The organism is Advenella sp. RU8, assembly GCF_048381675.1.
GTDB lineage: Bacteria > Pseudomonadota > Gammaproteobacteria > Burkholderiales > Burkholderiaceae_B > Advenella.
This window is the reverse complement of the sequence record NZ_JBLWIS010000004.1, coordinates 1-55,491: the sequence shown is the minus strand read 5'-3', so window position 1 is coordinate 55,491 and position 55,491 is coordinate 1. Positions and strand designations below refer to the sequence as shown.

General features: G+C 50.0%; 58 protein-coding genes and 1 tRNA gene (1 of these 59 only partly in view). 46 read left to right on the top strand and 13 right to left on the bottom strand.

Annotation, left to right across the window (positions count from 1 at the left end):
• On the top strand, positions 1–393 hold the 3' portion of the coding sequence (locus tag ACM5Q9_RS06780) for an NAD(P)H-hydrate epimerase (RefSeq protein WP_418143974.1). The gene continues 228 nt to the left of window position 1, outside the view; 393 of the gene's 621 nt are visible here — the last part of the coding sequence; the start codon falls outside the window, past its left edge; its stop codon occupies positions 391–393.
• Between the two features lie 43 nt (positions 394–436).
• On the opposite strand, the gene ACM5Q9_RS06775 is transcribed toward ACM5Q9_RS06780, so the two are convergent.
• Positions 437–1,006, bottom strand: coding sequence for a DNA-3-methyladenine glycosylase I (locus ACM5Q9_RS06775; protein ID WP_418143973.1), 570 nt, complete (start codon positions 1,004–1,006; stop codon positions 437–439).
• A gap of 124 nt (positions 1,007–1,130) precedes the next feature.
• On the opposite strand from ACM5Q9_RS06775, the gene ACM5Q9_RS06770 reads away from it, so the two are divergent.
• Positions 1,131–2,036, top strand: a complete 906-nt coding sequence (locus tag ACM5Q9_RS06770) for a DMT family transporter (protein ID WP_418143972.1) — start codon at positions 1,131–1,133, stop codon at positions 2,034–2,036.
• Between the two features lie 23 nt (positions 2,037–2,059).
• On the opposite strand, the gene ACM5Q9_RS06765 is transcribed toward ACM5Q9_RS06770, so the two are convergent.
• Positions 2,060–2,710 carry a DsbA family protein gene (locus ACM5Q9_RS06765; protein WP_418143971.1) on the bottom strand — a complete coding sequence of 217 codons (651 nt, stop codon included), beginning with the start codon at positions 2,708–2,710 and terminating at the stop codon, positions 2,060–2,062.
• A 218-nt stretch (positions 2,711–2,928) separates the two neighbouring features.
• On the opposite strand from ACM5Q9_RS06765, the gene ACM5Q9_RS06760 reads away from it, so the two are divergent.
• The 7 genes from ACM5Q9_RS06760 (at position 2,929) to ACM5Q9_RS06730 (ending at position 9,204) form a co-directional block, all read left to right on the top strand.
• Positions 2,929–4,305 (top strand): class II fumarate hydratase, encoded by a 1,377-nt coding sequence (locus tag ACM5Q9_RS06760; RefSeq protein ID WP_418143970.1) that lies wholly within the window; start codon positions 2,929–2,931, stop codon positions 4,303–4,305.
• A gap of 5 nt (positions 4,306–4,310) precedes the next feature.
• Complete coding sequence (locus ACM5Q9_RS06755; protein WP_418143969.1) at positions 4,311–4,544, top strand: DUF1289 domain-containing protein; 234 nt, start codon at positions 4,311–4,313, stop codon at positions 4,542–4,544.
• Positions 4,545–4,618: 74 nt separating this feature from the next.
• Positions 4,619–5,284 carry a thermonuclease family protein gene (locus ACM5Q9_RS06750; RefSeq protein ID WP_418143968.1) on the top strand — a complete coding sequence of 222 codons (666 nt, stop codon included), beginning with the start codon at positions 4,619–4,621 and terminating at the stop codon, positions 5,282–5,284.
• Positions 5,285–5,435: 151 nt separating this feature from the next.
• Positions 5,436–6,341 (top strand): TauD/TfdA dioxygenase family protein, encoded by a 906-nt coding sequence (locus ACM5Q9_RS06745; RefSeq protein ID WP_418143967.1) that lies wholly within the window; start codon positions 5,436–5,438, stop codon positions 6,339–6,341.
• 43 nt (positions 6,342–6,384) lie between these two features.
• Positions 6,385–7,401 (top strand): ABC transporter substrate-binding protein, encoded by a 1,017-nt coding sequence (locus ACM5Q9_RS06740; RefSeq protein WP_418143966.1) that lies wholly within the window; start codon positions 6,385–6,387, stop codon positions 7,399–7,401.
• A gap of 5 nt (positions 7,402–7,406) precedes the next feature.
• A complete protein-coding gene (locus ACM5Q9_RS06735) occupies positions 7,407–8,285 on the top strand; it encodes an ABC transporter ATP-binding protein (protein ID WP_418143965.1) in 879 nt (292 codons plus the stop codon).
• A 4-nt stretch (positions 8,286–8,289) separates the two neighbouring features.
• The gene (locus ACM5Q9_RS06730) at positions 8,290–9,204 is read left to right on the top strand and encodes an ABC transporter permease (RefSeq protein WP_418143964.1); all 915 of its coding nucleotides are present in this window, start codon (positions 8,290–8,292) and stop codon (positions 9,202–9,204) included.
• A gap of 166 nt (positions 9,205–9,370) precedes the next feature.
• Here the strand turns inward: ACM5Q9_RS06730 and ACM5Q9_RS06725 are convergent, their stop codons facing one another.
• From ACM5Q9_RS06725 to ACM5Q9_RS06710, 4 genes are all read right to left on the bottom strand, one after another.
• Positions 9,371–9,808, bottom strand: a complete 438-nt coding sequence (locus ACM5Q9_RS06725) for a hypothetical protein (RefSeq protein WP_418143963.1) — start codon at positions 9,806–9,808, stop codon at positions 9,371–9,373.
• A 208-nt stretch (positions 9,809–10,016) separates the two neighbouring features.
• Positions 10,017–10,673 (bottom strand): peroxiredoxin, encoded by a 657-nt coding sequence (locus ACM5Q9_RS06720; RefSeq protein WP_418143962.1) that lies wholly within the window; start codon positions 10,671–10,673, stop codon positions 10,017–10,019.
• Between the two features lie 304 nt (positions 10,674–10,977).
• Positions 10,978–12,327 carry an MmgE/PrpD family protein gene (locus tag ACM5Q9_RS06715; RefSeq protein WP_418143961.1) on the bottom strand — a complete coding sequence of 450 codons (1,350 nt, stop codon included), beginning with the start codon at positions 12,325–12,327 and terminating at the stop codon, positions 10,978–10,980.
• A 109-nt stretch (positions 12,328–12,436) separates the two neighbouring features.
• Positions 12,437–13,597, bottom strand: a complete 1,161-nt coding sequence (locus ACM5Q9_RS06710; RefSeq protein WP_418143960.1) for an acyl-CoA dehydrogenase family protein — start codon at positions 13,595–13,597, stop codon at positions 12,437–12,439.
• A 133-nt stretch (positions 13,598–13,730) separates the two neighbouring features.
• On the opposite strand from ACM5Q9_RS06710, the gene ACM5Q9_RS06705 reads away from it, so the two are divergent.
• The 4 genes from ACM5Q9_RS06705 (at position 13,731) to ACM5Q9_RS06690 (ending at position 17,663) form a co-directional block, all read left to right on the top strand.
• Positions 13,731–14,675, top strand: a complete 945-nt coding sequence (locus ACM5Q9_RS06705; RefSeq protein WP_418143959.1) for a LysR substrate-binding domain-containing protein — start codon at positions 13,731–13,733, stop codon at positions 14,673–14,675.
• Between the two features lie 116 nt (positions 14,676–14,791).
• Positions 14,792–15,631: an FAS1-like dehydratase domain-containing protein gene (locus ACM5Q9_RS06700; RefSeq protein WP_418143958.1), complete on the top strand. Its 840-nt coding sequence runs from the start codon at positions 14,792–14,794 to the stop codon at positions 15,629–15,631.
• 26 nt (positions 15,632–15,657) lie between these two features.
• Positions 15,658–16,842, top strand: a complete 1,185-nt coding sequence (locus ACM5Q9_RS06695; protein ID WP_418143957.1) for a CaiB/BaiF CoA transferase family protein — start codon at positions 15,658–15,660, stop codon at positions 16,840–16,842.
• The gene (locus ACM5Q9_RS06690) at positions 16,842–17,663 is read left to right on the top strand and encodes an HpcH/HpaI aldolase/citrate lyase family protein (protein ID WP_418143956.1); all 822 of its coding nucleotides are present in this window, start codon (positions 16,842–16,844) and stop codon (positions 17,661–17,663) included. Before ACM5Q9_RS06695 ends, ACM5Q9_RS06690 begins: the two co-directional genes overlap by 1 nt.
• Here ACM5Q9_RS06690 and ACM5Q9_RS06685 read toward each other — a convergent pair.
• Genes ACM5Q9_RS06685 through ACM5Q9_RS06675 form a run of 3 tightly spaced genes read right to left on the bottom strand, consistent with a single transcriptional unit; the run spans position 17,626 to position 21,819 of the window.
• Positions 17,626–19,953: a CHASE2 domain-containing protein gene (locus ACM5Q9_RS06685; RefSeq protein WP_418143955.1), complete on the bottom strand. Its 2,328-nt coding sequence runs from the start codon at positions 19,951–19,953 to the stop codon at positions 17,626–17,628. The genes ACM5Q9_RS06690 and ACM5Q9_RS06685 overlap by 38 nt on opposite strands.
• 29 nt (positions 19,954–19,982) lie before the next feature.
• Positions 19,983–21,083, bottom strand: a complete 1,101-nt coding sequence (locus tag ACM5Q9_RS06680) for a FecR domain-containing protein (RefSeq protein WP_418143954.1) — start codon at positions 21,081–21,083, stop codon at positions 19,983–19,985.
• Positions 21,084–21,099: 16 nt separating this feature from the next.
• A complete protein-coding gene (locus ACM5Q9_RS06675) occupies positions 21,100–21,819 on the bottom strand; it encodes a response regulator transcription factor (protein WP_418143953.1) in 720 nt (239 codons plus the stop codon).
• A 641-nt stretch (positions 21,820–22,460) separates the two neighbouring features.
• On the opposite strand from ACM5Q9_RS06675, the gene rpsL reads away from it, so the two are divergent.
• From rpsL to rmuC, 10 genes are all read left to right on the top strand, one after another.
• Positions 22,461–22,838, top strand: coding sequence for a 30S ribosomal protein S12 (gene rpsL / locus ACM5Q9_RS06670; RefSeq protein ID WP_418143952.1), 378 nt, complete (start codon positions 22,461–22,463; stop codon positions 22,836–22,838).
• Positions 22,839–22,992: 154 nt separating this feature from the next.
• Positions 22,993–23,463: a 30S ribosomal protein S7 gene (rpsG, locus tag ACM5Q9_RS06665; RefSeq protein ID WP_418143951.1), complete on the top strand. Its 471-nt coding sequence runs from the start codon at positions 22,993–22,995 to the stop codon at positions 23,461–23,463.
• A gap of 15 nt (positions 23,464–23,478) precedes the next feature.
• Positions 23,479–25,584 carry an elongation factor G gene (fusA, locus tag ACM5Q9_RS06660; RefSeq protein ID WP_418143950.1) on the top strand — a complete coding sequence of 702 codons (2,106 nt, stop codon included), beginning with the start codon at positions 23,479–23,481 and terminating at the stop codon, positions 25,582–25,584.
• A gap of 90 nt (positions 25,585–25,674) precedes the next feature.
• Positions 25,675–26,865 carry an elongation factor Tu gene (gene tuf / locus ACM5Q9_RS06655; protein ID WP_418143949.1) on the top strand — a complete coding sequence of 397 codons (1,191 nt, stop codon included), beginning with the start codon at positions 25,675–25,677 and terminating at the stop codon, positions 26,863–26,865.
• 104 nt (positions 26,866–26,969) lie between these two features.
• A complete protein-coding gene (gene rpsJ / locus ACM5Q9_RS06650; RefSeq protein ID WP_200239219.1) occupies positions 26,970–27,281 on the top strand; it encodes a 30S ribosomal protein S10 in 312 nt (103 codons plus the stop codon).
• Between the two features lie 36 nt (positions 27,282–27,317).
• A tRNA-Val gene (locus tag ACM5Q9_RS06645) sits at positions 27,318–27,393 on the top strand.
• A gap of 318 nt (positions 27,394–27,711) precedes the next feature.
• A complete protein-coding gene (locus ACM5Q9_RS06640) occupies positions 27,712–28,722 on the top strand; it encodes a methionine ABC transporter ATP-binding protein (protein WP_418143948.1) in 1,011 nt (336 codons plus the stop codon).
• On the top strand, positions 28,719–29,378 hold the full coding sequence (locus ACM5Q9_RS06635; RefSeq protein WP_418143947.1) for a methionine ABC transporter permease: 660 nt from the start codon (positions 28,719–28,721) through the stop codon (positions 29,376–29,378). Before ACM5Q9_RS06640 ends, ACM5Q9_RS06635 begins: the two co-directional genes overlap by 4 nt.
• A 14-nt stretch (positions 29,379–29,392) precedes the next feature.
• On the top strand, positions 29,393–30,184 hold the full coding sequence (locus ACM5Q9_RS06630; RefSeq protein WP_418143946.1) for a MetQ/NlpA family ABC transporter substrate-binding protein: 792 nt from the start codon (positions 29,393–29,395) through the stop codon (positions 30,182–30,184).
• A gap of 215 nt (positions 30,185–30,399) precedes the next feature.
• A complete protein-coding gene (rmuC, locus tag ACM5Q9_RS06625) occupies positions 30,400–31,914 on the top strand; it encodes a DNA recombination protein RmuC (RefSeq protein WP_418143945.1) in 1,515 nt (504 codons plus the stop codon).
• Here the strand turns inward: rmuC and ACM5Q9_RS06620 are convergent.
• Together ACM5Q9_RS06620 and ACM5Q9_RS06615 are read right to left on the bottom strand one after the other, a co-directional pair.
• On the bottom strand, positions 31,908–33,098 hold the full coding sequence (locus tag ACM5Q9_RS06620; RefSeq protein WP_418143944.1) for a PLP-dependent aminotransferase family protein: 1,191 nt from the start codon (positions 33,096–33,098) through the stop codon (positions 31,908–31,910). The two genes, rmuC and ACM5Q9_RS06620, sit on opposite strands and share 7 nt — an antisense overlap.
• Before the next feature lie 67 nt (positions 33,099–33,165).
• A complete protein-coding gene (locus ACM5Q9_RS06615; protein ID WP_418143943.1) occupies positions 33,166–34,671 on the bottom strand; it encodes an aldehyde dehydrogenase family protein in 1,506 nt (501 codons plus the stop codon).
• Positions 34,672–35,172: 501 nt separating this feature from the next.
• Here ACM5Q9_RS06615 and ACM5Q9_RS06610 point away from each other — a divergent pair.
• From ACM5Q9_RS06610 to ACM5Q9_RS06500, 23 genes are all read left to right on the top strand, one after another.
• Entirely contained in the window at positions 35,173–36,351 is a 1,179-nt protein-coding gene (locus ACM5Q9_RS06610; RefSeq protein WP_418143942.1) for an NAD(P)/FAD-dependent oxidoreductase, read from the top strand.
• Between the two features lie 101 nt (positions 36,352–36,452).
• Positions 36,453–37,577, top strand: coding sequence for a branched-chain amino acid ABC transporter substrate-binding protein (locus ACM5Q9_RS06605; RefSeq protein WP_418143941.1), 1,125 nt, complete (start codon positions 36,453–36,455; stop codon positions 37,575–37,577).
• Between the two features lie 130 nt (positions 37,578–37,707).
• Complete coding sequence (locus tag ACM5Q9_RS06600) at positions 37,708–38,625, top strand: ABC transporter permease subunit (RefSeq protein ID WP_418143940.1); 918 nt, start codon at positions 37,708–37,710, stop codon at positions 38,623–38,625.
• Positions 38,625–40,190, top strand: coding sequence for a high-affinity branched-chain amino acid ABC transporter permease LivM (gene livM, locus ACM5Q9_RS06595; RefSeq protein ID WP_418143939.1), 1,566 nt, complete (start codon positions 38,625–38,627; stop codon positions 40,188–40,190). The genes ACM5Q9_RS06600 and livM overlap by 1 nt, the downstream gene beginning before the upstream one ends.
• On the top strand, positions 40,187–41,005 hold the full coding sequence (locus tag ACM5Q9_RS06590) for an ABC transporter ATP-binding protein (protein WP_418143938.1): 819 nt from the start codon (positions 40,187–40,189) through the stop codon (positions 41,003–41,005). Before livM ends, ACM5Q9_RS06590 begins: the two co-directional genes overlap by 4 nt.
• Before the next feature lie 8 nt (positions 41,006–41,013).
• On the top strand, positions 41,014–41,718 hold the full coding sequence (locus ACM5Q9_RS06585) for an ABC transporter ATP-binding protein (RefSeq protein ID WP_418144163.1): 705 nt from the start codon (positions 41,014–41,016) through the stop codon (positions 41,716–41,718).
• Positions 41,718–42,317: a helix-turn-helix domain-containing protein gene (locus tag ACM5Q9_RS06580; protein ID WP_418143937.1), complete on the top strand. Its 600-nt coding sequence runs from the start codon at positions 41,718–41,720 to the stop codon at positions 42,315–42,317. Before ACM5Q9_RS06585 ends, ACM5Q9_RS06580 begins: the two co-directional genes overlap by 1 nt.
• Complete coding sequence (locus tag ACM5Q9_RS06575; RefSeq protein WP_418143936.1) at positions 42,317–43,258, top strand: delta(1)-pyrroline-2-carboxylate reductase family protein; 942 nt, start codon at positions 42,317–42,319, stop codon at positions 43,256–43,258. The genes ACM5Q9_RS06580 and ACM5Q9_RS06575 overlap by 1 nt, the downstream gene beginning before the upstream one ends.
• 243 nt (positions 43,259–43,501) lie before the next feature.
• The gene (gene rplC, locus ACM5Q9_RS06570; RefSeq protein WP_418143935.1) at positions 43,502–44,191 is read left to right on the top strand and encodes a 50S ribosomal protein L3; all 690 of its coding nucleotides are present in this window, start codon (positions 43,502–43,504) and stop codon (positions 44,189–44,191) included.
• The gene (gene rplD, locus ACM5Q9_RS06565; RefSeq protein WP_418143934.1) at positions 44,191–44,811 is read left to right on the top strand and encodes a 50S ribosomal protein L4; all 621 of its coding nucleotides are present in this window, start codon (positions 44,191–44,193) and stop codon (positions 44,809–44,811) included. The genes rplC and rplD overlap by 1 nt, the downstream gene beginning before the upstream one ends.
• Positions 44,808–45,110 (top strand): 50S ribosomal protein L23, encoded by a 303-nt coding sequence (gene rplW, locus ACM5Q9_RS06560; RefSeq protein WP_169295588.1) that lies wholly within the window; start codon positions 44,808–44,810, stop codon positions 45,108–45,110. The genes rplD and rplW overlap by 4 nt, the downstream gene beginning before the upstream one ends.
• 1 nt (position 45,111) lies before the next feature.
• A complete protein-coding gene (gene rplB, locus ACM5Q9_RS06555) occupies positions 45,112–45,939 on the top strand; it encodes a 50S ribosomal protein L2 (RefSeq protein WP_418143933.1) in 828 nt (275 codons plus the stop codon).
• Between the two features lie 14 nt (positions 45,940–45,953).
• A complete protein-coding gene (gene rpsS / locus ACM5Q9_RS06550) occupies positions 45,954–46,229 on the top strand; it encodes a 30S ribosomal protein S19 (RefSeq protein ID WP_200239264.1) in 276 nt (91 codons plus the stop codon).
• Positions 46,230–46,232: 3 nt separating this feature from the next.
• Positions 46,233–46,562: a 50S ribosomal protein L22 gene (gene rplV, locus ACM5Q9_RS06545; protein WP_169295585.1), complete on the top strand. Its 330-nt coding sequence runs from the start codon at positions 46,233–46,235 to the stop codon at positions 46,560–46,562.
• A gap of 9 nt (positions 46,563–46,571) precedes the next feature.
• Entirely contained in the window at positions 46,572–47,360 is a 789-nt protein-coding gene (gene rpsC, locus ACM5Q9_RS06540; protein ID WP_418143932.1) for a 30S ribosomal protein S3, read from the top strand.
• Positions 47,361–47,362: 2 nt separating this feature from the next.
• Positions 47,363–47,779 carry a 50S ribosomal protein L16 gene (gene rplP, locus ACM5Q9_RS06535; protein ID WP_418143931.1) on the top strand — a complete coding sequence of 139 codons (417 nt, stop codon included), beginning with the start codon at positions 47,363–47,365 and terminating at the stop codon, positions 47,777–47,779.
• A 10-nt stretch (positions 47,780–47,789) separates the two neighbouring features.
• Positions 47,790–47,981 (top strand): 50S ribosomal protein L29, encoded by a 192-nt coding sequence (rpmC, locus tag ACM5Q9_RS06530; RefSeq protein ID WP_418143930.1) that lies wholly within the window; start codon positions 47,790–47,792, stop codon positions 47,979–47,981.
• Position 47,982: 1 nt separating this feature from the next.
• Positions 47,983–48,261 (top strand): 30S ribosomal protein S17, encoded by a 279-nt coding sequence (rpsQ, locus tag ACM5Q9_RS06525; protein WP_418143929.1) that lies wholly within the window; start codon positions 47,983–47,985, stop codon positions 48,259–48,261.
• A gap of 244 nt (positions 48,262–48,505) precedes the next feature.
• Complete coding sequence (locus ACM5Q9_RS06520) at positions 48,506–49,879, top strand: FAD-binding oxidoreductase (RefSeq protein WP_418143928.1); 1,374 nt, start codon at positions 48,506–48,508, stop codon at positions 49,877–49,879.
• 35 nt (positions 49,880–49,914) lie between these two features.
• Positions 49,915–51,327 carry an FAD-binding oxidoreductase gene (locus ACM5Q9_RS06515; RefSeq protein WP_418143927.1) on the top strand — a complete coding sequence of 471 codons (1,413 nt, stop codon included), beginning with the start codon at positions 49,915–49,917 and terminating at the stop codon, positions 51,325–51,327.
• A gap of 141 nt (positions 51,328–51,468) precedes the next feature.
• Complete coding sequence (gene otnI, locus ACM5Q9_RS06510; protein WP_418143926.1) at positions 51,469–52,287, top strand: 2-oxo-tetronate isomerase; 819 nt, start codon at positions 51,469–51,471, stop codon at positions 52,285–52,287.
• Complete coding sequence (locus ACM5Q9_RS06505; protein WP_418143925.1) at positions 52,271–53,179, top strand: aldose 1-epimerase; 909 nt, start codon at positions 52,271–52,273, stop codon at positions 53,177–53,179. Before otnI ends, ACM5Q9_RS06505 begins: the two co-directional genes overlap by 17 nt.
• Positions 53,180–53,182: 3 nt before the next feature.
• The gene (locus tag ACM5Q9_RS06500; RefSeq protein WP_418143924.1) at positions 53,183–53,722 is read left to right on the top strand and encodes a YaeQ family protein; all 540 of its coding nucleotides are present in this window, start codon (positions 53,183–53,185) and stop codon (positions 53,720–53,722) included.
• 139 nt (positions 53,723–53,861) lie between these two features.
• Here the strand turns inward: ACM5Q9_RS06500 and ACM5Q9_RS06495 are convergent, their stop codons facing one another.
• Positions 53,862–54,842: a tripartite tricarboxylate transporter substrate-binding protein gene (locus tag ACM5Q9_RS06495; protein ID WP_418143923.1), complete on the bottom strand. Its 981-nt coding sequence runs from the start codon at positions 54,840–54,842 to the stop codon at positions 53,862–53,864.
• Between the two features lie 232 nt (positions 54,843–55,074).
• Positions 55,075–55,491, bottom strand: a 417-nt coding sequence (locus ACM5Q9_RS06490) for a tripartite tricarboxylate transporter permease (protein WP_418143922.1), incomplete at its 5' end; no start/stop codon positions are given.

Here is a 55,491-nt window from a genome sequence, read left to right as displayed (position 1 = left end):
ATTGTGTTCCTGCTTGGGGAGCAATTATCTGAATTGGCTGAACTGAACCGGAAGCGCTTGCCGCAATCCGAGCGTTTGCGAATCATGACCCTGCAGCAGGTTTCGCTGCAAAAAACCTATGATTTATTGCTTGATGGCGTTTTCGGAACCGGCTTTTCGGGGGCTTTGCCCGAGAAGGTGGGGCAATGCATGAAGGTACTGAATCAAATGTCGGGTACCCGGATTGCCCTGGATATGCCCACGGGCCTGAATTGTGATACCGGACAGGCTGATGAAAACACCTTTATGGCCGACATTACCTATACCTTTGCCGCTTACAAGCCCGCACACTTACTGGCGCAGGCCAAGGCCTATTGTGGCCAAATTGTTTGCCTGGATATCGGGATTGATTAAAAAGGGTTGTTGCCAGGAGTGATGGCCCCTACTTATTAATGGCTTATTCGGGAAGTAGATGAGCCGTGTTGTCCAGCCAGGCCGGTTTGCTGCCCAGCACCCGCCGGTAAACCGGGCAATCAGTATCATGGGCACCGGGCAGATAACCGGTACTCATCAGGAATTCATTGACGATTTCCCCACCGGTAAACTTGAAAGTTTTTTTAAACAGGCGGGTCCACGCTTCTCTTGATAACGGATGATGGTGATTCAGCCATGCCTGGAATGAGCCGAACTCCTCCTGTAGTACAAGTATCGTTCGGGCGTTTTCAATGGCGGCGTTTACTTTCAGGCGGTTGCGGATAATACCCGCGTCATTGAGCAGGCGTTGCCGGTCTGCGTCCTGGTAGGCAGCGATTTTTTCTATGCTGAAACCGTCATAGGCTTGCCGGAAATTGTCCTGCTTCATCAAAATCGTGTTCCAGCTAAGCCCGGCCTGGTTGATTTCAAGAATAAGCCGACCAAACAGTTCATTGTCATCATCCAGCGGAAAACCGTATTGGGTGTCATGGTAAGCGCGGTGAACCGAGGGTTGGTGGGCGGGTAAACCGGCAACATATTCGCAATAGCTCATGGGGCTCCCGAAGGTGGGTTGGGTATGTCAATCACGAGGGCTGTGGTTGGGCAGGATTCTGCTATGATGAGCGGTTATTTGTTTCCTGTCCCTCGCGCGGAATTTTTATTGTAAGTCATCCATCATGAATATGAATACCCAGCCTGCCCCAAACTCTTTCGGAAAGCCGGAACTTGCCCTGATGTTGGTGACCGTGTTCTGGGGAGCGACTTTTCTGATTGTTCAGCTGGCGGTGACGGTGAGTGAGCCGTTCTTCTTTGTCGGGCTGCGGTTTGGCTGTGCTGCCCTGGCCATGTGCATACTGAGTTTTAAGCTGCTTAAAGGGCTCACCCGCCAGGAGCTATGGGCAGGGTTTTTAATCGGGATTGGCATTTTTCTGGGATACAGCCTGCAAACTGTGGGCTTGCAAACCATTCCCAGTAGCAAATCAGCCTTTATCACGGCCTTGTATGTCCCGTTAGTACCATTGCTGCAATGGATTTTCCTGAAAAGAAAACCTTCTGTCATGAATTGGCTGGGTATTTTTCTGGCTTTTGGCGGTTTGGCTTTGTTGGCCGGGCCCGAGGGGCTGAGTGGCGGTATTGGCAAGGGAGAGTTGCTAACGGCCCTGGGGGCGCTGGCCATTGCGGCAGAAATCATTCTGATCAGCCGTTTTGCCGGCACCATAAACCTATTCAGGGTAACCATTGTGCAGCTGGCAGTCACCTCGCTCATTTCTTTTGTTGTTTCTGCCGGCGTGGGGGAAGCCGTGCCTGCATTTTCGTGGCTGCTGTTGGTGTGTACCCTGGTGCTGGGTCTTGGAAGTGCATTTATCCAGGTCACCATGAACTGGGCACAAAAATATGTATCGGCCACGCGGGCTACCCTGATCTACGCGGGAGAACCCGTTTGGGCGGGGGTGATTGGCCGTATTTATGGTGAACGTTTGCCTGCCCTGGCATTTTTGGGGGCTGGGTTGATTTTATTGGGCGTGCTGGTGAGTGAACTGAAATTGAAGTGGCCGGGCAGGCGGCAGGCGCCTGCCGAATAAGCAACGCCCGAGCATCAGCCTGTTCAGGCCTCTGGCATGGCAAGTTTGTCTGCCAGCAAATACCTGAATGCTTCGGGTTGGCCATAATACCGAGTATGTTCCAGCGTTTCAAGGCGATCACCTTTTTGCAGCACAAAGGCGGGGAATCCGTTCACCCCTGCGTAATGCATCAGTCTTAAGGTGTCATCAATATGGTGTTGTATGGGGCCTGAAAGTATTTCTTCGTAAGCCATGGCAAACTCATGGCGATCCAGTCCGATTGTTTCGGCAATATCAGTGAGCACGTCCACCTGTACAATCGGTTTGCCATCACGATAATGCGCATGCTGGATGGCCTTGAGCATAAACGGGGCATGGTTTTTTTGCAGTTTTTCAGCGGCCAGAATGGCGGCAATGGGTGGCAGGGAATCAAAGATGGTTTGCGGGTTGTCCAACAGCCCGTTCAGATAGGCGTCGCCAAAAACCTGGCCGGTCATTTGGGCAATTCGGGCATCGGACTGCCGGATCATGTCGCGTTTGCTGGCAGGAATATGCATGCGCTGGAACAGGCCGCCCGCATGCAATTCCAGCTCATATAAACCACTGCCCGAGGCCATGGCGGCTTCCAGCAGGCTTTCCGCGGCATAACACCAGCCACATAAAGGGTCGTAAATATAATGTAGTTTGGTTTGCATGCGTGTCTCCTGGCAATATACTTGTGTGATAGCCAATTGTAGTGTATCTGCCGGGTGGGTATCGCTGTTGCAACCGAAACCCCTGGCGGAAAAGGCCATGGTGTATCAGGGGATGTTTAGGGAAACCGGCTTGCTAGACGTATAATGAAAGAATATCAGTCCGTGACAGGCACGGATTGGCAGCATGATCGGGTCAATGAAATGTTAAGGAACCAGAGATGACAATACGCATTGAACGGGACAGCATGGGTGAGCTTGAAGTACCTGAAAAGGCGCTTTACGGAGCACAAACGCAGCGGGCCATTAATAATTTCCCGGTAAGCGGACAACATATGCCCAAGGCATTCATTGCCGCGCTGTTAACGGCCAAAATGGCGGCGGCCAGGGCCAATGTGAAGCTGGGGCATTTGCCCGAAGCCATGGGCCAGGCCATTGAAACCGCAGTCAATGAATTGTTGGCCGTCAACGATTTCATGGTGCATTTCCCCATTGATGTATACCAGACCGGTTCGGGCACCAGCACCAACATGAATGCCAATGAAGTACTGGCTACCCTGGCAACGCAGGTTTATGGCAGTGCGGTCAATCCCAATGATCATATCAATTTCGGGCAAAGCAGTAACGATATTATTCCCAGCACGATCCATATCAGTGCCGCGATTGAACTGGATAAAAAATTGCTGCCGGCGCTTGCCCACCTGGCTGCCGTGATTCGTGAAAAAGCGGCAACCGTAGACCAGTACGTTAAAACCGGGCGCACCCATTTAATGGATGCCATGCCGGTACGCCTTAGCCAGAGCCTGACCGGCTGGGCCGTGCAAATTGAACAGAATATTCGTCAGCTGCAGGCCACAAGGCCCCTGTTGCACAGTCTGGCGCAGGGCGGGACGGCAGTGGGTACGGGCATTAATGCCGATCCGGCGTTTGCCGCCGAGTTTTGCCGTCAATTAAGTGAAATGACCGGGCTTGCCTTTACACCGGCAGAAAGCTTTTTTGCCCATATCGGCTCACAGGATATCGCGGTGTCCCTGTCGGGGCAGTTGAAAACAACGGCCGTCTCCATCATGAAGATTGCCAATGACTTGCGCTGGATGAATTCCGGGCCCTTGGCCGGTTTGGCCGAAATCGAGCTGGAAGCCTTGCAGCCGGGCTCTTCCATTATGCCGGGCAAGGTCAATCCGGTTATTCCTGAAGCGGCGGCCATGGTGGCGGCACAGGTTATTGGCAATGATGCGGCCATTACCGTTGGCGGCCAGGCGGGCAATTTTGAATTGAACGTGATGCTGCCCATGATTGCCCATAACTTGCTTAACAGTATTGAGCTTTTGGCCAATATCGCCGTTTTGCTGGCAGACAAGAGTATTAAAACCTTCAGGGTGAATGAAGCCCGTTTGCAAGAGGCCCTGGCCCGCAACCCGATTCTGGTGACGGCGCTGAATCCGGTCATTGGTTATCTGAAAGCGGCGGAAATTGCCAAGCAGGCCTATAAGGAAGGACGTCCGATCGTGGAGGTGGCGGCAGAACAGACCGATATCCCCCGGGACGAGCTGTTGCGCCTGCTTGACCCGATGACATTGACACAGGGTGGTTTGTAATTCATATGGAACAACTGGAATTTTTTGAAATTCCCAGCCCTTGCGTTGGTGTTTGTGAAGCCAATGCCAAGGGTTACTGTAAAGGCTGCTTTCGCAGCCGTGACGAGCGTTTTAACTGGCAGACCTATTCTGATCCGCAAAAACGTGAGGTAATCCGTTTGTGTCAGATGCGCAAACAGCGTGCCGTGCTGGCGATGCTGGAAGCCAGGAAAAAAGCGGAAACGGAAAAAAATGAATAATGATTAACTTTCGCTTGGTGCCTGCTTATGTTATAACCGTGAGCCCTTTGACTGGAAAATAAGCAGTAATCAAGATGAAAAAAAGTTTGACTGTATTCGTGCTGGTATTGAATGCATTGTTTGGGCAGGTGCAGGCCGCACAACTGAAAGGCAAGGTGGTGAATATTGCCGATGGTGATACCTTAACCCTTCTTCAAAATGATAAAACCCAAAAGCGTATCCGCCTGGGGGAGATTGATGCACCGGAAAGCAAACAGGCTTTCGGACAGCGCTCGAAGGAGTCATTAACCCAGCTTTGCGGTGGCAAGAACGCCGTGGTACAGGTGCAGGATATCGACCGTTATGGACGGGTCGTGGGCCGGGTGGTCTGTAATGGCCTGGACGCCAACGCCGAACAGGTGCGCCGTGGCATGGCCTGGGTGTATGACAGTTATGCCAAGGATAAAAGCCTGTATAACTTGCAAAGCCAGGCAAAAAAAGCCCGCAAGGGCTTGTGGGCGGACGCCAATCCGGTTGCTCCATGGCTTTGGCGCAAGGGGCAGACCACGGCTCAGCCAGCTACGCAATCGGGTAGTAAAGTGGTGAGTGGTGAAGTGCGTGGCAACAAAAATTCCAAGGTTTACCATTTATCCAATTGCCCGGGTTATGCCGCAATGAGTCCAAAGAATGTGCAGTCTTTTAAAACCGAGAAGCAAGCCCTGGCAGCCGGTTTTCGGAAGGCGGGTAACTGCCCTAAATAATTTAAGTTTGATATATTAAATAAAAATAATTATTTAATTACCGTAAAACATAAGCTAATACCAAAATATCTAAATGACTTTCTTGTATTTTGTCTGCCATTAAACCTTATTTATAGTTGTAAACATATCTTAATAAATATGGGTTTTTATCATGGCAGCTTCTTTACAAACCATTCACGACCTGACCAATTTTACAACCGAACAATCATTCAAGATAAATTCATTGCCTGTCCTGGGGGCTGAAATTGTAAATATTGATCTTGGCAGGGTATTGAATGAAAATGATTTTTTACGGATAAAACAGGCTTTGTTGTCGCATCATGTACTGGTTTTCCGTGACCAGGACATTACGCCAGAGCAGCATATTGAATTCAGCCGTTTGTTTGGTCCTTTGCAAATTCATGTTCTGAAGCAGTTCCAGTTGCCAGGATATCCTGAAGTCTTAACTATTTCAAATATAAAAGAAAATGACAAGCCGATTGGTCTGGGTGATGCCGGGGCGTTCTGGCACTCGGATTTATCGTACAAGGAAATTCCCAGCCTGGGCTCATTGTTGTATGCGCGTCAATTACCTGCTGAAGGGGGCGATACGCATTTTGCGGATATGCATTTGGCCTGGCAGACTTTACCGCTGCATTTGAAAAAAGCCATTGAAGGCAAACAGGCTGAGCACACTTATATTAAGAAATATGCCGAGTTGCAGGCCCGCTCGCCATGGCGGCCCAATCTTACGCAAGCACAGCTTGAAGAAGTTAAACCAGTCGTGCATCCGGTGGTGACCCGTCATCCTGAGACAGGTTTGAATACGCTTTTTGTGAATGAAAACTTCACCTCACGCATTATTGGTCTGCCACAGGATGAAAGTGATGACTTGCTGGCGCAGTTGTTTGCGCATAGCGTCAAGCCCGAGAATGTTTATATCCATCAATGGCAGGATAACGATCTGGTATTCTGGGATAACCGTTCCGTGATTCACCTGGCAGCGGGCACCCCTGACCACTTACCACGAAAACTGTACCGCACCACGGTTGAAGGGACCCGGCCAGTAGCCGCCTGAATGAAGAAATAATAATTCAATATTAAAATTTAAGGATGGGAATATGTTTTTTAAAAATTCAAAAAAACGGTTGTTGGCTTCACTGGTAACGTTGTTAAGCGCCACGTCTTTTGCCCCGGCTCATGCCGAAGGCCAGATTCGCATTGCCGAGCAGCACGGTATTGTTTACCTGCTTTTGCATGTGGCACAGGACCAGAAGCTGATTGAAAAGCATGGCAAGGAGCAGGGGCTGGAGATCAAGCCGGAATGGGTCAAGTTGTCGGGTGGTGCCGCCATTAATGATGCCTTGTTGTCGAATTCGATTGATATTGCCGGTGCCGGTGTGGCCCCTTTGTTAACCATTTGGGATAAAACCAAAGGCAAGCATAATGTGCGTGGTGTGGCTTCTTTGGGCAATTATCCCTATAAGCTGATTAGCACCAATCCCAATGTGAAAACGATTGCCGACTTCACCGAAAAAGACCGTATTGCCTTGCCCAATGCCGGTGTCTCGGTACAGTCACGCATTTTGCAGCTGGCTTCTGCCAAGCAGTGGGGTGAGGAAAACTATAAAAAGCTGGACAAGCTGTCGGTCACTGTTCCGCATCCCGAGGCAACCGCCGCCATTCTGAAAGAGGGTACGGAAATCAATGCGCATTTTGCGACACCGCCTTTCCAGGATCAGGAGCTGGCCGGTAATCCCAATGCCCATGTGGTGCTGGAAGCGTATGATGTTTTGGGTGGGCCCTCTACGGCCACGGTTCTGTATGCCACTGAAAAATACCGTGCGGAAAACCCCAAAACCTATCAGGCCTTTATTGCTGCGCTCGATGAGGCCGCCCGGTATATTAAAAACAATCCTGAAGGTGCGGCAGATGCGTATCTGCGGGTCAATAAAAGTAATATAGACCGTGATCAGTTGCTGGCAATTATCAAAAGTCCCCAGATTGACGTCAAGCTGACGCCACAAAATACGTTTACCCTGGCTGATTTCATGCATCGTGTTGGTGCCATCAAGAACAAGCCCGCCTCGGCCCAGGATTATTTCTTTGACGATGCACACAACGCTTCGGGGAGCTGAGCAAAATGAGTCACGGTCTTACCTTGCCCTTTCAGGCACGAACGGATTTTGTGGATAACGGCTCATTGGCAGCAGTGGCTGGCGGTTTTGAGGTGAGCCCGAAAATACCGTCTTTGACTACGGCAGATCCCTTGCTGGCCGTCAAGAATGTTCATCTTGAATATGCAACCGACAAAAGCATTGTGCGAGCCACTCATGATGTGAGTTTCAATGTATATGGTTCTGACCGTTTCATCTTGCTGGGTCCCTCAGGCTGCGGAAAATCCAGTTTGTTGAAATCGGTCGCCGGTTTTTTGCCACCCCGTTCAGGTTCAATCGAGCTGGACGGTCAGGTGGTTCGCAAGGCAGGCCCTGACCGGGTGGTGGTGTTTCAGGAATTTGACCAGCTGGCACCGTGGAAAACGGTCAAACAGAATGTGATGTTTGCTTTGCTGGCATCCCGGACCCTGGGAAAAAAAGAAGCGGCCGAGCGGGCTGAACACTATTTGCATAAGGTAGGGTTAAGCCGTTTTTTTAATGCTTATCCGCATACCTTGTCGGGTGGCATGAAGCAGCGGGTTGCCATTGCCCGCGCGATGGCCATGGAACCCAAAATCCTGTTAATGGATGAGCCTTTTGCCGCTCTGGATGCCTTAACCCGTCGCAAAATGCAGGAAGAATTGCTTTCCTTGTGGGAAGACACCAAATTTACCCTGATGTTTGTGACGCATTCCATTGAGGAAGCCCTGGTGTTGGGTAACCGTATCCTGTTGCTGTCACCGCATCCAGGCAGGGTCAAGGCGGAAGTCAACAGCCATCAGTTTTCCCTGGATTGTGCGGGCAGTCCTGAATTCCAGGCAACTGCCCAGCGTATCCATCATTTATTATTCAACGAACAGGCATAGTTTTATGAGTACCTTATCCCATGCAGCCAGTGGCGTTATTCCGGGTGAACCTCCTGTTCGTCCCGAATATGAAATTGATCTCAAACCCTTTAATCATGAGGCAGACAGTAACATTGCGCTGGAGAAAAAGCTGTCTTTGGCACACAGGCTATGGCGCATTGATGGCATCCGTAAAACATGTATTCTTCTGGTGCTTGCGCTGGTTTGGGAAGTGGCTGCCCGTGTCACCGATAATGATTTGCTGTTACCGACGTTTTTGCAAACGTTTGATGCTTTTGTGGCGGGAATTGGCAATGGGGAATTGCTTGAGCGCGTTAGCGTCTCGCTAGGGGTGCTGATGCAGGGTTATGCCCTGGGGATTGTGATGGCCTTTGTGCTAACCACTGTAGCGGTTTCAACTCAGCTGGGGCGCGATATTCTGTCCACCTTTACGGCCATGTTCAACCCTTTGCCAGCGATTGCCTTGCTGCCCCTAGCCTTGATGTGGTTTGGCCTCGGTGAGGGCAGCCTGATTTTTGTGCTGGTACATTCCGTGCTATGGCCACTGGCCCTGAATACGTTCTCGGGTTTTCAGGGGGTGCCGGCCACCTTGCGCATGGCCGGGCGCAATTATGGCCTAAGTGGCATTGGTTACGTCGTGCATATTTTGATCCCTGCTGCCTTGCCTTCCATTTTGTCGGGCCTGAAAGTGGGTTGGGCCTTTGCCTGGCGCACCCTGATTGCGGCTGAACTGGTGTTTGGCGCGTCTTCGGGCGAGGGTGGTTTGGGCTGGTATATTTTCCAGAATCGTAATGAGCTGAATACCGACAAGGTATTTGCTGGTTTGGCGATGGTGATTATTCTGGGCCTGCTGGTGGAAGGGCTGGTTTTTAAAACATTAGAGCGGGTCACCATCCGGCGCTGGGGGATTCAGCATTAAGTAGTGGGGCTTTGAAATAATATTCAGGTGGAGTTTCATACATGAAAAAACCGAGCCCGCAAAACGGGCTCGGTTCATTTTTAATGTCCATGAAGCGTCTTCCAGATGGCTTGATGCCCATGACATATTATTGAGAATGGCATGGTATTGTGGCACTGTTCCGAGTTTAATATGGCGCCATTATGGCGCAGTTTGTCTTGACCTCAATAAACCATTCAGGCTGCATGGCTTCAAAATCCTGGCGAATATTGGAAGACAGGTAGCTGGCTGAGTCCAATACAAAATCCTGGCCGTCTATCCGCTTGAATACCACCCAGTGCCAGAAATTTTTTCCTTCTTCCTGGTGGTGTTTGATGGCCAGCAAGGCCAGTTCAGGCAAGGTGTCCCATGATTCAAACGGAATTTCATTCGATGAGGTGTTAACGCCCGCACTGGACAGCATGCGTCGAACATATTGCGTATCTGACCATAAGGCCTTGTCACTGGCAGAAATGCCCATGGCATCGGCAATCGCTTTCATTTCAGCATAGGTTTTACCCAAAATATTGGCAACAGAGGCAATGCCGCAGCCGGTGGTTTCTTCTTGTATGACGGATTTAATCAATGTTTTTTCCTTAAGGGTAAGAAAGAGCATTGCCTTATTTTATATAAGCCTGCCATCAGGCAGGATGGCAAATTGCTGGAATCATTGAGGTACAGTTACGCTAGGAGAAAATCAAAAAAGACTGAAGCCTAAAAAGGTTCAGTCTTCTGTTAATGTCCCATCAACAGGCTTGATGATCAAGCCTGTTCAAAGCAATAACAGCAAACAATTATTTGGCGGGTGCCTTGGCAAAACGCAAATAAGGCAGTTTGACATCAATCTCGCCAAATTTTTCTTTGGCCTGCTCGTTATTCAGGCTTAAGGCCACAATCACGTCCTGGCCAGGCTGCCAGTCGGCCGGTGTAGCCAAAGGTACGCCGTCGGTGGCCTGGATGGCATCCAGTGCACGCAAAATCTCGGCAAAGTTACGGCCGACAGACATGGGGTAAGACAGGGTCAGGCGGATTTTTTTGTCTGGACCAATAATGAAAACGGTACGAACCGTGGCGCTATGTGCGGGGGTACGGCCATCGGGCAGGTAGGCATCGGCGGGCAGCATATTGTACAGTTTGGCTACTTGCAGGGAAGTGTCGTCAATAATGGGGAAATCAGCAGGTGAACCGCAAAATGCTTCAATATCACGTTTCCATTTCTGGTGCTCATCAACGTTATCAACAGAAACGCCGATTACCTTGGTGTTGCGTTTGGTAAATTCACCGGCCAAACGGGCGACTGCACCGAATTCGGTGGTGCAAACAGGGGTAAAGTCTTTGGGGTGTGAAAATATAATGGCGTAGCTGTCACCAATCCAGTCGTGGAAAGTCAATTCGCCAGCTGTCGTGTTGGCGGTGAAGTTGGGTGCAATATCATTGATACGAAGTGACATGTTGAATCCTTTGTAAGTTAACAGGATGATAAGTATTGATTCTGGTAGGGCCTGTCAGCGACTGAACCTGGTACAGGCTGGGTTTGCATATAACGATGACTACATGCTTACGATATGCGTTCCCGCGTGGGAGCGGGCAATGCTATAGATATTACAGTAGATAAACGCTTATGTTATATAAATAAATATTATATAAAAATAATATATGGATACAAGATATCATGTGTAAAAAAAATCCCTGCTGTTACGCAGGGACAAAGTCTACTCCACTAGAGATCGTTCAAATTCACATTTTTAGCAAGCCTTAAACCAGCGCTTCAATCACATCCTTGTCTTGCAGGTTCCACACATAATCAATCAGGTGTTTGATGGTCTCGACGGGTGCGGCGTTTTCGTATTGGCCCAGGCGCATGACCTTGTCTTCGATTTCAGGGCGGCTCAGGGTGTTGCCCGGGTCACCTTTGGGTTCGTCAACGCGGCCATTGAATACTCGGCCATCAGTGGTGGTGACGGTTACTTTGCCGATCCAGCGGTTGGGGTAAGCGGTATCCACTTCTTCGTCCAGTGCCATGCTTACTTTTTCGCGGAAAGTGGCGACTTGCTCATCATGCAGTGCTGCGTCAAACTCAGCCAGGCCGGCAAAGTTCTGGATGGCAATCAGGGCCAGTACGGTACCCATGGAGAATTTGGACTGGTGAACCGTTTCAGGTTTGACCACGGCACCCAATACATCGATAGCACCCTGGTGTACATGGGTGACCACACTGGCAATATCGCTGGCAGACAGATTGTTTTCTTTCATTACCACTTGCAGTGCATCAGCGGCTGGATGGGTATGGCGGCACGATGCATGGTATTTGAAAGAGGTTTCGGGCAAGGCCCAGCGGGTGCCCAAGCCGTCAACCAGCTTGCGCGGATCGGCATCGGTAGACATGCCGGCACCCATGCCCTGGGCGCCTTCCAGAATCTGTTTGGCACCGGTAAAACCGTCTTTGGCCAGGTAGGCTGCAATCAGGCCATTGGCGGCTGCCTTGGCGGTATGCAGTTGTTTGGAGTCGGCAGCGGTGCGCAGGAACTCCCACAAACCGGCAGCCTGGGTGCCAGCTGAACCAATGGCATCCAGCATTTGTTCAGGATTCAGTTTCAGCAAGCGGCCTACGGTGACGGCAGCGGCAATGGTGCCTGCCGTGCCGGTGGTGTGGAAAATCTTGTAGTGAGAGCGGCCCAGGAATTCACCAACGCGAATACCGACTTCATAACCGGCCACGCAGGCAGTCAGCAGTTCTTTGCCGGATGCACCGATTTCCTGTGCTACTGCCAGGGCTGGGGGGAACACAACCGCAGCAGGGTGAAACACTGAACCGTTATGTACGTCATCCTGTTCAACCATATGGGCTGCAGCTGCATTGACCATAGAAGCAAACAGGGCCGTAGTATTGCGTAGATTGCCCAGTACCTGGCATTTGCCGGTGGCGGGGCCTTGCAGTTTGGCAAAAGCGTCAATGGTTTTTACCGGGCGGGCGGTAGAGCCGGCCAGAATGGAGCCAAGGGTATCCAGCAGCAAGTCTTCGCAGCGGGCAATGACAGAAGCAGGGATATCGTTGAATTTCAGGTTGGCGGCAAAGTTGGCCAACTGTTCACTTTGTGTGGTCATGGTCGCAATAAAATTCAAGGTAAATTGAAGTAACCGGCCGCCTGGGCAATGTCCGGTTTTCCGCTTTCGTATTGATGTGCCGGTTGTAAAACCGGCACCTTACACGTTATTAGAATGAACGTGGCAGGCCCAAGACGTGCTCGGCCACGAAAGAGTAAATCAGGTTGGTAGAGATAGGTGCAACCTGATACAGGCGGGTTTCACGGAATTTGCGCTCTACGTCGTATTCGTTGGCAAAACCAAAACCACCGTGGAACTGCAGGCAGGCATTGGCTGCTTCCCATGAGGCTTCAGAGGCCAACAGCTTGGCCATATTCGCCTGTGTACCGCATGGCTGGTGGGCGTCAAAGAGACGTGCAGCTTCGTAACGCATCAGGCTGGCGGCTTCAATATTGATGAATGCCTTTGCAATCGGGAACTGTACACCCTGGTTCTGGCCAATCGGACGGCCGAATACCATACGTTCTTTGACATAGGCACTGACCTTGTCGATAAACCAGTAGCCATCACCGATACATTCCGCAGCAATCAGGGTACGTTCAGCATTCAGGCCATCCAGAATATATTTGAAGCCTTTGCCTTCTTCGCCAATCAGGTTTTCTTCGGGAATTTCAAGATTGTCGAAGAACAATTCATTGGTTTCATGGTTGACCATGTTGGGAATCGGGCGAACGGTCATACCGTTTTTCATGGCTTCGGCAATGTCAACGATAAAGATCGACATGCCTTCGGATTTTTTGGTGACTTGCTCGATGGGGGTCGTGCGGGCCAGCAGAATCATCAGGTCGGAATGCTGGACACGGGAAATCCATACTTTCTGGCCATTAACCACGTAACGGCCGTCTTTCTTGACAGCGGTTGTCTTGATTTTGGTGGTGTCAGTGCCGGTGGTTGGCTCGGTGACTGCCATGGATTGCAGGCGCAGTTCGCCAGTCGCAATTTTGGGCAGGTATTTCTGTTTCTGGGCCAAAGAACCATGGCGCAGCACGGTGCCCATGTTATACATTTGTCCGTGGCAGGCGCCGGAATTGCCCCCGTTGCGGTTGATTTCCTCCATAATAACGGAGGCCTCTGTCAGACTCAGGCCTGAACCACCGTATTCCTGGGGAATCAATGCGGCGAGCCAGCCAGCCTCTGTAAGGGCATTGACGAATTCTTCAGGGTAGGCGCGCTCTTCGTCAACCTTCCTGAAGTATTCAGCAGGGAACTGTGAGCATAAGTCACGGATGGCGTCGCGAATATCCTGATAAGCATCGGCTTGGTGTTGCATAGTAGATCTTTCCTAGATAACGGTAATAACGGTAAATGGATTTTTTCAATGATGTAAATGTGCCTGAGTTCAGAGGGTTTGACTATTGATGTTTTATTAAGTATGGCTTTGCAAATTATTAAGGAGCTGAAAAATGGCAATGCATTTTGACCTGACGGATATGCAGTTGATGGTGAATATCAGTGAGGTTAATAGCCTGACAAAAGGCGCAGAACGATCTTTTCTGTCATTGCCGGCAGCCAGTAACCGGATCAAAAATCTGGAAAACAGTCTGGGGACGGCCTTGCTTTACCGGAATAGCCAGGGCGTAACGCTTACGCCATCGGGTGAGGCCTTCGTGCGTCATGCGCACATTGTCATGCGCCAACTGGAGCACCTGCGGGGGGATATCAGTGAATTTGCGCAAGGTATCAAGGGTAAGGTCAGGGTGTATGCCAATACCACGGCCATGAATGAATTCATGCCGGCCATTCTGGGCAAATACCTGGCGCGTCATCCCGATGTCAGCATCGAGCTGCGTGAGCGCTTAAGTTACCGTATCGTGCAGGCGGTGGCCGAAGGGATGGCCGATGTCGGTGTAGTGGCCGGTGTCGAGCCCTCAGAGAACACGGTAGCCGATGGCCTGACTTTTATGCCTTACCGCTCTGATAATCTGGTGCTGGTCACGCACCAGAACCATCCGCTGGCCGGACTTGACCAGATCACCTTTGCCGATACCCTGTCTTATGATTATGTAGGCCTGTCTGAATGGAGTGCTATCCATGCATTTTTGCGTAATGCCGCTGATATGCTGGGTGTACCCCTGAAATTCCGGGTGGAAGTGGGTGGCTTTGAGGCGGTCTGCAGGATGGTGGCGGCCCAGGTGGGTATCGGCGTGATTCCCGAAACAGCGGCTTACCGTTATGCGGTAACCATGCCGGTCAAAATCATTCGCCTTACCGATTCCTGGGCTTTCAGGCAGCTGCATGTTTGCGTACGCAATCTTGACAAACTGCCGCCTTTTGCCCAGGACCTGGTACAGCTGATGTGCGAAGATGTCGAGGAAGAAGAGAGTAAGGCTGGTAAAGTCGCTGGCTAGTGCCAGGCGCCTTATCTTTCTGAAAACCCCCCTTTTCGGTTTTAAGAATTCACATTTGCGCGTTTCTGGGGCATGCTTGGCAATTACTGATATTTAAGCGTAAATGTGAGACTGAAATGAGTAATGAACAGAATGGTGTGAATTTAAATGATTGGCTGGGCCGTCAGGAAAGTTATGGCGAGTTTATCAACCCGGCCCATGTCAAGAAAATTGCCCTTAGCCTGAATGCGCCGGTGCCTGAAGATGGCCAGGCTTTGCCACATTTGTGGCAGTGGGCGCTGTTCGTGGATCCATTGCCATTGGATGAGCTGGGTGTTGACGGACATCCGCAGCGGGGTGGATTCTTGCCGCCAGCAGACAACCGCAACCGCATGTGGGCCGGTGGCCGTGTCCAGTTTATCAGGCCACTGCTGGTGGGCCAGGACGCAACCCGTACCTCTACCATTACGGCGATCAAGGAAAAAAGCGGTTCAACCGGCAAGCTGCTGTTTGTGACAGTCAAGCACGATTACACCCAGAACAATGAATTGTGCATTTCAGAAGAACAGGATATTGTTTACCGTGAGCCCAGCCCACCAAAACTGTCAGGCACGCCTGAAGCCGAAGCGGCTCAATGGTCCAACGAGATCGTGCCCACCAGTACCATGCTGTTCAGGTATTCAGCAGTCACTTTCAATGGCCACCGCATTCATTATGACTATCCCTATGTGACCGAGGTCGAGGGATACCCCGGCCTGGTGGTGCATGGCCCCCTGATTGCCACTTGCGTGCTGCGTGCATTTACCGATGCCAATCCGGATAAAACGGTGACCGGCTTTTCTTACCGTGGTGCGCGTCCCTTGATCAGTCCAGCACCGTTCAGGGCGGAAGGGGTCATCAAAGAAGATGGCAAGGCCGCTGTGTGGGCACAGCAGGACGGTACGGTTGCCCAACTTGGCGAAGTGCTTTTCAAATAAATAAAATTATCTAAGGAAATAACGAAATGAGTGTTAGACCTCTTGAAGGTATCACCGTATTAAGTTTTGAGCATGCCATTGCGGCCCCATTTTGTACCCGTCAACTGGCGGATCTGGGCGCCCGGGTGATTAAGGTGGAGCGCCCGGGTGTAGGTGATTTTGCTCGCAATTATGATGAGCGGGTCCGGGGCATGGCGTCCCATTTTGTCTGGACCAACCGTTCAAAAGAAAGCCTGACGCTGGATTTGAAAGATGACGCCGCGCAGGACGTACTGGCAAAACTGTTGCCGCAGGTGGATGTGTTGGTGCAAAACCTGGCGCCCGGTGCGGCAGCTCGCCTGGGCATGTCATTTGACGCCTTGCACGAAAAATATCCGCAATTGATCGTGTGTGATATTTCCGGCTATGGCGAGGGCGGTCCTTATGAGAAGAAAAAAGCCTATGACCTGCTGATTCAAAGCGAAAGCGGTTTTGTATCGGTGACCGGTTCCAAGGATGATATGGCCAAGGCAGGGTGTTCGATTGCCGATATTGCTGCCGGCATGTATGCGTATACTAATATCCTGTCTGCGTTGTTGTTGCGCGGCAAAACCGGCAAAGGCAGCCGTATTGATATTTCGATGCTGGAAAGTATGGTCGAGTGGATGAATTTCCCGCTGTACTACGCGTTTGAGGGCCAGGAGCCACCGGTGCGTGCAGGGGCGGCACATGCCGTTATTTATCCCTATGGCCCGTTCCCTACCGGGGGCGGCCAGACCATCATGCTGGGCTTGCAAAACGAGCGTGAATGGAAAGTGTTTTGCGAGCAGGTGCTGGGTAAACCAGAGCTGGCCTCTGACGAACGCTTTGCCAACAATACCTTGCGAACAGCCAACCGTGATGCCTTGAAGCAGATTATTGTTGATACCTTTGCGGGCATGAGCAAACAGCAAGTGATTGAATTGCTGGAAACCGCTAAAATTGCCAATGCTTCCGTCAATGACATGAAAGGGGTTTGGGAGCATGAGCAATTGAAGTCACGCAATCGCTGGCGTGAAATGGATAGTCCGGTAGGCAAGTTGCCTACCTTGTTGCCACCCGGTGTAAATAATGCCTATGAATATCGGATTGATGCAGTGCCAGCCCTGGGTGAGCATTCTGAAAAAATCCTGCAGGAACTGGGTTATGATGCCCAAACCATCGCTGGCTGGCGTGAACAGGGAGTTGTGTAATGAGTTTATCAAGATCAGCATTGTTTGTACCCGCAACACGGGTTGACCGGATTCCCAAGGCGTTGCAAAGTGGTGCCGATTGCGTGATTGTCGACCTTGAGGATGCGGTCGAATTCAGCGCCAAGGACAGCGCCCGGGAAAACTTTGAGGCCTTTGCCAGGGCCAATCCGGAAACCCGTTTCCTGGTTCGTGTCAATGATGCTAAAGCGGAATGGTTTGATGCGGATATTGCCATGTGCGGTCGGGTTGACAATATCACCGGTGTCATGCTGCCCAAAGCCGAAAATTCACGTCAGATTGAATTGGCGGCCCGCGCTGGCAAACCGGTATACCCAATTGTTGAAAGTGCCCTGGGAATTGCCAATCTGGCTGAATTATGCCGCACCCCTGGTGTGGCCCGGGTATCATTTGGTGCCTTGGACCTCACCTTGGACCTGAACATGGACGACGATTCTGAAGGTGCCCGTGCCTTGCTGGATCACGTGCGTTGCCAGATTTCCATCCAGAGCCGTGCCGCTGGTATTTTGCCTCCTTTGGACGGCGTATTTCCGGATATTGCCAATACCCAGGGTCTGGCCAAGTCGGTTTCTTTTGCCAAGGGCATGGGCTATGCCGGTGTATTGTGCATTCATCCTTCCCAAGTGGCTATTATTCACGAGGTTTTTGAGCCCACTGAAGAAGAAAAGGCTTGGGCCGCACGCGTACTGGAAATGGCCAAAGAAACTGGTCTTGCCGCTTTCAAGCTGGATGGCAAGATGGTGGATATGCCCGTAATTGAAAAGGCTAAACAGATTCTTCGGATTCGTCCAGTGGCAAATTAATAATAAATGTCGCTCCATTGCCAGGTTCACTTTCAACGTGAATCTGGCCACCATGACGCTTGATGACGGTTTTCACAAAAGACAGTCCCAGACCTATGCCCTTAATCTGAATGTCAGGACCCGGGACACGAAAAAATGACTTGAAAATCGTGGCATGGTTTTTTTCAGCAATTCCAATGCCCTGATCCATGATTCGAATCTGCCAATAATTGCTTTGGCGTTGGATTGAGCAATGGATGGTAGTGTTGTCCGGGCTGTATTTGAAAGCATTATCAATCAGGTTCACAAAACAGCGTGACAAAAGGACATAGTCACCTTTGGTAAAGGCAAGCTGGTTACCGAAATCACTGATAATATTGATATTACGCTTCTGGCTGATCGCCCAGTATTCATGGATGATATGTTCCAGTAGTTCTGTCAGGTTGATGGGCGCCAGGTTCAGTGTCATCGATTCGGCACGGGTCAATTGCAGAAAGTCGTCAACCAGCTTCAGTGTCCGGCCGGAAAGATGATGGATGCGTTGAAAAAACTCATCCTCGGGCAGTGCGGATTGCGGATTTTTTTGCAACTCAATTAATGCCTGGATAGAGCTTTGCGGGGATCGCATGTCGTGTGAAAGAAAACGCAGTGTTTCTTCGCGCTTGCGTTCGGCTTCGCGGATCGCGGTGATATTGTTAAGGCTCAGGATATAGCCGATATGTTCACCACTGCCTGAATAAGTGTTGACATATTTCAGCAGCAAGTTTTGCTCAATACAATCTTTGATTTCAACGCCATTATTCCTGAGTGCTTCCAGTATGCTTGACGGTTGTTCTTTGCCGGTACTGATATGGCTGATTTCCGTAAGGATTTCAGCTCTTTGTTCCTGGTCGGCTATGACGGGAACCAGAAACTGTGCCAGCGCCTGGTTTTTTTCAGGTATCTTGGCGCCTACCTTGTGCATATAGTTTTTAGTGGTATCGGTCGTGAATTGCAACCGATGCTCCAGATTGAAAACGGCGATGGCATCAGGCATGCGATTGATGCCGTCCATAATGAACTGTCGCAAACTGCGAACCTGTTCCATAATGCCCCTGAATTCCGCAAGCCGGTCATTGAGGGATCTGTTGTAATGGATAATTGGCCTGTTTTTAATCTCGGTTTTAAACAGGGGCTCCTTTTCGTTAAGCTCGGCAATTTCACGGCGCATTTGATAAAGCGCAATTTCCTGTGTCCGCCAGCTCCAGAGCGGGTATAACATCAAGATACCCACTATGGAAGGCAGGGGGTTATACCATAAGCCAAATTGATACATGAGGAAGCTATGTATCAGGAGAATAAGGGCAATGGTCAGGAGACTAAGCAGCAGGGTGGTACGTGGTGATGATCTTTTCATGAAAAAACATAACACAAGCACTGGTAGCAGGCAGCACAGCAAGGAAAAAGTGGGGCTGGCTCTTTTGATCCAGGTTTGGTCAAGGCTTGCCTGCAGGCTATTGGCCAGTATTTCCACACCGGACATATGCAGGTTTTGGGATGAGATTGGGGTGGGGAACTGGTCACCCAGCCCGCTGCCCCAGACCCCGATTAAAACGTATTTGTCCTTGAAAAAGGAAGCGGGAATGCGTTTATGCAAGACATCTGAATAGGACACCATTTTAAAATTACCGGGTATGCCGGTAAATGGAATACCCAGATCCGGGTCTTTTGCTCGTTGCAGGGTTTGTTTAATCAAGTCTTGCTCATTGGCAACACTTAACATGGCCAGGGTCAAATGGTTAGCCAATGTTCCATCTGCCTGCTCTTTTTGCAGGAACATCCGCCGTACGAGTCCATCGGGGTCAATATTTATATTGATAAACCCCAAGTCGCGGGCTGCTTCTACGAATTTGGGCTCTGGGTTGTTCGACTTGTTGGTTGAATCAGGGAAATAATTGGCCAGAATCACGCGTCCATGATTGCGAATCGCATCAGCAAAAATAGCATCATCAGCTGCATATTCAGGTAGTGTGTCCATGAATAAGAGATCGAAGGCGACTGATTTGCTTTGTTGCAGGGAGTCAAGCAGGTTGGCATGTGTGGAACGTCGCCAGGGCCAGGGCCCGAGATCGGCAATACTTTTATCATCAATAGCAATGATAACGATTTCTTCGGAGGCGGGTTTGTCCTGGGTAAGCCGTATGGAAAAATCGTAAATGCGATTATAGACCAGGGGCAAGCCTTTGTTAATTGAAAGCAAGGCAGTGACGGCCAACACAAAAAGGCTGATCAGCAGCCATTCATTGTTATAACGCTTTTTAATATGCTGCATATTTTATTCAATCACTTTTCTTGCCGGCATCAGTATTGCATTTGCAGCAAGGGACCGGATTGCGTGATTATTGAAACACCGGTTTCAGTCATAATGCCTGTTGCTGTGATGGTAAAGGGCTGTACAGCATCGGCACCGGCCAGTTGGTTGCTATCTATAGAACGGACGGATACATAATAAGTGCCTTTGCCTGGCCCGGTAACGCTGGCCTCAGGTTTTTTGATGGTATCGGTAAACAGAACGTCATAGCCGGAAATGTCATTGGATACACGTACCAGATAGGCGGAGGCACCAGAAACCGGCTTGATGTTTACCCTGAATTCGAAGGGACTGGTTTGGTTCAGGCTGATTTCCGGTGGTGGCAATAATTCAATAATGTCGCCGGCTTTTCCTTGGGCGGTGGCCGTAATACCCTGATTGGCATCGAGGTCGATTAGTTGATGGCGCGATTCAGCGGCAATAAAGGCAGCATTGCCTTGTAGCAGTTCGCTTGATGAGCCGTTTTGACCAGCTGCTTCGGCACGAACCACCGTGCCTCTCACGCCTGTAATGCTGACTGGTGTGCGAATCTCAAAACGGCCGACGCCAGTTTTTTGGGGAGAAGCATGGGCGGCCAGCTTTCCGGTTTGAATATCGAAAATTGAATCGATCAGGCCGGTGCCCCGGAATTTTCGTAAACGCTTGACCAGTACTACGCTGTCTGGGGGGATTTGTACTTTGCTTTCATCGGAAAGCTCAACAGTGACGTTGCTTTGTGCACCGGTTGTAATGGTATCATTCTCGACGATAAGGTGTTTTTTACTGGCAGGCGTGTTATTGATGAGTACGTCTCCGGTCAGGTAAATGATTTTAGCTTCGTCAGGGACCTCATCAATAAGAATGAAGGGGATTTTTAGCATGGTACCCGTCGGGATTTTACGGGTATTGGCAATACGGTTGGCTTTCTTGATGGCTTGCCAGTTTGACGGTTTGCTTGTAAAGGTTTCAGACAAGGAAGAAAGCGTGTCTCCTTCTTTGATTTGATACAGGAAATTGTCTTCATGTGCTCCGGAAGGCTGTGCCTTGACGTTAATTATGAGCAACGGGGCAATATTTAAAAGCAAGAAGAGGATGAACGCTTTGGTTTTCATGATGGTATTTTGTCTTTTAGCTTTTGGGGTCCGGGAGGTTGTCCGGAGCGTTTTTGATTAACTCCATCCGATAGCCCAGTGCATATGACGACACGATGCGAACGCCATTATCCGGATTGATTTGCAGTTTCTGGCGAATGTTTGACAGGTGGGTGTCGAGGGTGCGTGAAGTTGCCGGAATTTCCCGGTTCCAGATGGCGGTGCTAAGCGCGTCCCGTGAGAAAAGGCGTCCGATATTGCCAAAAAAAAGATAGGCAAGATCAAATTCTTTGGGGGCCAATTGAACAGGTTCCCCGTGCAGGGTAGCTTCGCGTGATTGCGGGTTTAGCTGATAAGGCTCAAGTTTTATGATGCTTAAGGAGCTTTCGGCATTGTTCCGGCGTAGCAGGGCCTTGATGCGGGCAATGAGTTCAGGAGCCTTGAAGGGCTTGGCAAGAAAATCGTCGGCACCGGCATCGAGTCCATGAACCAAGTCCTGGTCCTGGTTGCGGTTGGTCACGAAGATGACGGGCAATTGGTTACCCAGGTTGGCACGTATCCATATGACAATATCTTTGCCTGAAATGTCGGGCAATTCCCAATCCAGTAGCAAGAGATCAAGCTTTTCCGCTTTTTTCAGGGCTACAAGCAATTCTTTGCCTGTCGTGAAATTTTTGCATTGAAAGCCGGCATTACTTAATGTGTGTGCGATATATTGTGCTTGTAGCGGATCGTCTTCTAGAGAAGCAATGATCATTGAATAAATCTCTTATAAAATTATGTCAACGGCACTAATTGTTTACAATCGTATCAATTATTTACCATAACTTTAATAAAATTAATAAATATTATTGCGGTTGTATTGTAAATAATCATCGTTAATACGTTGTTAATGTTTTGAATTAACGATAGCAGGAATAGGAATGTTTCTCAATTTAACGAAACCTGATTGACAATCCTTGACATTCTGTAACAGTGCTCGACTTGTAATGAGTGCTTGGCATAAATGTGTGGTTTATGTCAAAAAAATTAATGCGTGGTGTTGTTCTTGACTTTTTTTTGGTAAATGTGGTATCGTGACGGGCTAATTGGTCTAAATCCATAATTTTTGTGGGTGTAAGCCAGTTGGTATATGGTTAAATGTTAATCGTAAAGCTTAACAAAGCCATGGTTAATCTATTGCTCTTTGTGGTTGCTTATCTGCAAGTTGTAAAACTTTTGCGGGCAAGTTGGCTATTCGGGCGATATAACAACCAATTCCTAGCTTAGAATAGTCTTGATCTGCAATCACGCATGTCAATCTTTCGTAAGCGTGGCGTACATTAAAGTCAGTACGTTAAACAGACGATATATATAAATCCAGTACATTTTTTGTACATTAATAGGACAAGCAAGGTCATGCCTACTATTAGTCAACTCGTGCGCAACCCGCGCGAAACTAGCCGCGTGAACAGTAAAAGCCCTGCGCTTGAAAACTGCCCACAACGCCGTGGTGTTTGTACCCGTGTTTACACAACAACACCTAAAAAACCTAACTCAGCTATGCGTAAAGTAGCTAAAGTTCGCTTAACCAACGGTTTCGAAGTCATTTCGTATATCGGTGGTGAAGGCCACAACTTGCAAGAACACTCTGTCGTGCTCGTGCGCGGCGGTCGTGTAAAAGACTTGCCAGGTGTGCGTTATCACATCGTTCGCGGTTCCCTTGACTTGCAAGGCGTTAAAGATCGCAAACAGTCTCGTTCCAAATACGGTGCCAAGCGTCCTAAGAAAGCTTAAGCTGGTTTGAATCAATGCTTCCTGCCAAACGGTGGTAAGCGTGCAGCCGCAGCTGCGTGAGAAAAATTTACTGCGGTATGTAAGGGGCTGAGTTCTAAATAGCCAGCCACGGCCACGAAAGTGGTTCAACTGAAACAGTCACAAAGGAAGTAAGATGCCTCGTCGTCGCGAAGTTCCCAAACGTGAGATCCTGCCAGATCCAAAATTCGGTAGCGTAGATCTCGCCAAATTCATGAACGTTGTTATGCTTTCAGGCAAGAAAGCAGTTGCTGAGCGTATCGTTTATGGTGCGCTAACCCAGGTACAGACTAAAACGGGTAAAGACCCTATCGAAGTTTTTAATCTGGCCATCAACAACATTAAACCTATTGTCGAAGTTAAAAGCCGTCGCGTAGGCGGAGCCAACTACCAGGTTCCTGTCGAAGTGCGTCCGGTTCGCCGTTTGGCGCTTGCCATGCGCTGGTTGCGCGAAGCTGCCAAAAAACGTGGTGAAAAATCTATGGATTTGCGTTTGGCCGGTGAATTGATGGATGCCGCAGAAGGTCGCGGCGCTGCAATGAAAAAACGTGAAGACACTCACAGAATGGCAGAGGCCAACAAAGCCTTCTCCCATTTCCGCTGGTAATTTAAGGACACTACAATGGCCCGCAAAACCCCCATCGAACGTTACCGTAATATTGGTATTTCCGCTCACATTGACGCTGGTAAAACAACGACAACAGAACGTATTCTGTTTTATACCGGCGTTAATCACAAAATTGGTGAGACCCATGAGGGTACAGCCACCATGGACTGGATGGAACAAGAGCAGGAACGCGGTATTACCATTACGTCTGCTGCGACAACGGCATTCTGGCGTGGTATGGCTGGTAACTATCCTGAGCACCGTATTAACATTATTGACACCCCCGGACACGTTGACTTTACCATCGAGGTAGAGCGTTCAATGCGTGTTCTTGACGGTGCATGTATGGTTTATTGTGCTGTGGGTGGTGTGCAGCCACAGTCTGAAACCGTATGGCGTCAGGCAAATAAATACGGTGTCCCCCGTTTGGCTTTCGTCAATAAGATGGACCGTACCGGTGCAAACTTTTTCAAAGTGTACGATCAACTGAAAACCCGTCTGCGTGCGAATCCCGTGCCTGTCGTTATCCCGATCGGTGCTGAAGACCAGTTCAAAGGTGTGGTTGACCTGATCAAAATGAAAGCGATCATCTGGGATGAGGCAAGTCAGGGCACCAAATTCGATTACATCGATATCCCTGCAGAGCTGGCTGATCAAGCCAATGAATGGCGTGAAAAGCTGGTTGAAACAGCAGCTGAAGCTTCTGAAGAGCTCATGAACAAATACCTTGAAGAAGGTGATCTGAGCGAAGAAGATATCATCAAGGCAATCCGTATCCGTACGATTGCTTGTGAAATCCAGCCAATGCTGTGCGGTACTGCCTTTAAAAACAAAGGTGTTCAGCGCATGCTTGATGCAGTGGTTGATTTCATGCCATCTCCTGTTGATATTCCTCCTGTCCAGGGTGAAGATGATGAAGGCAATATTATTCATCGTAAAGCCGATGACAAAGAGAAATTCTCTGCGCTGGCATTTAAACTGATGACAGACCCGTTTGTCGGTCAGCTGACTTTCGTTCGCGTGTATTCAGGTGTATTGAATTCAGGCGAAACCGTCTTTAACTCGGTTAAAGGCAAAAAAGAACGTGTTGGCCGTATCCTGCAAATGCATGCGAACAACCGTGAAGAGATCAAGGAAGTGTTGGCAGGTGACATCGCCGCTGTGGTGGGTCTGAAAGACGTAACTACCGGTGAAACCCTGTGTGACGTTGGTGATCATATCGTGCTTGAACGCATGGTATTCCCAGAGCCCGTTATTTCACAGGCTGTTGAGCCAAAAACCAAAGCCGACCAGGAAAAAATGGGTATTGCCCTGTCCCGTCTGGCTCAGGAAGATCCTTCATTCCGCGTTCGCAGTGATGAAGAGTCAGGCCAAACCATTATTTCAGGTATGGGCGAGCTCCACCTTGAAGTGCTGGTTGACCGCATGAAGCGTGAGTTCAACGTTGAAGCCAACGTTGGCAAGCCACAGGTTGCTTACCGTGAAACCATTCGCAAGGTTTGCGAAGAAGTGGAAGGCAAGTTCGTTAAACAGTCAGGCGGTCGTGGTCAGTACGGTCACGTTGTTCTGAAACTTGAGCCATTGGAACCCGGTGGCGCAGGTTACGAATTCGTTGATGCGATTAAAGGTGGTGTGGTTCCACGTGAATTCATTCCCGCGGTTGATAAAGGTATTCAGGAAACCCTGAGTGCCGGTGTCGTTGCCGGTTACCCGGTTGTTGATGTTAAAGTAACCCTGTTCTTCGGTTCATACCACGACGTTGACTCTAACGAAAACGCCTTCCGTATGGCTGGTTCAATGGCATTTAAAGAAGGTATGCGCCGTGCGCAGCCTGTGCTGCTTGAGCCTATGATGGCCGTTGAAGTGGAAACACCAGAAGACTATGCCGGTACCGTGATGGGTGACTTGTCATCTCGCCGTGGTATGGTTCAGGGTATGGACGATATCATTGGTGGCGGTAAAGTCATCAAGGCTGAAGTACCTCTGGCTGAAATGTTTGGTTATGCAACCAGCTTGCGTTCTCAGACACAAGGTCGTGCAACTTATACAATGGAATTCAAGCAATACGCTGAAGCTCCGAAAAACGTCGCTGATGAAGTTATCAGCGCACGTAGCAAGTAGTAATTTTTAAGCGTCCGGCCAAGGAATAGTATTATTCCAGGTCGGACAATTCAATCTCATTCAAATATCAGTTTATTGGATAAATAGATCATGGCAAAAGGTAAGTTTGAACGTACCAAACCGCACGTAAACGTAGGTACGATTGGTCACGTGGATCACGGTAAAACAACATTGACAGCGGCAATTTGTACCGTTCTGGCAAAAGAGTTCGGTGGTGAAGCGAAAGACTACTCACAAATTGACGCGGCTCCCGAAGAAAAAGCACGCGGTATTACCATCAACACTTCACACGTTGAATACGAAACCGCAGAACGCCACTACGCACACGTTGACTGCCCAGGACACGCTGACTATGTTAAAAACATGATCACCGGTGCTGCCCAGATGGACGGCGCGATCCTGGTTTGTTCCGCTGCTGACGGCCCAATGCCACAAACTCGTGAACACATCCTGTTGTCACGTCAGGTGGGTGTTCCTTACATCATCGTTTTCCTGAACAAGGCAGACATGGTTGACGACGAAGAGTTGCTGGAACTGGTCGAGATGGAAGTTCGCGAACTGCTGTCTAAATACGACTTCCCCGGTGACGACACACCTGTTATCAAAGGTTCAGCCAAACTGGCCCTGGAAGGCGACGAAGGCCCATTGGGCAAACAAGCTATTCTGGAACTGGCTAAAGCACTGGATTCTTACATCCCAACACCAGAGCGTGCTGTTGACGGTACATTCCTGATGCCTGTTGAAGACGTGTTCTCTATTTCTGGTCGTGGTACCGTGGTAACCGGCCGTATCGAGCGCGGTATCATTAAAGTGGGCGAAGAGATTGAAATCGTGGGTATCCGCGACACCGTCAAAACCACATGTACCGGCGTTGAAATGTTCCGCAAATTGCTGGACGAAGGTCAGGCTGGTGATAACGTCGGTCTGTTGCTGCGCGGTACTAAACGTGAAGACGTTGAGCGTGGTCAGGTATTGGCCAAACCCGGCTCAATCAAGCCACACACCAAATTCTCTGCAGAGGTCTATATTCTGTCTAAAGAAGAGGGTGGCCGTCATACACCATTCTTCCAAGGCTACCGTCCTCAGTTCTACTTCCGTACGACTGACGTAACCGGTACCATCACTTTGCCAGCTGACAAAGAAATGGTTCTGCCAGGCGACAACGTTTCTATGGACGTTGAGCTGATTGCGCCTATCGCGATGGAAGAAGGTCTGCGTTTTGCGATCCGTGAAGGCGGCCGTACTGTTGGTGCGGGCGTTGTTGCAAAAATCGCTGCTTAATGCATTATATGCGTGTGGCATTAAGTAATTAATGCTACAATGCTCAATTGCCTTGTCCTGTGGGCAAGGCAATTTGTTCTTTATATTGTTCTTTGGGAAATACAATGAAAAACCAAAAAATCCGTATCCGTTTGAAAGCTTTTGACTACAAACTGATCGATCAATCAGCAGCTGAAATCGTTGATACAGCCAAGCGCACAGGCGCGGTTGTTCGTGGTCCAGTTCCACTGCCAACACGTATCAAACGTTTTGACGTATTGCGTTCTCCACACGTGAACAAAACTTCCCGTGACCAGTTCGAGATTCGTACTCATCAACGTTTGATGGATATTGTAGATCCAACAGACAAAACAGTTGATGCATTAATGCGACTAGACCTGCCTGCAGGTGTTGACGTAGAGATCGCATTGCAATAAAATAGTCGCTTTCCTAGCGAACAAAGTTTACTAGATGGGTGCTTAGCTCAGTTGGTAGAGCGGCGCCCTTACAAGGCGTAGGTCACAGGTTCGACCCCTGTAGCACCCACCATCAGTAAGAGATCAAAAAATACCGTGCCTGTGGCACGGTATTTTTTTGTCTTTTTTTCTTCTCTGCTGCCTTTGCGTTTTCCCGTCATGCAGCATAAATCCTCTCAAACGTGATATCCATGCGGGTTTGTTTGGAATGTTTAACATGATTCATGAAAACCGTTATATTATCGGTTTCGGTGGCGAGTATTGCCTGTGATTAATTTATCGTTTTGGCTGAATGTTATTTTTATAACCATAAAGAATAAGTAAATAAAAACAAATATTGCGCAGTCATATAAAATGGCATTCATAAAAACGTACATGATTGAGAAATGCGTTGATCCGCTTAGAGAATATTCATAAAACCTACACAAGCAAAGATAAAACCCTTCACGCATTGTCGGGCATAGACCTGCAAATTGAAAAGGGTAAGATTTTTGGGATTATCGGCCGCTCTGGCGCTGGTAAAAGCACGCTTATCCGCATGCTGAACCTGTTGGAAAAACCAACACAGGGTAGGGCGTTCATTAATGAACGGGACATTACCGTCATATCAGAGGCCGAGCTCAGGAAGGTACGCCAGAAAATCGGCATGGTGTTCCAGCATTTTAATCTCCTGACTTCCCGGACGGTGCTTGATAATGTCTGTTTTCCTTTGCGCCTTGCCGGCATGTCAAAAAAAGAGCGCCATGAGCGGGCAATCGAGTTGCTGAACCTGGTGGGCCTGACTGACCACATACATAAATATCCCCGCCAATTGTCGGGCGGCCAGCAGCAAAGGGTGGGTATTGCCAGGGCTTTGGCTAACAAACCTGAATTGTTATTGTGCGATGAGGCCACCAGCGCCCTTGACCCAGAAACAACCCAATCCATACTTGGCTTGTTGGCGGATATCAATAAACGCCTGGGCATTACGATTGTGCTTATTACCCATGGCATGGATGTCATTCGGTCCATTTGTGACCAGGTAGCGATTATTGATGGTGGAAAAATAGCGGAAATGGGGGAGGTGCTGGATGTTTTCCTGCACCCGCAGCATGAAACGACGACGGCCTTGCTGTCTGAAAGCGGGGTGGATGCCAATAGCTGGCGTGAACTGGTGGAAGGGGTGCAAGGACGGATTATCCGCCTTACCTACCGGGGCAATGCAACCGCCCAGCCATTGTTAAGCCAGGTGAGCCGTGAATTGAATGTCAACCTGAGTATCCTGCAGGGTGCTGTTGGTAAAATCAAGGATACGCCATATGGCCAACTGGTGCTGGCGGTGGACAGCGATGAAAAACAGTATGCTCCATTGGCGGCCTTTTTCAAACGGCAAAATGTTGAATATGAGGTATTGAAACCATGAACTGGGATAGAGTAGATTGGCCATTGATTGGCGAAGCCACGATTGATACCTTGCTGATGGCCGGATGGTCTTTGTTGTGGACGGTTATTATCGGCTTGCCACTGGGTGTGTATCTGTACCTGAGCAGTGAACGCCAGTTGCTTGAAAACAAGGTGGTGTATCAGGTGTTGTCCCTGATCGTGAATGTATTGCGGTCAGTGCCGTTTTTAATTCTGCTGATTGTGCTTATACCCTTTACCCGTTTTATTATGGGCAGTGCCCTAGGGGTGGGCGGAGCGATTCCTCCGTTGGTGGTTGGCGCCGCGCCTTTTTTTGCGCGGTTGGTGGAAAATGTCTTGCGTGAAATAGATCCGGGCATTAATGAAGCCTGTAATGCCATGGGTGCCAATTCAAGGCAAACCGTCATGTGGGCCTTATTGCCCGAGGCAACAACAGGAATTATAAGTGCGGTTGTGGTGACAGCGATTACATTGATCGGTTATTCTGCCATGTCTGGTGTGATTGGTGGCGGTGGATTGGGCGATGTGGCCATCCGGTTCGGGTACCAACGGTACCAGTCCGAGGTCATGATTGTAACGGTAGTGGTGTTGATAGTGATGGTTCAGCTTGTTCAGATGCTGGGCGATCGATTGGTAGTTAAATTTAATAGAAAATAGTATTGGAGCATCTTATGCAGATTAAAAAAATCCTGGCAGGTCTGGTATTGGCATCAAGTGTGGTGGGGCTTAACAGTGCAGCTGCCAATGAAAAATTAAGCATTGCGGCAACCCCGGTTCCGCATGCCGAGATTCTTGAGCACATCAAGCCCGTATTGGCCAAGGAAGGCATTGATCTTGAAATCAAGGTATTTACCGATTATGTGCAGCCCAACCAGCAGGTTGCCGACAAACAGCTGGACGCCAACTTTTTCCAGCACAAACCTTATCTGGATACTTTCAATAAAGAGAAGGGAACCAATCTGGTATCGGTTGGCCTGGTACACGTAGAACCTTTTGGTGCCTACTCCAAAAAAATCAAGGCTACCGGCGAGCTTAAAGATGGAGCCTTGGTTGCCATTCCCAACGATCCCTCTAACGGTGCACGTGCCTTGCTCTTGTTGCAGCAACAGGACCTGATCAAACTGAAAGACCCCAGCAATTTGCTGGCTACTTCACGTGATATTGTCGAGAACCCCAAAAACCTGAAGTTCAAGGAACTGGAAGCGGCTACTTTGCCTCGCGTGCTGGAAGACGTGGATATTGCATTGATCAATACCAACTATGCACTGGAAGCCGGCCTGAATCCGACACAGGATGCCCTGTTTATTGAAGATCAGCAGTCACCATATGCCAACCTGGTGTCTACAATTCCTGAAAAGGAAAAATCAGCTGAAATTACCAAGTTGATGAAAGCATTGCAAAGCGATGATGTGAAAGCATTCATTGCAGAAAAATATAAAGGCGCGATTGTTCCTGCGTTTTAATTTATCTTCTTGATGTGATGGCCGGCATGTTTGCGAATATGCCGGCCATTTTCTTTTGTAGTACCCGGTTGAACTGGATTTCCCCACTTTTACCTTGTGCTACTTGCCTGTTTGTTTTGCCGAAGGCGCAGGGATGTTGGTAGTAGCCTGGTGTTCTGAATGGATGGGAGCTGCATTTGGTATAAGATTGTGTTTTCCCGACATAATCTTAAAGCATGAACGAATTTCTTCAGATGCTGCTTTCTTCTCCCCAGATATGGCTTGCTGCGCTGGCTGGCGGTGTTTTTGGCATTTTACTCTGTGCCCTTTTCCTGTATTCCCGGCAGGCTGGCAGCCGGGCCCGTATTGCGGTGCTTGAGCAGGCACTGGCTGACCGCACGGCTTCGCTGGAATTGCAGGCACAGCAGTACGATGAATTGCAGGATGATTACCGTATCCTGGATGCCCGCAAAGATGCCTTGGGCAATGAGTTGGCTGCGGCCTTGGCGGAAAAAAATCATCTTCAGCAATGGGCGGGGGATTTTCGCGGGCAGTTGCAGGCGCGTGAATCACAATTGCAGGCTTTGCAGGCAACGTTGGCCGAGCTGGAAAAAAAACAGGCGACCCAGCAGTCGGCATTGCAGTACAAGCAGCAAAGCCTGGATGAATTGCGCCAGGATTTTGCCCAGTCCAAGGCACAATTAGCGATCGAGTTCCAGAACCTGGCTGAACGCATTTTTAATGAAAAAGAACAGGCGTTTTCCCGCAATAGCCAGCTTTCGATGGAAAGCTTGCTTAAGCCATTTCGCGAGCAGATTGATCGCTTTCAGAGCAGGATCAACGAGGTGCATGATCAGTCGGTGCAGGGACAATCGCTGCTGCAATCGCAAATAAGGCAGATGTTTGATGTTGGCATGAAAATGACCCAGGATGCCGATGCCCTGGCCCGTGCTCTGAAAGGGGATAAAAAAACCTTGGGCAACTGGGGGGAAATGCAGCTTGAACGGGCGCTTGAAATGGCGGGCCTGGTCAAGGGAGAGCATTTTCAGGCCCAGGCCCATTTTCGTAATGAGGCAGGCCAAAGCCAGCTACCCGATTTCGTGCTTTACCTGCCCGATGGCAAGCACATGATTATTGATAGCAAGGTTTCCCTGAATGACTATCAGCAGGCGGTTAATGCAGTCCAAGAAGGTGCAGTGCAGGTGGCCCTGGATGCCCATGCCAAGGCCGTCAGGAATCACATAGACCAGTTGTCTGACAAGAATTACAGCAATTTGCAAGGTATGCACAGTCCGGGCTTTGTGCTGATGTTCATGCCTGTCGAGGCCGCTTACATAGAAGCACTGCGGCATCCGTCCAACTTGTTCCAGTACGGCTATGAAAAAGGGGTGGTATTGGTGTCACATACCACCCTGATGCCCATTTTAAGAACGGTTTCCTATTTGTGGATGATGGCGCGCAGCAATGAGCAGGCCGCTCAAATTGGTGACCGTGCCACCGACATTTATAATCAGGTGGTGCGGGTGGCCGAGCACCTTGCCCGGCTGGGTGGAACCCTGAACACGGTTGGCACGCATTACAACGCGGTTGTGGGCTCGTTGGCCGGCCGGCAAGGCTTGATTGGCAAGGTTGAGCGCTTCAATGAATTGTCAGCCAAAGCAAGCCGGAAAATGGTGGAGCCCGAGCCTATCCATCCGGATTTTGATGCCAGCCGTCTGGAGGCGCTGGTGAAAAGCAGCCCTCATCAATAACGGTCAAGCGCTTTTTTGAACCGGGTAACGCCTTCGGTGATTTGCGCTTCATTACTCATTGCAAACGACAGGCGGAATGCGTTTTCATCGGGTTTGTCGGCATAAAAACCGCTGCCGGGCACAAACATGACCTTTTCATCAATGGCCAGTGGCAGGAGCCTGGTAGCATTGATGTCAGCGGGCAGGTAACCCCAGATGAACATCCCGCCTTCGGGGCGGACCAGTTTCAGTTGGCCGTTAAAGTCGGTCGAAAAGGCATCTAGCATGCATTGCGCGCGCTGCCGGTAGGTGCCGATAATATAAGGCAAGTGCCGGGCATAGCGTCCCGAGTTCAGGTAATGGGCGGCGACCGCCTGCATGAACGGTGCCGAACACATGTCATCAACCTGCTTGGCCAGCACGCAGCGGCGCAAAATCTCGGGGTGGGTGATCATCCAGCCAATGCGTAAGCCAGGGGCTACGGTTTTGGACAGGCTGGACAGGTAAATGACCTGGTCTTGTGCCGGGGTTGAACGGGCCAGTTCGGCCAGGGTGGGTAAGGCCTGCCCACTAAATCGAAGCTGGCCATAAGGATCGTCTTCAATTAGCAGGCAGTTGGTGGTGGCCAGCAGTGCCAGCAGTTTCTTGCGTTTTTCCAGTGACAGGGTAATGCCGCTTGGATTGGCAAAAGTGGGTACGCAGTAAAAAAATTTGGGCCGGTGCTGCTGCAGGGCCTGGGCCAGTTCATCAAGATTGGTCCCGTCTTCTTCTACCCCGACAGTCACAATGTTGGCGCCGGCCAGACGCAGGCCCTGAATGGCGGCAGGGTAGGCGGGGCGTTCTACCAATGCGGTATCGCCTGGTGCGATCAGGGCCCGTACCAGCAGTTCATAGGCTTGTTGCGAGCCGCTGGTGACCAGGATGTCATCTTTGGTGGCCTGGATGCCCCGCTGTGTGGAAAGGGTGGCCAATATTTCGCGCAGGGCTGGCAGTCCTTCGGTAGAGCCGTAAGACATGGTTTCCTGCAGGGTAGCCGATTGGGCGGCAATCGAGGCTTGCAACCCTTCAATATCAAACAGTTCAGGGGCCGGGTAGCCACCGGCGAATGAAATCATGCCGGGCGTGGACAGGTATTTGAACAATTCCCTGATGGGAGAACCCTTGATTTCCTTGAATGGTGCTGCAAAAGTAAAAGCGTTAGACATAATCAGACCTTTTCATCAATTGAACGGGGACTTGCCCATCGTCAGAGGGAAAATGTTCAGCGTGGCGTTAATCGTCACCAAATTTCACGCCCTGTGCCAGTGGCAATTCACGTGAGTAGTTGATGGTATTGGTAGCCCTGCGCATATAGCCTTTCCAGGCGTCCGAGCCGGATTCGCGGCCACCACCGGTTTCTTTTTCACCGCCAAAGGCACCGCCAATTTCTGCGCCTGATGTACCAATATTCACATTGGCAATGCCGCAGTCGGATCCTGCCGCAGACATGAAATATTCGGCTTCCAGCAGGTTGGTGGTGAAAATGGCGGAAGACAGGCCTTGGGGGACTTCGTTTTGCAGGGCCAAGGCCTCTTCAAAGTTGTTGTAGGTCATGATGTAAAGGATGGGCGCAAAAGTTTCATGGCGTACCACATCGGTTTGTGCCGGCATTTCGACCAGGGCAGGCTCTACATAGTAGGCATTCGGGAGCTTGTCCTGCAAGACGCGCTTGCCACCGGTGACAAGTCCTTTTTGTTCAACCGCTTTTTCCAGTGCGCTTTGCATCGCATCAAAAGCAGCCTTGTCAATCAGGGGACCTACCAGGGTACCGGCCTCAAGCGGATTGCCAATGGGCAAGGTGCGATAGGCTTTTTTCAGGCGTTCTGCAAGTGTATTGACAATGCTGGCGTGAACGATCAGGCGACGGGTGCTGGTGCAGCGTTGTCCTGCGGTACCTACTGCGCCAAAGACGATGCCATGCACGGCCATGTCCAGGTCTGCGGTTTCGCTAACGATAATGGCATTGTTGCCACCCAGCTCAAGAATGCAGCGACCAAAGCGTGCGGCCACTTTAGGACCTACTTCGCGGCCCATGCGGGTAGAGCCGGTGGCGGAAACCAGGGCAACCTTGGGACTGTTAACCAGGATTTCACCGGTTTCCCGCTGGCCAATGAGCAGTTGCGACAAGTGTTCTGGTGCATCGCCAAACTTTTTCAGGGCGCGTTCCAGCAGGGCTTGGGTAGCCAGGGCGGTAAGCGGTGTTTTTTCTGATGGTTTCCAGATCACGGCATTACCGCAGACCAAGGCCAGGGCGGTATTCCATGACCAGACGGCAACCGGGAAGTTGAAGGCGGTAATCACGCCAACAACACCCAGTGGATGCCAGGTTTCCATCATGCGGTGTCCCGGGCGTTCCGAGGCAATGGTCAGGCCGTACAGCTGGCGGGACAGGCCCACTGCAAAGTCACAGATATCAATCATTTCCTGGACTTCACCCTGGCCCTCGGCAATGATTTTGCCTGCTTCAATGGAAACCAGCCGTCCCAGCGCTTCTTTGTTGGCACGTAATTCTTCGCCAAGCAGACGAATCAGTTCCCCGCGTCTTGGGGCCGGGACTTGGCGCCACTGCGTGTAAGCCTCATGGGCCCGATCAATAGCGGCATTGACTTCTGCGGAAGACTGTTCAACGACATCGGCGATAGAGGCGCCATCAATGGGAGAATAAACTTTCAGGCTACCTGCCTGAAAGGAGGCAGGGTTGACGCCTAAAGAGACGAGTAGTTCCTGAACTGAACTCATGGCTGGTTTCCTTTTTGAATCATCAGGGTAAGAACAGCGTTTTAAATGACCCTGCCGGGCAGGGATGCGAGAAAATGGCAAGACAGGCAAGGCCGGTCAGTACAAATAGATTAACAATTGCTTTTCGTAAAGTCAAAAAATTTCTTATGAGAAAATAAAATAATACAGGAGGGTTTTCCCTTAAAGTTCTATTGTTAATATGCGAAATATTTTGTTTAATATCAATGAATTATAGGTTTATTTTGAGGCCTCTGGTTTTTTGATTTTCAATTTTTTATTTTTATTTTCCTGATAGGAAATAAAAAAAATCGACATTATCACCTCTTTTTTTGTCTGTTAAAAAAATAATTAACATATAAAAATATAAATAAATTATTGATATTAAATGAAAAAATTATTTTTTCATTTTGATTTTAAAGAATTAGGTGTAAATAATGATTGACGTCAAATTTTTCTTATGAGAATTTATGGTCTGTTCTGTCACTTGTAATGAGACGTTGCATGAATAATTGTTTTGATGTGGTGATCGCTGGTGGTGCGGCAACAGGAAGCGCCCTGGCTTATTTCTTAAGCGCCTCCGGGTCGTTTAAAGGTTCCATTCTGGTCATTGAAAAAGATGCGTCTTACCAGAAGTGTGCAACTGCCTTGTCAGCGGCATCCATAAGGCATCAGTTTTCCACGATTGAGAATATCCAGATGTCTCAGTTTGGCAGCCAATTTCTGTATGGAATTGGCCAAACCCTGGAGGTGAACGGTGATCGGCCTGACGTGAATTTTCATGAAGCGGGCTACCTGTTTCTGTCTACCCCTGAGGGCTACGCAACCTTAAAAGAAAACAACCTATTGCAATGCTCTTTGGGGGCACAAATCGCCTTGCTGTCAGACCAGGAGTTGCAGGCCAAATACCCCTGGCTGAATGTGTCTGACCTGGCTGGTGGCTCATTGGGTCTTAAAGGAGAGGGCTGGCTGGATGCCTATGGCATGATGCGGGCTTTTCGTCGCAAGGCCATGTCGCAAGGGGTTATTTACACTGAAAATGAAGTCGTGCAGGTACATCGGGAAGGCGCCCGCATCAGCGCCGTAACCCTGAATAATGGCGAGAAGATTGCTTGCGGTACTTTTGTGAATGCTGCGGGTACCGGTGCCATGAAACTTGCAAGCCAGGCTGGCATTGAATTGCCCATAGAATCCCGCAAGCGCAGTGTTTTTTATGTGACCTGCCCTGAGACAATCACTGATTGTCCTATGTTGATTGATCCAAGCGGGGCTTATTTTCACCCTGAAGGCGAGGGATTTATTTGCGGTATCCAGCCACCGGCAGACCAGGATCCTGAATGTTTTGACTTTGATGTGCAATACCAGTTGTTTGACGAGCTCCTTTGGCCAATCCTGGCGCATCGGGTACCTGCCTTCGAGGCCTTGCGCTGTGAGCATAGCTGGGCCGGTCATTATGATTATTGCACTTTTGACCAGAACGTCATCCTGGGTTATCACCCTGACATAAACAATATGGTTTTTGCTAATGGTTTCAGTGGTCACGGCATGCAACAATCACCTGCAGTGGGTCGTGGACTTGCCGAACTGATCGAGTTCGGTGAGTACAGAAGTTTGAATTTGAAGCGTTTGGGTTGGGAGCGGGTTTTAAACAGCCAGCCCATTATCGAGAAGAACGTTTGGTAGTTAACCTTCGTATCAAGTAGTCAGTCCGTTGTATAGCGTTGTTTTTTAATAATGTTTCTTGTCATGCAAGGAACCATGCTGGTCAATATCAGGAGAAAAGCATGAATAAAGGATTTAAAAAGCTTTTTATTACAGCAGCACTCACAACCGCTTTTTCTGCCCCCGCGATGGCAGAAGAGTTCATTAAAATTGGCCTGGGTGCACCGATTACCGGTGGTAGTGCCGCTTTTGGCAAGCAGCTGCTGGTGGGGGCCGAAGCCGCCGCCGAGGCCATTAACGCAAAGGGGGGCGTTCATGGTAAAAAAATCAAGATCATTCAAGGAGATGATGCCTGCGAACCCAAACAGGCAGTAGCGGTAGCCAACCGTTTTGTTGACCAGGAAAAAGTGGATGCCGTGGTAGGGCACTTTTGCTCATCCAGCACGATACCCGCCTCTGAAATTTATGACGAGGCCAATATCCTCAGTGTGACGCCCGCCTCGACCAACCCCAGGGTTACTGAACGAGACCTGACAACCCTGATTCGCGTTTGTGGCCGTGATGACCAGCAGGGTGAGGTGGATGCCAAATTCATTCATGAAAACCTGAAAGCCAAGCGCATTGCGGTAATCAACGACAAGGATACGTATGGTGTCGGCCTTGCCAATGCCACCCGTGATGCGGCGAAAAAACTGGGTGTTGAAGTGGTGCTGGAAGATGGCGTGACCCGCGGCGAACGTGATTACAACGCGCTGGTCACCAAGATCAAGGCCTCTGACGTGGGGGCTGTTTTCTTCGGCGGGCTTTATGCCGAAGCAGGCTTGCTGGTCAAGCAAATGCGTCAACAGGGCCTGACCATTCCATTCGTTTCCGATGACGGTATTGCCGATCCTGCCTTCGTGACGGCTGCCGGTGGCGCTCCTTTTGCCGAGGGTACTTACATGAGTTTCCTGAAGGACCCTCGCGGTGAACCGGCAGCCCAGGAAGTTCTGGTTAAGCTGAAAGAAAAAGGCAGTGATGCCGAGGGCTTTACCCTGTACTCCTATGCGGCCGTAGAGGCGATTGCAGCGGCCATGGAAGCCAACAAGGACGTCAAGGATGGCACCAAGCTGGCTGACTGGATCAAGAACAATGAAATTGATACCGTTCTGGGACGCAAGGGCTGGGATCAGAAGGGAGATCCGAAAACCAACGACTTCATTATTTATGTCTGGAACAAAGACGGACAGTACGTCCCGCTTAAATAAAGTGCTTTAACCTTGCCGCGTTACCTGCTAGCCATTGGTAACGCGGTGCCTGAATAAAAAAATGGATGGAAAGTATGCTTTTAGAAAAGCATGAGGGTCTTTTTGTCTTTATCGACAAGGTAGGTGTTAAATGGAATGGCATATTTTAAGCCAGCAGATCGTAAATGGCATTTCGCTGGGTTCCATCTATGGTTTGATTGCCATTGGCTATACCATGGTTTATGGCATCATCGGCATGATCAACTTCGCGCATGGCGACATTTATATGGTCAGTGCGTATATCACCGCGATCGTGTTTGCGATTGTGACTTTTCTGGGGATTGATGCAGTAGCGTTGTCCCTGTTGATTACGCTTGTCATTACGATGGCCATTACCGGATTGTATGGCTGGTATATTGAAAGAACCGTCTATCGTCCCCTGAGAACCACTAACCGACTGGCGCCACTGATTACCGCAATCGGGGTGTCGTTGCTGCTGCAGAATTATGTACAGATCAGTCAGGGTCCCAACGTACAGGGGGTTCCTTCCTTGATTCCGGGTGGTTTCACCATCGGTACGGCAGATGAATTCTTCCGTATCCGCTATATGGACATGATCATTGTGGCTGTGAGTATTGCGGCTATGTCCTTGTTGACCTTTGTTATTCAGAAAACCAGTCTTGGCAGGCAATGCCGCGCGGTGGAGCAGGACCGTAAAATGGCCACCATCCTGGGTATCAATACGGGTCGTATCATTTCCACTGTTTTTGTGATCGGTTCGATGATGGCGGCAGTGGCTGGTGAGTTGGTCACTTTCAATTACGGGTCATTTGATTTCTATATTGGTTTCGTACTGGGCATCAAGGCCTTCAGCGCTGCGGTTCTTGGTGGAATCGGCTCATTGCCGGGTGCCATGCTGGGCGGTTTATTGCTAGGCGTGCTGGAATCGATTTTTGCCGGATTTGTCAGCAGTGACTATAAAGACGTGTTTTCTTTCAGTGTGCTGGTGCTGGTGTTGGTATTCAAGCCTAGTGGCCTGATGGGCAGACCGGCTGTGGAGAAAGTGTAATGAATAATCTACCAACTTCTACCGGACAAGGCGTTGCGCTGGCCTCGGCAATGCCTGAATCACCAACCGCCAGTAAAACATCGGTTACCCGGTCCCGGATTGATTTCAGGCATTCCCTGAAAGATGCCCTGGTTGCCGGCATATTGACCATGCTGGTGTTCAGTCCCATTACCAATTTTATCCTTCAGCAATATTCGTTCAAGGTAGACTGGTTTCGCACGCCGTTTTTCCTGAATGGCATTTCGATTGGCTTGCTGGTGGCCTTTGTCCGTTTTTTTGTGTCGGTGGGTATCCAGACCGAAGCCGGTGAACGGTTTACGCACAAATATCTTTCCGCCCAAAAAGGCGTTGAGGTGGAAGATGAGCATGCCGATGGCATGAAACGGCTGAAAAAAATCCTGGTATGGGCCACGATTGCAGCGGGTATCTTCATGGCTTTGGGATTGTCCGGGGCTATTTATATCGGTACTGCCGCGGCGGTTGTTTTGGTGATCCTGTTTATTGTGATTGCCATGGGGGTACGCATTCCCAAGCGACGTGGCATGAGGCATCCATGGAAAGGTGCCTTGCCCCTGCTGTTTTTACTGGGCTTGATCGTGCCATTGGTGTTTTTCTATTTTGGCATTTTTGGCAAAAGCTGGGCCAATAACCTGATTTTGGCCATGATCTATGTCTTGCTGGGCCTGGGCCTGAATATCGTGGTGGGACTGGCCGGTTTGCTGGATTTGGGCTTTGTCGCGTTTTATGCGGTGGGTGCCTATTTTCTGGCATTGGGGGCGCAATACCTGGATATCGGTTTCTGGACAGCGCTGGTGCTGGCCCCTTTGCTGGCGGCGCTTTGTGGCGGCTTGCTAGGCTTTCCGGTCCTGAAAATGCATGGGGATTATCTGGCCATTGTAACGCTGGGCTTCGGTGAAATCATCAGGCTTGTTCTGGTTAACTGGATTGATTTCACCGGCGGGCCCAATGGCGCGCCGGCACCTTCGCCCACCATTTTCAATCTGGAGTTTATCCGCCGGGCCAAGGGCGATGCCGTGCCGGTTCATGAGTTCCTTGGGATACCGTATAGTCCGGATTACAAATTCATCTTCATCTATTTATTGCTGTTCATCATTTCAATGGGTGTGCTGCGCGTGTTTACCCAATTGCGCATGATGCCGATTGGTCGTTCCTGGGAAGCATTGCGTGAAGATGAAATTGCCTGCCGCTCCTTGGGTATCAATCATGTTACCGTTAAATTGTCCGCGTTCATGATGGGGGCGTTTACAGGGGGTATCGCCGGCGTGTTTTTTGCCACGGCCCAAGGGTTTGTCAGTCCGATGTCGTTTAATTTCTTCGAATCGGTGCTGATCCTGTCGATTGTGGTGCTGGGTGGCATGGGCAATGCGATTGGCGTGATTCTTGCCGCTTTCACCCTGACCTTGTTGCCGGAATTCTTGCGGGATTTTGCCGGTTACCGTGTTTTGCTGTTCGGCCTGTTGATGATTTTGATGATGATCTGGCGTCCTAACGGTTTGTTGCGGACCAAGCGTCCGGTCTTTGAACGCGAAGAGGTGAAAGTATGAGCCATCAGCCACTGCTTGAAGTCAAGGGCCTGACCCGTCGATTTGGTGGCATTATTGCAAACAATAATGTCAGCTTCGAGGTTCAAAAAGACTCTATTACTTCCCTGATTGGTCCCAATGGGGCAGGCAAGACCACGGTGTTCAACTGTATCACGGGTTTTTATGCGGCCACGGCAGGAGAAATTTTCCTGCATGGCCCTACTGGCACGGTAGAAGTGGGCAATCTGCTGAACCGGCCGTTTACCGGTGGATCTTATCTGGTTTCCCGGGCGGGCATTGCCCGTACTTTCCAGAATATCCGGCTTTTCAAGGATATGACCGTACTGGAAAACCTGCTGGTAGCCCAGCATCGTGCACAGAACCGCAACCTGTTGGCAGGTATCCTGGTTACCCATGAATTCTCAAGGAAAGAAGAAGAAAGTGTTAACCGGGCCTATGAGTGGCTGGATATCGTTGACCTGGCGGTTGATGCCAATCGACTGGCAGGAGAGCTGTCGTATGGCCGTCAGCGTCGTCTGGAAATTGCCCGGGCCATGTGCACTAATCCATGCCTGGTTTGCCTGGATGAACCTGCCGCCGGCCTGAATCCGCGCGAAACCGTGGATCTGTCGCAGCTGATTCGCAAATTGCGCGATGAGTGCGGTGCTACCGTTTTGCTGATTGAGCATGACATGGGACTGGTGATGGATATTTCCGAACATATTGTCGTGATGGACCAGGGGTCGGTGATAGATCGGGGCGATCCCGGACATATCCGTAACTCTGAAGCGGTGATAGCGGCTTATTTAGGGACTGAAGTGGAGGATGAAGCATGACAACCCCGATTCTGGAAATCAAGAAAGTCAATACTTATTATGGTCCCATTCAGGCGCTCAGGGATGTTTCCCTGCATATTAATCCGGGTGAAATCATTTCCCTGATCGGTGCCAATGGGGCCGGTAAAAGCACCCTGTTGATGACTATTTTCGGTGCGCCCAAGGCCAAATCGGGTGAGATTCTTTATAAAGGGCAGGACCTGGCCAAACTGGAGGCGCATCAGATCGCCAGCAAGGGTATTGCCCAGGTTCCAGAGGGCAGGCGTATTTTTCCGAAAATGACGGTTGAGGAAAATATCATGATTGGTGCTTTGCCCATCGGTGACAAATACATGGATGAGGATCGTAAGGTCATGTTTGACCTGTTTCCCCGTTTGCTCGAAAGGCGCAACCAGCGTGCCGGCACTTTGTCAGGTGGCGAGCAGCAAATGCTGGCCATTGCCCGGGCACTGATGAGTCGTCCGGACATGATCCTGCTTGACGAGCCGAGTCTGGGCCTGGCCCCCTTAATTGTGAGGCAGATCTTCTCGGTGCTGAAAGAACTTGGAAAAAATGGTAAAACCATCTTTTTGGTTGAACAAAATGCCAATCATGCCCTTAAGCTGGCAGACCGGGCATATGTAATGGTAAATGGTGAAATTCGTATGACAGGAAGTGGTGCTGAGTTGTTGGCAAATCCAGAAGTCAGGGACGCTTATTTGGGTAGCCACTAATGAATACCCGGGAAGAAACGCCTTTAATGCAACGCTTGCGTGCGGTGCGCCAGCAGAATAACTGGACCTTGGAACAGGCTGGCAAAGAGTGCGGCATTGCCGCCTCGACGCTTTCCAAAATTGAAAACGGCCTGATGTCGCCCACCTATGATGTCCTGCAAAAACTGGCAACCGGACTGAACCTGGATGTGTCCGAGCTGTTTACCTCGGCGCGGGATGCCATGGGGGCTGGACGATGTGTGGTTGACCGTGCTGGACAGGGAAAACTGCATAAAACGCCTCATTACAGTCATCAACTGTTGTGCGCGCAGCTGTCGAATAAAAAAATAATGCCGTTTTATACCTGTATTACCGCACGGAAATTTTCCGACTTTCGTGACTGGAGCCGTCATGACGGGGAAGAGTTCGTGTATGTGTTAAGTGGTGAGGTAGAGCTGCATACCGAATATTATGCGCCTGCCCGGCTGGGCCCGGGAGATTGCTTCTATATCGATAGCCGGATGGGACATCGTTGTATTAGTGTCAGCGATGAGAATGCCATTGTCCTTTGGGTTGCCACCCAAAGAAACGTACAAAAACACGAATCAGGAGACACATAATGAGCCAGCACGCGGTTCAGGTATTCGATGCGCAACAAACGGCCGGCTTGATCGGCTTTGCGGAATTGGTCGGAGCCATTCGGGAAATGGCGATTGAATATGCAGCGGGCAAAGTTCAATGCCCTGATCGCCAGGTGCTGCCTGTTCCGGGTAATGAAGATGGTGGTGTATTGTTATCGATGCCAGCAGCCGCCGAAGATATCCTGGCCCATAAGCTGATTTCCCTGCTGCCAGGCAATCCCGGCAATGGCCTGCCTACCATCCAGGGAACGGTGACCGTCCTGGATAGTAAAACAGGCTCGCCCCTGTTTGTGCTGGATGCACCTACGGTTACGGCCTGGAGAACGGCGGCCTTGTCGATGCTGGGCCTGGAGCGTTTTACCCGGCAACCACCCGAAAAAATCGTCCTGATGGGGGCGGGTATCCAAGCGGCTGCCCATGTGCGGGCGATCAATGCCCTCTATCCACAGGCTACCATTTATGTGGCGGGCAGGGCTTCTTCAGCAGCCAGGGTGAAACGGTTTTGCGAGCACTTTGGCGATTTAAGCAATCCTGTCAAGGCAGTAGAACAAAACAACCTGCCTGACGATTTTGATGCTGTCATTACACTAACAACGGCAACCGAGCCTATTTACCATGCGCCCGCACAAGTGGGGAGGCTAATTATTGCGGTAGGCGCCTTTCAGCCGCATATGTGTGAAATCGCACCGCAAACCGTCATGGGCAGTACCTGCTATGTTGATGACCCGGTGGGTGCCCTGCATGAGGCCGGTGACTATATCCGTGCCAAAAAAGACTGGTCTGAAGTCATTTCGCTGGAACAGGCTTTGCAGACAGAAATTGATTTTTCACGTCCTATCATGTTTAAAACCGTAGGTATTGGTGCCTGGGACCTGGCTGCCGCCAGGGTGGCTTACCGGTCGCTTGGTACGCGTCCCTGAAATCTGGCTGGCCGTGGTGGAAAATGATTGTTTCCTGTCATGGACAACTAAACCATTGAAAAAATGACATTTTTTACAACAACAGCAAAAAACCTACTTGTCAAGGGGTTTGGATAATGTTATATTGACAGGCTAACCGAAATGCAATATCGGTTAGGGATAAATTAACCCACAACACCAGTTCATTGCTGGTGTCAATTTATATTAGGCCCAGCCAATCGTAGCTGGGGATTGGAGAAAATGATGTCGAATACGACACCTACACCTGCCGCTCATCGGCTAGGACTGTTGGGTCGCAAGGTTGGCATGATGCGTATTTTTACCGAGGAAGGTGAGTCCATTCCGGTAACAGTACTAGACGTATCAAACAACCGTGTTGCTCAAGTCAAGTCTCTGGAAACAGATGGTTATGCAGCGGTACAGGTTGCCTATGGCAGCCGTCGTGCAACTCGCGTAACGAAAGCGCAAGCGGGTCACTATGCCAAAGCCGGCGTTGAAGCTGGTTCCATTCTCAAAGAGTTCCGTTTAGATCCTGCGAAAGCTGCTGAATTCTCAGTCGGCGCTGCTTTGCCTGTTGAAAGCATTTTCGAAGCAGGCCAGAAAGTTGACGTTCAGGGTACAACAATCGGTAAAGGTTTTGCCGGTACCATCAAACGCCACAACTTCGGTGCACAACGCACTTCTCACGGTAACTCACGTTCTCACCGTGTTCCCGGTTCTATCGGTATGGCGCAAGACCCAGGTCGCGTTTTCCCCGGTAAACGCATGTCCGGTCACATGGGTGATGTAACCCGCACCGTACAAAATCTTGATATCGTTCGCGTTGATGCAGAACGTGGTCTTCTGTTGGTCAAGGGCGCTGTTCCTGGCCATAAAAATGCCGACGTTGTTGTGCTTCCAGCTATCAAAATGACTGTTAAAGGAGCCAAATAATGGATCTCAAGCTCCTGAATGAACAAGGTCAGGCCGCTACTACCGTTAGCGCACCCGACACCGTTTTTGGCCGTGATTTCAACGAAGCCCTGATTCACCAGATCGTGGTTGCCTATCAGGCAAACGCCCGCATGGGTGATCGTGCCCAGAAAGATCGTGCCGAAGTCAAACACAGCACTAAAAAACCATGGCGCCAAAAAGGCACCGGTCGTGCTCGTTCCGGTATGACATCTTCTCCCGTATGGCGTGGAGGCGGTCGTGCATTCCCTAATTCACCTGATGAAAATTTCAGCCAGAAAGTGAATAAGAAAATGTACCGTGCCGGTATCCGTTCTATCCTGTCACAATTGGCTCGTGAAGATCGCATTGCCGTTGTTGAATCTTTCTCTTTTGATACACCCAAAACAAAATTGGCTGCTACCAAACTGAAAGCAATGGGTCTGGATTCCGTATTGGTTATTACCGATGTTGTTGACGAGAACACCTACCTGGCAACCCGCAACCTGCCGCACGTAGCCGTTGTAGAACCGCGTTACGCTGATCCTCTTTCTTTGGTCCACTACAAAAAAGTGTTGATCACGAAAGCGGCTATCGCTCAATTTGAGGAGATGCTGGGATGAAAGCAGAACGTTTATTGCAAGTAATTTTGGCGCCGGTCATCACAGAAAAAGCAACTTTCATTGCTGAATCTGGCGAAAAACCGCAATTTGCATTGCGTGTCGCTCCTGATGCAACCAAACCAGAAGTCAAGGCAGCTGTTGAGTTGCTTTTCAAAGTAGAAGTTGAGTCTGTCTCTGTTCTGAACCGTAAAGGTAAAGTAAAACGTGCTGGTCGTTTCGTCGGTCGTCGCCGTGCAAACCGTATCGCTTACGTTTCACTCAAAAAAGGTCAAGAGCTTGACTTTTCGGAGGTGAACTAAGATGGCATTAGTTAAAACTAAACCAACATCAGCCGGTCGCCGCGGCATGGTAAAAGTGGTTACTCCAGGCTTGCATAAAGGTCTTCCTTTTGCCGCTTTGGTAGAATCCAAAAAACGTGGTTCTGGCCGTAACAATAACGGTCATATTACTGTCCGCCATCGTGGCGGTGGTCATAAGTCCCACTACCGTATCGTCGATTTCCGTCGCAACAAAGATGGCATTCCAGCCAAAGTAGAGCGTCTGGAATACGATCCTAACCGTACTGCACACATCGCTTTGCTTTGCTATGCAGATGGCGAGCGTCGCTACATCATCGCCCCGCGTGGCCTTGAAGTTGGTGCAACCGTCATTTCTGGCACAGAAGCACCTGTACGTACAGGTAATGCAGCGGCTATCCGCAATATCCCGGTTGGTACAACCATTCACTGCATTGAAATGCTGCCTGGCAAAGGTGCACAAATTGCACGTTCCGCAGGTGCATCAGCAGTACTGATGGCCCGTGAAGGTACTTACGCCCAGATCCGTCTGCGTTCTGGCGAGGTTCGTCGCGTTCATATCGACTGCCGTGCAACTATCGGTGAAGTGGGTAACGAAGAACATAGCTTGCGTCAAATCGGTAAAGCCGGTGCAGTTCGCTGGCGTGGTATCCGTCCTACCGTTCGTGGTGTTGCCATGAACCCGGTCGATCACCCACATGGTGGTGGTGAAGGACGTACTGGCGAGGCTCGTGAGCCAGTCAGCCCATGGGGTACTCCAGCGAAAGGCTTCAAAACCCGTCGCAACAAGCGTACAGACAATATGATTGTCTCACGTCGCAAGCGTAAATAAGGGGCGATACTAATATGTCACGTTCTATTAAAAAAGGCCCATTCGTAGATGCCCACTTGGTAAAAAAAGTGGAAGCAGCTGTCGGTGGCAAAGAGAAAAAGCCGATCAAAACCTGGTCGCGTCGTTCAACCATCCTTCCTGATTTTATCGGATTGACAATTGCCGTTCATAACGGTCGTCAACATGTTCCGGTTTATGTTAACGAAAATATGGTTGGTCATAAGCTTGGCGAATTCGCACATACGCGTACCTACAAAGGTCACGCTGCGGATAAAAAGTCAAAGAGGTAAGTGATGGAAACTACAGCCGTAATTCGTGGTGTACATATTTCTGCGCAGAAAACTCGTCTTGTTGCGGACATGGTCCGTGGCAAACCCGTTGCCCAGGCGCTGAATATTCTTACATTCACACCTAAAAAAGCCGCCGGTATCGTTAAAAAAGCCCTTGAATCAGCAATTGCTAACGCAGAGCATAACGATGGTGCCGATATTGATGAGTTGAAAGTAACTACAATTTATGTAGACAAAGCCCAATCAATGAAGCGATTCTCCGCTCGTGCCAAAGGCCGCGGTAACCGTATCGAGAAGCAGACTTGCCACATTGTGGTTAAAGTCGGCGTTTAAGGAGTCACAATGGGTCAGAAAATTCACCCTACAGGGTTCCGTCTCGCAGTGAACCGTAACTGGAGTTCACGCTGGTACGCTGACAGCAAAGACTTTGGCACAATGCTTGCCGAAGATGTCCGCGTCCGTGAATACTTGAAACGTAAACTGAAAAGCGCATCTGTTGGTCGTGTGCTTATCGAGCGCCCTGCCAAGAATGCACGTATCACCGTTTTCTCAGCACGTCCAGGTGTTGTAATCGGTAAACGTGGTGAAGATATTGAAGGATTGAAACTTGATCTGCAACGCCTGATGGGTGTTCCAGTTCACGTCAATATCGAAGAAATCCGCAAGCCTGAAACCGATGCACAGCTGATCGCCGATTCCATCGCCCAGCAGCTTGAAAAACGTATCATGTTCCGTCGTGCCATGAAGCGCGCAATGCAAAATGCAATGCGCCTGGGTGCACAAGGTATCAAGATCATGTCTTCAGGCCGTTTGAATGGTATTGAGATTGCTCGTACAGAATGGTATCGTGAAGGTCGTGTACCTTTGCATACACTGCGTGCAATCATTGATTATGGTACATCTGAAGCACAAACCACTTACGGTATCATTGGTATCAAGGTTTGGGTTTACAAAGGCGACTTGCTGCCTAATGGTGAAATGCCTGCAGAACCTGCAGCCGCACCCCGTGAAGATGAGCGTCGTGCTCGTCGTCCACGCGGTGATCGTCCTGATGGTCAGCGTCGTCCAGGCGGCCGTGGCCGTGGTGGTCGCAAGGCAGCTGAAGCAGCACCTGCGCCAGAAGGAGAATAAACATGTTATCACCAGCACGTAGAAAATACCGTAAAGAGCAGAAAGGCCGTAATACCGGTCTGGCTACTCGCGGTACCAACGTCAACTTTGGCGATTTTGGTCTGAAAGCAACCGGTCGCGGCCGTCTGACAGCACGTCAGATCGAGGCAGCCCGTCGTGCGATGACCCGTCATATTAAGCGTGGCGGCCGTATCTGGATCCGTATCTTCCCCGATAAGCCAATTTCACAGAAACCTGCTGAAGTTCGTATGGGTAAAGGTAAAGGTAATCCTGAGTATTGGGTCGCTGAAATTCAACCAGGCAAGGTTCTGTACGAGATGGACGGTGTGAGTGAAGAACTTGCCCGTGAAGCTTTCCGTCTGGCAGCCGCCAAGTTGCCTATTGCGACGACCTTTGTAAATCGTCACTTGGGCTCTTAAGGGGATCTTTATGAAAGCTAGTGAACTACGTTCAAAAGACGCAACCGAGCTGAGTAAAGAGCTCGAGAGCTTGTTGAGGGCACAATTTAACCTGCGCATGCAGCGTGCTACCCAGCAACTTTCTAACACCAGTCAGTTGGGCAAAGTACGTCGTGACATCGCTCGCGTCCGTACGGTATTAACTGAGAAAGCAGGAAAGTAACATGAGCGAAACTCAAAACACACCCGCTAAACGTCAGCGTACTTTGGTCGGTAAAGTGGTTAGCAACAAAATGGATAAAACAGTGGTCGTTCAAGTTGAGCGCCGTGTTAAGCATCCTTTGTATGGCAAAATCATTGTCCGTTCAAACAAATACAAAGCGCATGACGAAGCAAACCAGTATAACGAAGGTGATTTGGTAGAAATCACCGAGGGTCGTCCTATTTCACGCAGCAAATCGTGGAGTGTTGTACGCCTGGTTGAAGCCTCTCGCAATATCTAATAACAAGGCAGGTTCATGCCTGCCCTGTTAAAGATAACCGCCAGTCTTCCTTATACCGGATATCAGTAAAAAAACCTCGCCTTGTGCGAGGTTTTTTCTTGTGTGTCTATTTGTGTAAATTGCCTTGCACCTTTTGCCGGGCAGAAAGAACGCAATTTTGTACCGTGCGTATGAAATGCCTAAAAAGTGGCCACACAAGAAGTTATCATTAAGTATTAAAGCGATTTTCTGCTAGAAGGATAAAATGAAAAACAGTTCCCCCTCATTTGATGCTTTGTTGGCCAATGTGCCGCATATTGTCGGTGCAGACCAAATGCAGCGTCACATGACCGATATGAGCGGTTTTGCAGGTGCCATGCCGGCCGTGGTGTTTCGGCCCGTTACCACTGAACAGGTCTCGGAAATCGTCAAAACCTGTGCGGCCGACGGCCGGAAAATTACCATACAGGGTGGCCTTACCGGATTGGCGGGTGGTGCACGCCCCGATGAAGGTGATGTGGTTATTTGTCTTGAAAGCATGAACCGTGTGGAAGAAATTGACACCATTGGCGGCGTGGCGATTGTGCAGGCCGGCGTCATACTTGAAAACCTGTGCAATGCCGTCAAGCAGGAAGATTGGTACTTTCCTCTGGATTTCGGCTCACGGGGCTCTTGCCTGATTGGGGGCAATGTGTCCACCAATGCCGGTGGCAACAAGGTTTTGCGTTATGGCACTACCCGTGATCTGGTCCTGGGCATGGAAGTCGTTTTGCCCGATGGCACCATCTTGAACATGCTCAACCGGGTGATCAAGAACAATACCGGGCTGGATCTCAAGCATTTGTTCATTGGCACCGAGGGGCGACTGGGCATTATTACCCGTCTTTCATTGCGGCTGTTTCCCAACCCGCAAACCCGGGCAACCGCCCTGGTGGCCCTGGATTCTTTCGATCACGTTACCCGCATGCTGAAAGCGGCACGTTCCTCCTTGCCCGACTTGTCCAGCTTCGAAGTCATGTGGCAAAGTTATCTGGTACAAGCCGCCTTGCATGCGAAGAAAGAACTGCCTTTTGAAGGCTGCTATCCGATTTATGTGTTGCTTGAAATTGAAGGGGCAGATACAGCCACCTTTCATGATGGTTTTCATGCATTCCTTGAGTTTTTGATTGAAAGTGAAATTGGCCGTGACGTGATCGTGCCGCAAACATTGGAACAGGCTGATTCGCTCTGGCAGATCCGCGATGCGATTGGTGAAATATTGCGTAGCATCAAGCCTTATGTGGCCTTTGATATCGGCATCCCGCTTAAGCACATGCCTGCTTTTATCGAGCAGGTGACGGCCGCCGTTGAAAAAGAATACCCGCATGCCATGAACCTGTTGTTTGGCCATCTGGGGGATGGCAACCTGCACCTGACTACCGGCAAGCTCCAAGAGGAGCAAATCCTGGCGGTAGAAGAGCTGGTTTACCGTATTGCCTCGGGGTTCGGCGGCAGCATTTCCGCAGAACATGGTATTGGCCGGATCAAGAAACCCTTCCTGAAATACAGCCGCAGCCAGGATGAACTGGCACTCATGAGCGCAATTAAAAACCTTATCAATCCTCAGGATCTTTTCAATGCCGGCCGCATTGTAGATTGATTGCCCAACAAGATTATGTACAGGATAGAAAAACAATGAGTTATAACTCTCCCATGAAAGCAGTTCGCAAACTGTCTGAGCAAGCCCGGGCCGCCTTCAAGGCCGCTTTTGGTGATCGTTTCATTACGGCCGAAGCCGTACGCGAACATCACGGTGTTGATGAGTCGCCGTATCCGGCCTGTCCCCCTGAAGCAGTCATTTTTCCGCATAATGCCGATGAGGTGGTGACGGTTGTGAATTTATGCAACCAGTACGATGTACCCCTGATTCCTTTTGGCATTGGTTCTTCCATTGAAGGTCACGTGCTGGCGATTGAAGGGGGTATTTCCCTGGATTTCACGGAAATGAACAAGGTGCTGGCTGTCAGCCCTGGCGATTTCACCGTGACGGTGGAACCGGGCGTAATCCGTACCCAGCTGAATGAGGAAATCAGGCATACCGGTTTGTTTTTCCCGATTGATCCGGGTGCCCATGCCTCGATTGGCGGCATGACGGCCACCCGTGCCTCGGGCACTAATGCCGTGCGCTATGGCACCATGCGTGAAAACGTAGTTTCCCTGAAAGTGGTGACGGCAGATGGCAAAATCATCCGTACCGGCAGCCATGCCCGTAAGTCTTCGGCCGGCTACGATTTGACCCGACTTTTTGTAGGCAGTGAAGGCACATTGGGCATTATTGTTGAAATTACCCTGCGTGTTTATCCCATCCCGGAAGCTATTTCCGCCGCAATATGCAATTTCGAAACCCTGGAATCCGCCGTTGAGTGCGTGAACCAGATCATGCAAACCGGTATTGACATTGGCCGGGTTGAGTTTATTGATAAACAAGGCGTGATTGCCGCTAACAAGTACAGCAAGCTGAGCCTGAAAGAAAGTCCCATGCTGTTGTTTGAATTTACCGGTTCCGCGTCCAACGTCAAGGAACAGATCGAGATCGTACAGGAAATTACCAAAGACAATGGTGGCATGGATTTTGAATGGGCCGAGCATCAGGAAGACCGCAACCGTTTGTGGACGGCGCGGCATAACCTGTACTTCGCCTGCCTGCAATTGCGTCCCGGTGCGCGTTCAATTACTACCGATGTTTGCGTGCCTATCTCAAGACTGGCCGAATGCGTGACTGAAACGGCCAAAGACCTGGAAGACAAGACGTTTCCGTGGTCTATCCTGGGTCATGTAGGCGATGGCAACTTCCACGTTCTCATGATGATTGATCCGGAAGATCCGCAAGAGTGGTCCATGGCCGAAGAAATCAATAACCGGGTGGTGCAGCGTGCCATTGCCATGGATGGCACCTGCACGGGTGAACACGGCATTGGCATTCATAAAATGAACTTCCTGAAAATGGAGCATGGAGAAGATGCCATTCATATGATGCGTTTGCTCAAGCATGCCTATGATCCGAAAAACATCCTGAATCCAGGCAAGATGATTTCCTGGGAAGCATAACGGTCAGGGCATTCAGGAAAACAGTCAGGCCAGCCTGGCTGTTTTCATTTGCACCGCTGTTTTTATTTGGTGTGTAATCGTCCCTATGGATAGGATCAATTTTTCCTGTCGTTCCAAAACATTAATCACAAGGTAATAGCCATGCTCAAGTTTGCGGCCAACCTTTCCATGATGTATACCGAAGTCCCGTTTCTTGAGCGTTTTGCCCTCGCTGCAAACGATCAATTCAAGGGGGTGGAATTTTTGTTCCCCTATCCATTCAGTGCGGCTGAAATCAGGCGGCAATTGTCACTGAACGGGCTTGAGCTGGTTTTGTTCAATGCCGTGCCTGGCGATTGGGATGCCGGAGAACGTGGCCTTGCCTGCTTGCCTGGCAGGCAGGCGGAATGTCTTGCCGGCGTGGAGAAGGCCCTGGAATATGCTGTCATACTGGGTAACCGGCGGGTTCATTTCATGGCAGGCATCGTGCCCGATGACCTGAGCCCGGCAGAAGCCCATGAAAATTATTGCCAAAGTCTGTCCCGGGCAGCTGCTCTGGCCGCCCAGGCCGGGGTTGATCTCTTGATTGAACCCATTAATCCATTTGACATGCCGGGTTATTTTTTAACCACCCAGCAGCAGGCCCACCGGATTGTCGAATTGCTTGATTTGCCCAATATCAAGGTGCAAATGGATTTATACCATTGCCAGATTGTTGAAGGGGATTTGAGCAGGAAACTGGCTGCTTATGTGCCAACGGGAAGGGTCGGCCATTTGCAGATTGCCGGCGTACCGCACCGTCATGAACCTGATACGGGGGAAATCAATGTTGCTTATCTGTTCGACTTGCTCAGGCAGCTGGGTTACCAACACTGGATAGGCTGTGAATATCGTCCGGCCGGCAGGACCAGCGAAGGCCTGGCCTGGCTTGAACGTGAAAGACTGAAAGATAAAAGGATTAATCATGCAGCAATGCCTTGAACTGAAGACGGGTGATGCCCGTTTGGTCGTAGCCCCCCATATTGGCGGGGCGATTGTCGCTTATAAACATGTATTGGCAGACAGGGAGTATCATTGGCTACGCCCGGTTGATCCCATTCATGTGCAAAACGCAAATGTATCTGAAATGGCCAGTTTCCCGCTGGTGCCATGGGCCGGTCGCATCCGTGATGGCCGTTTCGAGTATCAAGGCCGAAAGGTCCATTACCCTTCCCTGAAACAGGATTCGCCACATAGTATTCATGGGTTTTTGCGCAACCGGCCGTGGCAGGTCATGACGCATACGGATACCCGGCTGGTGCTTGCCTACACCCATGAGCCCGATGACTGGCCCTTTGCCTTCAAGGCGGAACAGGTGTTTGAGCTTGCTGAAAACAATCTGGCCATCTACCTGAATATCAGCAATACCGGCAATGAAAGCATGCCGCTGGGCATGGGGCATCATCCTTATTTTCCCAAGAATGAACATACCCGCCTGAAGGCACGGGTTGGCAAAGCCTGGTATGGGGACCAGGATGTCATGCCGGTAAAGTTGGATGAACATCCGCTTGCCCGGGAAATGGCGCAGGGCATCGAGATTGCCCGGTATGCGCTGGATACTCCGTTCATTGATTGGGATCATGAGGCGGAAATCAGCTGGCCTGATGAGCAACGCAAGCTGCTGATCAGCGCTGGAAAACCGTTTGATTTCCTTATCGTCTATAGTCCTGCCGGAGAACCCTGGTTTTGTGCCGAACCCTTTAGCAACGTGACCGATTGCTTTAACATGCGTCATACCCATTCAGCCCGGGAAGTGGGCGGGCAGGATGTCTTGCCTGGGCATACTGTGAAGACCCGGTTCAGCCTGACACCGGTTTTAAATAAGGATTATTAATTCATGGCACTTAGCGCAACCATCTATAAAGCAGAAATCAATATTGCCGATAATGACCGCGCCTACTATGGCAGTCATGTTGTGACCGTAGCCCGGCATCCATCGGAAACCGAAGAGCGCCTCATGATTCGCATCCTGGCCTATGCGCTCTATGAAAACGGTGATGAAATGCTGGCTTTTACGCGAGGCTTGAGCGAGGCGGATGAACCTGATTTATGGCGTAAAGACCTGACGGGTACCATTTTGCAATGGATAGAAACCGGCTTGCCCGATGAGCGTCGCCTGTTGAAGGCTTGTGGTCGTGCCGGGCAGGTTGTCGTGCTGGCTTACGGGCGCAATGCCGCTACCTGGTGGGCCAATACGGCCGGCAAGCTTGAACGGGCGCGCAACCTGAAAGTTTATATGCTGCCGATGACGTCAACCCAAAAACTTGCTGCCCTGGCAGGCCGGAACATGAGCCTGCATTTCAATGTGCAGGATGGAACGGTTTGGGTCTCTTCAGACAAGGGTGAAGCGGATATTGAAATCCAGGCCTTGAACTGATTATCATGAAATAAAAAATACCCCAAGTACTTGATGAAAAGTGCCTGGGGTAATTTTAATGCTTGATGCTACGGGTACCTGGCTGGCCCGCGGGCTTGACCGGTATTGCTTTTGTCAATAGCAGAAAGCCGGCTAATGATTAGTTGACGTTCATGCCTTCGGCTTGAAGAATAGGACCCCATTTTTTGATTTCGGAATCTACCCAGTTTTTCAGTGATTCAGGGGTTTGTCTTTCTTCGCTGACGATTTCAGCGCCAAGATCGGCCATTTTCTTTTGGAAGGGCTCTGACTTGAGCGCTTCTTTAAGTGCCGCATTGAACTTGGCAACGACCGGTTCAGGTGTACCCTTGGGTGCATAAATACCATGCCAGACTTTGAAATCAAAACCTTTCAGGCCCTGTTCGTCAAGGGTGGGGGCATCAGGTAGTTTGCTGATGCGGTCTTTGGTGGTTACACCGTAAAACTTGACGGTTTTTGCATCAATGTGCGGAATGGTTTGTGTGGTTTGGTCACACAGGACATCAACCTGCTTGCCTAGTAATGCGGTCATGGCAGGGCCGGTACCCTGGAAAGGGATAGTTGTGAACTTGGTGCCGATGGCCTGTTGCAGCAATGAACCGCACAGTTGTGAAACGGCGCCCGGGCCGGCGTTGGCCAGGTTGATCGCATCGCCATTTTGCTTGGCATACTCGATGAACTCTTGCATGTTGTTAGGCGGGAAATCGGCACGTGCCAGCAAGGTCATGGGTACGTCAATGACTTCGCCCACATATTCAAAACTGGTACGCGGATCGAATTTCAGGTTTTTATACAGGGCAGGCGCAGTAGCCATGCCATTGTGGTGAAGGAAGTAGGTATAGCCATCGGGTTTTGAATTGGCAATATAGCCAGCAGCAACCGTGCCACCCGCACCGGTTTTATTTTCAACAATGATAGGTTGATTGAGGATTTTGCCTATTTCAGCACCCAAAGAGCGGGCGACTACATCGGTAGGACCACCAGCTGCAAAAGGAACAACCAGCGTGATGGGATGCTCTGGGTATTCGGCATGTGCCGCACCCGTGCCCATGGTAAACATGGCAATTGCAAGGCCGGTAAGTTTCAGGAATTTGGATGTCATGGTGTGAGCTCCGGAAATGTGGAATAGCAGGCAAAAAAGCCTTTTCTTTATAAAAGGGATATAAACAGTGTAGCTATTTTTAAGGTAGTTGCCGTTTTCATTTACTTAAGCAAGACTTATGTAAACTAAAAGTTTGGCCCTTATCCCGGGCTTATCATTTGATCTTAAATAATAAATCTTTAAAATGAAACAAAAAAGGCAGGTTGTTTGTACCTGCCTTTTTATTCAAGGATTAATCCTCTTCCACAAACGTTTCTTCACGTTTTTTGCGGATGGATGGCGAAGCCACCAGAATCACCAGACCTACGGCCATCAGCAGCAGGGTCAGTGACAGCGGACGTTCCACAAAGGTCAGGAAGTCACCGCGGGACAGCAGCAGCGCACGGCGGAAGTTCTCCTCCATCATTGGGCCCAACACCAGGCCCAGCAGCAGCGGCGCACCTTCACATTTGAGCTTGGTCCAGATGTAGCCGATGATGCCGAAGATACCCATCACGTAAATGTCAAACGCGTTGTAGTTCAGAGAGTACACACCAATCGTACAGAACAGCAAGATGGCCGGGAACAGGACGCGGTAAGGCACTTTCAACAACTTGACCCACAAGCCCACCAGCGGCAGGTTCAGGACCACCAACATCAGGTTGCCAAG

What these genes read in the sequence shown, in the direction of transcription:
- ACM5Q9_RS06690 (WP_418143956.1), top strand. Translation starts at nt 16,842, where the DNA reads ATGAGTTTATCAAGATCAGCATTGTTTGTACCCGCAACACGGGTTGAC.
- rplC (WP_418143935.1), top strand. Translation starts at nt 43,502, where the DNA reads ATGTCGAATACGACACCTACACCTGCCGCTCATCGGCTAGGACTGTTG.
- ACM5Q9_RS06695 (WP_418143957.1), top strand. Translation starts at nt 15,658, where the DNA reads ATGAGTGTTAGACCTCTTGAAGGTATCACCGTATTAAGTTTTGAGCAT.
- ACM5Q9_RS06515 (WP_418143927.1), top strand. Translation starts at nt 49,915, where the DNA reads ATGAGTTATAACTCTCCCATGAAAGCAGTTCGCAAACTGTCTGAGCAA.
- rpsJ (WP_200239219.1), top strand. Translation starts at nt 26,970, where the DNA reads ATGAAAAACCAAAAAATCCGTATCCGTTTGAAAGCTTTTGACTACAAA.
- ACM5Q9_RS06710 (WP_418143960.1), bottom strand. Translation starts at nt 13,597, where the DNA reads ATGCAACACCAAGCCGATGCTTATCAGGATATTCGCGACGCCATCCGT.
- ACM5Q9_RS06590 (WP_418143938.1), top strand. Translation starts at nt 40,187, where the DNA reads ATGAGCCATCAGCCACTGCTTGAAGTCAAGGGCCTGACCCGTCGATTT.
- otnI (WP_418143926.1), top strand. Translation starts at nt 51,469, where the DNA reads ATGCTCAAGTTTGCGGCCAACCTTTCCATGATGTATACCGAAGTCCCG.
- ACM5Q9_RS06600 (WP_418143940.1), top strand. Translation starts at nt 37,708, where the DNA reads ATGGAATGGCATATTTTAAGCCAGCAGATCGTAAATGGCATTTCGCTG.
- rpmC (WP_418143930.1), top strand. Translation starts at nt 47,790, where the DNA reads ATGAAAGCTAGTGAACTACGTTCAAAAGACGCAACCGAGCTGAGTAAA.
- rplV (WP_169295585.1), top strand. Translation starts at nt 46,233, where the DNA reads ATGGAAACTACAGCCGTAATTCGTGGTGTACATATTTCTGCGCAGAAA.
- ACM5Q9_RS06740 (WP_418143966.1), top strand. Translation starts at nt 6,385, where the DNA reads ATGTTTTTTAAAAATTCAAAAAAACGGTTGTTGGCTTCACTGGTAACG.
- ACM5Q9_RS06700 (WP_418143958.1), top strand. Translation starts at nt 14,792, where the DNA reads ATGAGTAATGAACAGAATGGTGTGAATTTAAATGATTGGCTGGGCCGT.
- rplD (WP_418143934.1), top strand. Translation starts at nt 44,191, where the DNA reads ATGGATCTCAAGCTCCTGAATGAACAAGGTCAGGCCGCTACTACCGTT.
- ACM5Q9_RS06745 (WP_418143967.1), top strand. Translation starts at nt 5,436, where the DNA reads ATGGCAGCTTCTTTACAAACCATTCACGACCTGACCAATTTTACAACC.
- rplP (WP_418143931.1), top strand. Translation starts at nt 47,363, where the DNA reads ATGTTATCACCAGCACGTAGAAAATACCGTAAAGAGCAGAAAGGCCGT.
- rpsC (WP_418143932.1), top strand. Translation starts at nt 46,572, where the DNA reads ATGGGTCAGAAAATTCACCCTACAGGGTTCCGTCTCGCAGTGAACCGT.
- rpsG (WP_418143951.1), top strand. Translation starts at nt 22,993, where the DNA reads ATGCCTCGTCGTCGCGAAGTTCCCAAACGTGAGATCCTGCCAGATCCA.
- ACM5Q9_RS06630 (WP_418143946.1), top strand. Translation starts at nt 29,393, where the DNA reads ATGCAGATTAAAAAAATCCTGGCAGGTCTGGTATTGGCATCAAGTGTG.
- rplW (WP_169295588.1), top strand. Translation starts at nt 44,808, where the DNA reads ATGAAAGCAGAACGTTTATTGCAAGTAATTTTGGCGCCGGTCATCACA.
- ACM5Q9_RS06730 (WP_418143964.1), top strand. Translation starts at nt 8,290, where the DNA reads ATGAGTACCTTATCCCATGCAGCCAGTGGCGTTATTCCGGGTGAACCT.
- ACM5Q9_RS06760 (WP_418143970.1), top strand. Translation starts at nt 2,929, where the DNA reads ATGACAATACGCATTGAACGGGACAGCATGGGTGAGCTTGAAGTACCT.
- tuf (WP_418143949.1), top strand. Translation starts at nt 25,675, where the DNA reads ATGGCAAAAGGTAAGTTTGAACGTACCAAACCGCACGTAAACGTAGGT.
- livM (WP_418143939.1), top strand. Translation starts at nt 38,625, where the DNA reads ATGAATAATCTACCAACTTCTACCGGACAAGGCGTTGCGCTGGCCTCG.
- ACM5Q9_RS06775 (WP_418143973.1), bottom strand. Translation starts at nt 1,006, where the DNA reads ATGAGCTATTGCGAATATGTTGCCGGTTTACCCGCCCACCAACCCTCG.
- ACM5Q9_RS06755 (WP_418143969.1), top strand. Translation starts at nt 4,311, where the DNA reads ATGGAACAACTGGAATTTTTTGAAATTCCCAGCCCTTGCGTTGGTGTT.
- ACM5Q9_RS06575 (WP_418143936.1), top strand. Translation starts at nt 42,317, where the DNA reads ATGAGCCAGCACGCGGTTCAGGTATTCGATGCGCAACAAACGGCCGGC.
- ACM5Q9_RS06705 (WP_418143959.1), top strand. Translation starts at nt 13,731, where the DNA reads ATGGCAATGCATTTTGACCTGACGGATATGCAGTTGATGGTGAATATC.
- ACM5Q9_RS06615 (WP_418143943.1), bottom strand. Translation starts at nt 34,671, where the DNA reads ATGAGTTCAGTTCAGGAACTACTCGTCTCTTTAGGCGTCAACCCTGCC.
- rplB (WP_418143933.1), top strand. Translation starts at nt 45,112, where the DNA reads ATGGCATTAGTTAAAACTAAACCAACATCAGCCGGTCGCCGCGGCATG.
- rpsQ (WP_418143929.1), top strand. Translation starts at nt 47,983, where the DNA reads ATGAGCGAAACTCAAAACACACCCGCTAAACGTCAGCGTACTTTGGTC.
- rmuC (WP_418143945.1), top strand. Translation starts at nt 30,400, where the DNA reads ATGAACGAATTTCTTCAGATGCTGCTTTCTTCTCCCCAGATATGGCTT.
- ACM5Q9_RS06505 (WP_418143925.1), top strand. Translation starts at nt 52,271, where the DNA reads ATGCAGCAATGCCTTGAACTGAAGACGGGTGATGCCCGTTTGGTCGTA.
- ACM5Q9_RS06610 (WP_418143942.1), top strand. Translation starts at nt 35,173, where the DNA reads ATGAATAATTGTTTTGATGTGGTGATCGCTGGTGGTGCGGCAACAGGA.
- rpsL (WP_418143952.1), top strand. Translation starts at nt 22,461, where the DNA reads ATGCCTACTATTAGTCAACTCGTGCGCAACCCGCGCGAAACTAGCCGC.
- ACM5Q9_RS06500 (WP_418143924.1), top strand. Translation starts at nt 53,183, where the DNA reads ATGGCACTTAGCGCAACCATCTATAAAGCAGAAATCAATATTGCCGAT.
- ACM5Q9_RS06495 (WP_418143923.1), bottom strand. Translation starts at nt 54,842, where the DNA reads ATGACATCCAAATTCCTGAAACTTACCGGCCTTGCAATTGCCATGTTT.
- fusA (WP_418143950.1), top strand. Translation starts at nt 23,479, where the DNA reads ATGGCCCGCAAAACCCCCATCGAACGTTACCGTAATATTGGTATTTCC.
- ACM5Q9_RS06770 (WP_418143972.1), top strand. Translation starts at nt 1,131, where the DNA reads ATGAATATGAATACCCAGCCTGCCCCAAACTCTTTCGGAAAGCCGGAA.
- rpsS (WP_200239264.1), top strand. Translation starts at nt 45,954, where the DNA reads ATGTCACGTTCTATTAAAAAAGGCCCATTCGTAGATGCCCACTTGGTA.
- ACM5Q9_RS06750 (WP_418143968.1), top strand. Translation starts at nt 4,619, where the DNA reads ATGAAAAAAAGTTTGACTGTATTCGTGCTGGTATTGAATGCATTGTTT.
- ACM5Q9_RS06765 (WP_418143971.1), bottom strand. Translation starts at nt 2,710, where the DNA reads ATGCAAACCAAACTACATTATATTTACGACCCTTTATGTGGCTGGTGT.
- ACM5Q9_RS06680 (WP_418143954.1), bottom strand. Translation starts at nt 21,083, where the DNA reads ATGAAAACCAAAGCGTTCATCCTCTTCTTGCTTTTAAATATTGCCCCG.
- ACM5Q9_RS06685 (WP_418143955.1), bottom strand. Translation starts at nt 19,953, where the DNA reads ATGCAGCATATTAAAAAGCGTTATAACAATGAATGGCTGCTGATCAGC.
- ACM5Q9_RS06675 (WP_418143953.1), bottom strand. Translation starts at nt 21,819, where the DNA reads ATGATCATTGCTTCTCTAGAAGACGATCCGCTACAAGCACAATATATC.
- ACM5Q9_RS06520 (WP_418143928.1), top strand. Translation starts at nt 48,506, where the DNA reads ATGAAAAACAGTTCCCCCTCATTTGATGCTTTGTTGGCCAATGTGCCG.
- ACM5Q9_RS06715 (WP_418143961.1), bottom strand. Translation starts at nt 12,327, where the DNA reads ATGACCACACAAAGTGAACAGTTGGCCAACTTTGCCGCCAACCTGAAA.
- ACM5Q9_RS06580 (WP_418143937.1), top strand. Translation starts at nt 41,718, where the DNA reads ATGAATACCCGGGAAGAAACGCCTTTAATGCAACGCTTGCGTGCGGTG.
- ACM5Q9_RS06620 (WP_418143944.1), bottom strand. Translation starts at nt 33,098, where the DNA reads ATGTCTAACGCTTTTACTTTTGCAGCACCATTCAAGGAAATCAAGGGT.
- ACM5Q9_RS06720 (WP_418143962.1), bottom strand. Translation starts at nt 10,673, where the DNA reads ATGTCACTTCGTATCAATGATATTGCACCCAACTTCACCGCCAACACG.
- ACM5Q9_RS06635 (WP_418143947.1), top strand. Translation starts at nt 28,719, where the DNA reads ATGAACTGGGATAGAGTAGATTGGCCATTGATTGGCGAAGCCACGATT.
- ACM5Q9_RS06605 (WP_418143941.1), top strand. Translation starts at nt 36,453, where the DNA reads ATGAATAAAGGATTTAAAAAGCTTTTTATTACAGCAGCACTCACAACC.
- ACM5Q9_RS06735 (WP_418143965.1), top strand. Translation starts at nt 7,407, where the DNA reads ATGAGTCACGGTCTTACCTTGCCCTTTCAGGCACGAACGGATTTTGTG.